The 46,005-nt window shown below is 42.9% G+C and carries 41 protein-coding genes and 1 pseudogene; 20 read left to right on the forward strand and 22 right to left on the reverse strand.

Annotation, left to right across the window (positions count from 1 at the left end):
* Positions 1-240: 240 nt before the first annotated feature.
* A complete protein-coding gene (locus HMPREF1551_RS07980; protein WP_021628584.1) occupies positions 241-1,164 on the forward strand; it encodes a hypothetical protein in 924 nt (307 codons plus the stop codon).
* Here the strand turns inward: HMPREF1551_RS07980 and HMPREF1551_RS07985 are convergent.
* The 6 genes from HMPREF1551_RS07985 to HMPREF1551_RS08010 form a co-directional block, all read right to left on the reverse strand.
* Positions 1,076-2,221: an isochorismate synthase gene (locus HMPREF1551_RS07985; RefSeq protein ID WP_021628585.1), complete on the reverse strand. Its 1,146-nt coding sequence runs from the start codon at positions 2,219-2,221 to the stop codon at positions 1,076-1,078. The two genes, HMPREF1551_RS07980 and HMPREF1551_RS07985, sit on opposite strands and share 89 nt — an antisense overlap.
* The gene (locus tag HMPREF1551_RS07990; RefSeq protein WP_021628586.1) at positions 2,218-2,643 is read right to left on the reverse strand and encodes a PaaI family thioesterase; all 426 of its coding nucleotides are present in this window, start codon (positions 2,641-2,643) and stop codon (positions 2,218-2,220) included. Before HMPREF1551_RS07990 ends, HMPREF1551_RS07985 begins: the two co-directional genes overlap by 4 nt.
* Before the next feature lie 214 nt (positions 2,644-2,857).
* Complete coding sequence (locus HMPREF1551_RS07995) at positions 2,858-3,286, reverse strand: hypothetical protein (RefSeq protein WP_021628587.1); 429 nt, start codon at positions 3,284-3,286, stop codon at positions 2,858-2,860.
* Positions 3,287-3,327: 41 nt separating this feature from the next.
* Positions 3,328-4,758, reverse strand: a complete 1,431-nt coding sequence (locus HMPREF1551_RS08000; RefSeq protein ID WP_021628588.1) for a CCA tRNA nucleotidyltransferase — start codon at positions 4,756-4,758, stop codon at positions 3,328-3,330.
* 69 nt (positions 4,759-4,827) lie between these two features.
* Positions 4,828-5,256, reverse strand: a complete 429-nt coding sequence (locus HMPREF1551_RS08005; RefSeq protein ID WP_021628589.1) for a DoxX family protein — start codon at positions 5,254-5,256, stop codon at positions 4,828-4,830.
* A gap of 36 nt (positions 5,257-5,292) precedes the next feature.
* Positions 5,293-5,496 (reverse strand): hypothetical protein, encoded by a 204-nt coding sequence (locus tag HMPREF1551_RS08010; RefSeq protein ID WP_051317857.1) that lies wholly within the window; start codon positions 5,494-5,496, stop codon positions 5,293-5,295.
* 135 nt (positions 5,497-5,631) lie between these two features.
* On the opposite strand from HMPREF1551_RS08010, the gene HMPREF1551_RS08015 reads away from it, so the two are divergent.
* Positions 5,632-6,282: a DUF4294 domain-containing protein gene (locus HMPREF1551_RS08015; protein WP_021628591.1), complete on the forward strand. Its 651-nt coding sequence runs from the start codon at positions 5,632-5,634 to the stop codon at positions 6,280-6,282.
* 51 nt (positions 6,283-6,333) lie between these two features.
* Here HMPREF1551_RS08015 and HMPREF1551_RS08020 read toward each other — a convergent pair whose 3' ends face one another.
* From HMPREF1551_RS08020 to HMPREF1551_RS08050, 7 genes are all read right to left on the reverse strand, one after another.
* Positions 6,334-7,314, reverse strand: a complete 981-nt coding sequence (locus tag HMPREF1551_RS08020) for an outer membrane beta-barrel protein (protein WP_021628592.1) — start codon at positions 7,312-7,314, stop codon at positions 6,334-6,336.
* 24 nt (positions 7,315-7,338) lie between these two features.
* Positions 7,339-7,686, reverse strand: coding sequence for an arsenate reductase family protein (locus tag HMPREF1551_RS08025; RefSeq protein WP_021628593.1), 348 nt, complete (start codon positions 7,684-7,686; stop codon positions 7,339-7,341).
* 13 nt (positions 7,687-7,699) lie between these two features.
* Positions 7,700-8,542: a hypothetical protein gene (locus tag HMPREF1551_RS08030; protein ID WP_021628594.1), complete on the reverse strand. Its 843-nt coding sequence runs from the start codon at positions 8,540-8,542 to the stop codon at positions 7,700-7,702.
* A gap of 106 nt (positions 8,543-8,648) precedes the next feature.
* Positions 8,649-9,368, reverse strand: coding sequence for a bacillithiol biosynthesis deacetylase BshB1 (gene bshB1, locus HMPREF1551_RS08035; protein WP_021628596.1), 720 nt, complete (start codon positions 9,366-9,368; stop codon positions 8,649-8,651).
* A gap of 204 nt (positions 9,369-9,572) precedes the next feature.
* Entirely contained in the window at positions 9,573-10,865 is a 1,293-nt protein-coding gene (gene eno / locus HMPREF1551_RS08040) for a phosphopyruvate hydratase (RefSeq protein ID WP_021628597.1), read from the reverse strand.
* 81 nt (positions 10,866-10,946) lie between these two features.
* Positions 10,947-12,800, reverse strand: a complete 1,854-nt coding sequence (gene yidC / locus HMPREF1551_RS08045; RefSeq protein ID WP_021628598.1) for a membrane protein insertase YidC — start codon at positions 12,798-12,800, stop codon at positions 10,947-10,949.
* A 102-nt stretch (positions 12,801-12,902) separates the two neighbouring features.
* Entirely contained in the window at positions 12,903-14,519 is a 1,617-nt protein-coding gene (locus HMPREF1551_RS08050; RefSeq protein WP_021628599.1) for a CTP synthase, read from the reverse strand.
* Positions 14,520-14,761: 242 nt separating this feature from the next.
* Between HMPREF1551_RS08050 and HMPREF1551_RS08055 the strand changes: the two genes are divergently transcribed.
* The 8 genes from HMPREF1551_RS08055 (at position 14,762) to HMPREF1551_RS08090 (ending at position 20,639) form a co-directional block, all read left to right on the forward strand.
* Positions 14,762-15,118 carry an SPOR domain-containing protein gene (locus HMPREF1551_RS08055; RefSeq protein WP_021628600.1) on the forward strand — a complete coding sequence of 119 codons (357 nt, stop codon included), beginning with the start codon at positions 14,762-14,764 and terminating at the stop codon, positions 15,116-15,118.
* Positions 15,119-15,220: 102 nt separating this feature from the next.
* Entirely contained in the window at positions 15,221-15,883 is a 663-nt protein-coding gene (locus tag HMPREF1551_RS08060; RefSeq protein WP_021628601.1) for a phosphatidylserine decarboxylase family protein, read from the forward strand.
* Positions 15,883-16,959: an A/G-specific adenine glycosylase gene (gene mutY, locus HMPREF1551_RS08065; protein ID WP_021628602.1), complete on the forward strand. Its 1,077-nt coding sequence runs from the start codon at positions 15,883-15,885 to the stop codon at positions 16,957-16,959. Before HMPREF1551_RS08060 ends, mutY begins: the two co-directional genes overlap by 1 nt.
* 20 nt (positions 16,960-16,979) lie before the next feature.
* Entirely contained in the window at positions 16,980-17,393 is a 414-nt protein-coding gene (locus HMPREF1551_RS08070; RefSeq protein ID WP_021628603.1) for a single-stranded DNA-binding protein, read from the forward strand.
* A 49-nt stretch (positions 17,394-17,442) separates the two neighbouring features.
* A complete protein-coding gene (gene gldE / locus HMPREF1551_RS08075) occupies positions 17,443-18,735 on the forward strand; it encodes a gliding motility-associated protein GldE (protein WP_051317856.1) in 1,293 nt (430 codons plus the stop codon).
* The gene (gldD, locus tag HMPREF1551_RS08080; RefSeq protein ID WP_021628605.1) at positions 18,732-19,283 is read left to right on the forward strand and encodes a gliding motility lipoprotein GldD; all 552 of its coding nucleotides are present in this window, start codon (positions 18,732-18,734) and stop codon (positions 19,281-19,283) included. The genes gldE and gldD overlap by 4 nt, the downstream gene beginning before the upstream one ends.
* Positions 19,284-19,322: 39 nt before the next feature.
* The gene (locus HMPREF1551_RS08085; RefSeq protein WP_231374969.1) at positions 19,323-19,715 is read left to right on the forward strand and encodes a hypothetical protein; all 393 of its coding nucleotides are present in this window, start codon (positions 19,323-19,325) and stop codon (positions 19,713-19,715) included.
* The gene (locus tag HMPREF1551_RS08090; RefSeq protein ID WP_021628607.1) at positions 19,716-20,639 is read left to right on the forward strand and encodes a DUF6427 family protein; all 924 of its coding nucleotides are present in this window, start codon (positions 19,716-19,718) and stop codon (positions 20,637-20,639) included.
* Here HMPREF1551_RS08090 and rseP read toward each other — a convergent pair.
* On the reverse strand, positions 20,636-21,952 hold the full coding sequence (rseP, locus tag HMPREF1551_RS08095; protein WP_021628608.1) for an RIP metalloprotease RseP: 1,317 nt from the start codon (positions 21,950-21,952) through the stop codon (positions 20,636-20,638). The two genes, HMPREF1551_RS08090 and rseP, sit on opposite strands and share 4 nt — an antisense overlap.
* Before the next feature lie 185 nt (positions 21,953-22,137).
* Here rseP and HMPREF1551_RS08100 point away from each other — a divergent pair, with 185 nt between their 5' ends.
* On the forward strand, positions 22,138-22,791 hold the full coding sequence (locus HMPREF1551_RS08100; RefSeq protein WP_021628609.1) for a hypothetical protein: 654 nt from the start codon (positions 22,138-22,140) through the stop codon (positions 22,789-22,791).
* A gap of 96 nt (positions 22,792-22,887) precedes the next feature.
* Here the strand turns inward: HMPREF1551_RS08100 and HMPREF1551_RS08105 are convergent, their stop codons facing one another.
* The 6 genes from HMPREF1551_RS08105 to tyrS all read right to left on the reverse strand — a co-directional run bounded on the left by HMPREF1551_RS08105 (position 22,888) and on the right by tyrS (position 27,836).
* Positions 22,888-23,400 (reverse strand): DUF4878 domain-containing protein, encoded by a 513-nt coding sequence (locus HMPREF1551_RS08105; RefSeq protein WP_021628610.1) that lies wholly within the window; start codon positions 23,398-23,400, stop codon positions 22,888-22,890.
* A 21-nt stretch (positions 23,401-23,421) separates the two neighbouring features.
* Positions 23,422-24,621 (reverse strand): acetate/propionate family kinase, encoded by a 1,200-nt coding sequence (locus HMPREF1551_RS08110; protein ID WP_021628611.1) that lies wholly within the window; start codon positions 24,619-24,621, stop codon positions 23,422-23,424.
* Positions 24,622-24,655: 34 nt separating this feature from the next.
* Positions 24,656-25,066, reverse strand: a complete 411-nt coding sequence (locus tag HMPREF1551_RS08115; RefSeq protein ID WP_021628612.1) for a DUF3127 domain-containing protein — start codon at positions 25,064-25,066, stop codon at positions 24,656-24,658.
* Positions 25,067-25,168: 102 nt separating this feature from the next.
* Positions 25,169-25,744, reverse strand: coding sequence for a threonine/serine exporter family protein (locus tag HMPREF1551_RS08120; RefSeq protein ID WP_021628613.1), 576 nt, complete (start codon positions 25,742-25,744; stop codon positions 25,169-25,171).
* Positions 25,731-26,504 (reverse strand): threonine/serine exporter ThrE family protein, encoded by a 774-nt coding sequence (locus tag HMPREF1551_RS08125; RefSeq protein ID WP_021628614.1) that lies wholly within the window; start codon positions 26,502-26,504, stop codon positions 25,731-25,733. The genes HMPREF1551_RS08120 and HMPREF1551_RS08125 overlap by 14 nt, the downstream gene beginning before the upstream one ends.
* A 33-nt stretch (positions 26,505-26,537) precedes the next feature.
* Entirely contained in the window at positions 26,538-27,836 is a 1,299-nt protein-coding gene (tyrS, locus tag HMPREF1551_RS08130; protein WP_034544537.1) for a tyrosine--tRNA ligase, read from the reverse strand.
* 207 nt (positions 27,837-28,043) lie between these two features.
* Here tyrS and HMPREF1551_RS08135 point away from each other — a divergent pair, with 207 nt between their 5' ends.
* Together HMPREF1551_RS08135 and pepT are read left to right on the forward strand one after the other, a co-directional pair.
* Positions 28,044-28,529 (forward strand): hypothetical protein, encoded by a 486-nt coding sequence (locus HMPREF1551_RS08135; RefSeq protein ID WP_021628617.1) that lies wholly within the window; start codon positions 28,044-28,046, stop codon positions 28,527-28,529.
* Positions 28,530-28,547: 18 nt separating this feature from the next.
* Positions 28,548-29,786, forward strand: a complete 1,239-nt coding sequence (gene pepT / locus HMPREF1551_RS08140) for a peptidase T (protein WP_021628618.1) — start codon at positions 28,548-28,550, stop codon at positions 29,784-29,786.
* A 122-nt stretch (positions 29,787-29,908) separates the two neighbouring features.
* On the opposite strand, the gene HMPREF1551_RS08145 is transcribed toward pepT, so the two are convergent.
* Positions 29,909-30,745 (reverse strand): flagellar motor protein MotB, encoded by an 837-nt coding sequence (locus HMPREF1551_RS08145; protein WP_021628619.1) that lies wholly within the window; start codon positions 30,743-30,745, stop codon positions 29,909-29,911.
* A gap of 169 nt (positions 30,746-30,914) precedes the next feature.
* Here HMPREF1551_RS08145 and HMPREF1551_RS08150 point away from each other — a divergent pair, with 169 nt between their 5' ends.
* Positions 30,915-33,842 (forward strand): M16 family metallopeptidase, encoded by a 2,928-nt coding sequence (locus HMPREF1551_RS08150; RefSeq protein ID WP_021628620.1) that lies wholly within the window; start codon positions 30,915-30,917, stop codon positions 33,840-33,842.
* Between the two features lie 166 nt (positions 33,843-34,008).
* On the opposite strand, the gene HMPREF1551_RS08155 is transcribed toward HMPREF1551_RS08150, so the two are convergent.
* Positions 34,009-35,235 carry an MFS transporter gene (locus HMPREF1551_RS08155; protein WP_021628621.1) on the reverse strand — a complete coding sequence of 409 codons (1,227 nt, stop codon included), beginning with the start codon at positions 35,233-35,235 and terminating at the stop codon, positions 34,009-34,011.
* Between the two features lie 127 nt (positions 35,236-35,362).
* On the opposite strand from HMPREF1551_RS08155, the gene HMPREF1551_RS08160 reads away from it, so the two are divergent.
* From HMPREF1551_RS08160 to HMPREF1551_RS08185, 6 genes and pseudogenes are all read left to right on the forward strand, one after another.
* Complete coding sequence (locus HMPREF1551_RS08160) at positions 35,363-35,956, forward strand: outer membrane beta-barrel protein (RefSeq protein WP_021628623.1); 594 nt, start codon at positions 35,363-35,365, stop codon at positions 35,954-35,956.
* 76 nt (positions 35,957-36,032) lie between these two features.
* Positions 36,033-37,559 carry a glutamine-hydrolyzing GMP synthase gene (gene guaA, locus HMPREF1551_RS08165; protein ID WP_021628624.1) on the forward strand — a complete coding sequence of 509 codons (1,527 nt, stop codon included), beginning with the start codon at positions 36,033-36,035 and terminating at the stop codon, positions 37,557-37,559.
* A 24-nt stretch (positions 37,560-37,583) separates the two neighbouring features.
* Positions 37,584-38,972, forward strand: coding sequence for a dipeptidase (locus HMPREF1551_RS08170; RefSeq protein WP_021628625.1), 1,389 nt, complete (start codon positions 37,584-37,586; stop codon positions 38,970-38,972).
* 173 nt (positions 38,973-39,145) lie between these two features.
* Positions 39,146-39,394, forward strand: a complete 249-nt coding sequence (locus HMPREF1551_RS08175) for a hypothetical protein (RefSeq protein ID WP_021628626.1) — start codon at positions 39,146-39,148, stop codon at positions 39,392-39,394.
* A complete protein-coding gene (locus tag HMPREF1551_RS08180) occupies positions 39,384-39,707 on the forward strand; it encodes a type II toxin-antitoxin system YafQ family toxin (RefSeq protein WP_021628627.1) in 324 nt (107 codons plus the stop codon). Before HMPREF1551_RS08175 ends, HMPREF1551_RS08180 begins: the two co-directional genes overlap by 11 nt.
* A 246-nt stretch (positions 39,708-39,953) precedes the next feature.
* A pseudogene (locus HMPREF1551_RS08185) lies at positions 39,954-46,005 on the forward strand (gliding motility-associated C-terminal domain-containing protein); the annotation flags it as partial.

Consider the following 46,005-nt stretch of genomic DNA (forward strand, 5'->3'; position numbering starts at 1 on the left):
GTATGTCGCCGCCTTCTTAAAGAACCGAACTATTTTTCAATAGTTCGGTTTTTCTTTATATCATCTTTCTAATTATATTTAGAATTCGAATAAAATACGAATAAATAAGACGAGGGTTTTATTCCTAATTCGCTCTTTTTCAAGGGCTAATTGCCATTAGCCCCTACACCTGGCTCATGCTAACTTTTCGCAAACCATTTCTGTTTGACTATAATCCCTAATCCCTAACTACTAACCTCTATGAAATACTGTCTTTTATTCTTGCTGTCATTCTCTTTGGTAGCGCAAAATAAGGAAGCACAAAAACGATTGTATTATAACCTTACGGACAACGGAAAGCAGCTTTATATTATGGGGAAGTATGAATTGGAATTACTTCCCTATGAAGAGGCTTTTGATTCCCTTGTAGTAAAGCGAAGTCTGGTTGATTTTGCTAAGAGAAATCATTTTACGGATACCATTGCTAAGAAAAATCCGAAGCTGCCCTATCCTCATTATTATCTTTCTTATCATAAGAAAAATAAGGATAACCACTGGCGGAATACAATGGTATATTTTATCGGTAAAGATACGGATGAGGGTAGGTGGTCATTCATAGCTACGATTACCTCAATAGCGGAAAAACCTTCCCAGGAGATTGATCCGGAGATGGTACAGCTGATATTGGATAAAAAGGTATTGAATGAGAACCATTTGGGTGGGCATTTCTTTAATTTTCTTGGAAGGAAAATACAGCTATTGGACGAATGTTATTGGGAGGGAGTGAATATTGTACGCTGCCCTACTAAAGGGGAGATGAACTGGAGCTTACATCCTTCCTTAGCCGAAGCCCAACTATCTCTTCGGCTTCAAAAAGAATGGGGGGATATAATCCCCATGGAACCGAACTATACCTATAACCGTGCCTCAGAACAACAGAAAACGCTTATTTTTGAAGGAAAGCCTACGCAGGTTACGGAAGTTATCTATAATGTACGTTATCAAGATCCTGTGCTAAAGAGCTATCATAAAGATACGAAACTGATTGTCTATTATATAGCTACGATCGTACGAGGTCAGGCTATCGCTTGTGTGATTAGCTATTGGGACTCCAATGAGCGACTGCCTGAAACGGGACTCCCTGAGTTTGTCTCTCAGTTTGTACGGCTACCCAAGGAGGTATAGAGCGCTGAAGTACTCGTAGCATGGTTTGGGCTTTGTTCTCGGTTTCCTGCCATTCGCTTTCTTCTTGGGAACTACTGTTTATTCCTCCTCCAACATATACAAAGATCTCTTTTTGAGTTAGTTGGGCGCATCGGAGATTGACAAATAGGTCTATGGAGCGACTTTCCTCCAAATGGATCAAACCACAATACCCTGCATAAAATTCTCTTGGATAGCCCTCATTCTCAAGGAGAAAATGGCGGGCTTTGTCTGTCGGGAAGCCGCATACCGCAGGGGTGGGGTGTAGGCGTTGTAGAATTTCTTGGATAGGTATATTGGGTGTAATTTTAGCGCTAATTTCTGTGCAAAGGTGCCAAAGTCTTCCGGCGCGTACTTCATGTGCTTTTCCTATAGACAAATCGGTGGTGAGGGGTTGTAGCACTTGGGTGATAGTATCTGTTACAATCTTCTGCTCTCTATATTCTTTTTCAGTCCATAGGGGGCTTTCGCCTTCGATAAAAGGTTTGGTTCCCGCTAGTGACATGGTACGAAGTGTATCGCCTGTTAGCTTGAGTAAGGTCTCAGGAGTAGCTGCCAGCCATTGACCCACCTTTGGGTGTGAAAAAGCATAACAGAAGGCTGTGGGATACAGCGCTTTCAAATCTAAGAAATAGGTAAGGAGTGATTTTTGCTTTCCTTGGTAAGCAATTCTACGGGAAAGTACTACTTTTTCTAAGCTATGCTCTTCTATTGCTTTTAAGGCTTTTTGGAAAAGGATATGATAGGAGGTCCGATCTCCCTGGGTAGGGATGAGCGCTGTACTAAGGACAGGCTTCTCAGCGGAGGGTAGGGAAGTGGTAAGGAGGTTTTCTCCCTTTAGTAGCAGAGGAGCCCCTCCATGAAAAGGATACATGATAAAGCCTTGACTTTCAGTGAAATCGGCTGTATGGAGCGTGTCATCATTCTGGTAAATCAGATGGATGTCAGTGCTATTGGGATAGCTAAACAAAGCAAAAGGTAACCCTTTTAGGGCAACCTCCTTTGCTTTTTCTAAAAATTCTTCTTTAGATTGGTTCATCTTTTCTTAGTGATTATGGTGGTGTGCTTCCCGTAGGAAATGAGCTTGCCGTCCTCATCGGTGATTTTTATATCCCAGTGTTGCAGTGTTTTTCCCTTATGGATTAGGGAGGCTTTGGCAAAAACTTGCTTACCCAACTCTACCCCTCGTACATGGTTCATCATAATGTCTATTCCTAAAACTAAGTAGTTTTCAGGATCTGGATTTGCCAGTAACATAGCTGAGATACTCCCTGTGGTTTCTGCCAAGGCAGCCGATGCCCCTCCATGGAGAATGCAATTGGGTTGGCAAGTCTTCTCATTGACAGGCATTTTTGCGATTATGTAGTCTTCGCCTATTTCTATAAAGCGAATTTCAAGGAAGTCTATGAGGGTACTTTGCCCCATAGCATTGGCTTTTTCTAATAATAATTGGTTGTTCATATTCCATAGGATTAAAAAATAATTTAAAGTTATAAGGGTTCAAATTGGCTGTAATGTCTTAAGGGTATAGTTATCTTTTCTTTGGGTAAATCCTTTACTTTGCCAAAAAAAATCTTCTTGAGGTCCATATTCATCTTTCTAATCAAAGGGAAGTTGTCCTCTACAAACGGTTGTGAGCAAAAATAAGGATAAAAAGAATCGAACTTTCATAGAATTACTTAGTTTTTATCACGATTTTATTATTTGATAAATAGAAAATGGTATCATTCTTTTTTTCTTTTATGTAACCAATGTATTTCTTATCCGAATATATAGTGTCAATATCCAAACTCTTTAATAAAGCTGGATCTTCTTTTAGTTCTGATGAGGTATATTCCAAAAATCCATTAGCCCTATTGCAAAGAACCCCTTTTAGTTTCCCCTGCTTATCATAGCGCGAAATGGTTTTTATAAGTAGTCTTCCATAATTATTTTCTATAAATCCATTGGGGTTATATTGATAATCTTTACTTACTATTTCGGTTTGGATAACCTTAAAATCACTTTTTGGGGTATTACATCCTATAAGTAGAAAGCTAATAATGACCATTTGAATAGTACCTATAATTACAGATAGAAGACTTATTTTTATGCTTTCTTTCATTCTTGTAAGGTTTTGTAAGTTCTATCATCTTTAGGTGCGGGCTACGAGCTTGTGCCAGCAACTAAAGACAGTCCCATTTTCTTTGCTTTCTCAAGCATAAAGGGATATGCTTCTTCGTAGGAGTTGCCTATAATACCCTCTAGAATAGCTTCTTTGATAGCTTCTTTGAGCTGACCTACCTCACGGGAGGGACTAAGACCAAAGAGTTCCATGATTTCCTCTCCAGTGATAGGAGGTTGAAAGTTACGAATATGGTCTTTTTCTTCTACCTCTACCACTTTTTGGCGAACAATTTGGAAATTCTGATGATATTTCTTGTATCTCTGTGGGTTTTTGGTAGTTATATCGGCTTCGCAAAGGGTCATAAGTGCTTCAAAATCATCACCCGCATCAAAAAGTAGGCGCCTAACTGCTGAATCGGTTACAATGTCCTGTGCTATAATGATGGGGCGAGAGCTCATAGTAACCATTTTCTGAACAAACTTCATCTTCTCATTCTGAGGGAGACGCAGGCGCTGGAATATCTTGACTACCATTTTCCCTCCAAGAAACTCGTGACCATGGAATGTCCAACCTATTTTCTTGTCAAATCGTTTGGTAGGGGCTTTGCCTATATCATGTAATAGGGCTGCCCAGCGGAGCCATAAGTCGTTGGTGTTCAGTGAAATGTTATCCACTACTTCTAAGGTATGCCAAAAATTATCCTTGTGGCGTTGTCCTTCCTTTTCATCGACTCCTTGTAGGGCGACCAATTCGGGTAAGATCATTGAGAGCAAGCCTGTTTCATAAAGTAGCTTAAAGCCTACCGAAGGGCGGGCAGCGGCTAAGATTTTGTTGAGTTCTTCTGCAATACGTTCGTTGGAGATAATCTTAAGTCGTTCCTTGTTGTCCGTTATGGCTTGTAGGGATTTCTCTTCAATCTGGAAATTCAGCTGGGTAGCAAAGCGAATAGCCCTGAGCATACGCAAAGGGTCATCGGAATAAGTAATATTAGGCTCTAAGGGAGTACGAATGATTTTGTTCTGTAAGTCATCAATCCCTCCAAAAGGATCTATCAGTTCACCGAAAGAATCTTGGTTTAGAGAAATGGCTAAGGCGTTGATCGTGAAATCACGGCGATTTTGATCATCGGCAAGGGAACCATCTTCCACGATAGGCTTGCGGGAATCCTCTCGATAACTTTCCTTACGGGCACCTACAAATTCAATATCTATGCTATCGGTCTTGATCATAGCAGTACCAAAGTTCTTGAATACCGATATTTTAGGATTGTTAGGCAGTTGGGCAGCAACTTTTTCAGCCAGTTCTATACCACTGCCTAAGGTTACGATGTCAATATCTTTGGCATCACCTCGCTTTAATAATAAATCACGTACAAAACCTCCTACTACGAAGCATTTTTGACTGTTTTGGTCTGCAATTTTAGAAATAAGTTCAAAGATAGGGGCTGTAAGTGAAGAGGAATAATTCATTGTATATTTTTTCGATGGTACAAAAATACTATTTTTTTACCAATAAAAGAAGAAGTGAAGTAAGTTTTTTTAGTCCCAATTACTTTTTTTAGAAAGGGCATATTTTCCACCTCCTGTAAAGCATAGGCAGATAGCTCCACCGAAGAACAAACCTAAGGTCTCAATTGCCCAAGCTCCGGAGGAAGGGTTGATGACAAAAATCTCGTTTTTGTGGACTAAAAGGATGGCTACCAAGCAGTTAATAGCTATGATCATAGCGAAAAAGCGCGTGCGATAGCCCAGCATAAGTAAGATAGGTGCCAAAACTTCCCCTATATAAACGCCATATGCCCAGATGCTTGGCAAGGCATGGTTGATTAGTTGTATCTTTACAAAGCTGATATCGTGCAACTTAGAGATGCCATGGAAGAGCAAGATTCCTCCTATGACCATTCTTAGCAGCAGGATACCTATATGGGTACTATTGGTATGATTATGGCTCGTATCTTTGTAATACATTGTAAATAAGATTATTAAAAAAGTAAGGGGTGAGACTTAATAAATATAAGTATTTACGCTCACCTTTATCCTAAATCGCTCGTATAGAAGGGTTTTGAAACGGTGGGCAACATGTAAGTCTGTGAATATCATAGCACGGCTGATGCTGGTAGTAAAGACTACCTCACCGATGAGATATTCCACAAGATAAGTTCCCTCTTGGGTCATCAAAACATAGTTAGGATTAAGGATTGCTTCCACGTACATTGGAATTTTGGGCAAAGTTACAAAAAAAATAAATAAAAGCCATCATTTTTTTGATATTAAAGTTGTTATTTTAACATTTTTGAGAGTGGATGATTTTTGAAAAAATCGTACTTTTGTACAAAAATAGCTATGTATGCCCTTATTTTTTTTATAGTAGCTCTCTTAGGGGCTTGGCCTATTCACTCGCAGGAGCGAGATAGTATAGCACCAGCGGCAGGAGAGACGATGATAGACTTAGAGGAGGTTTTATTCTTTGGAAATCAGCCTTTTTTCAAGGATGAAGAACAGCGGAAGAAATATGAATTATTGCGCTATAGGGTACGGAAGGTATATCCTTATGCTAAGATGGCCGCCGATAAGCTCTATAAGATAGAGCGGACACTGGACACCCTGCCCAATCAGCGACAAAGAAAACGATATACCAAGCAGGTACAGGAGGATGCCGAGGCACGCTTTACCGATGAGCTTAAGAAACTCTCTCGCTCTCAGGGGCGTATTCTCATCAAGCTCATCTATAGGCAGACGGGCTATTCGGCTTATGACTTGGTCAAGAACTTGCGCAGTGGCTGGCGTGCCTTTTGGTATAACAATACCGCGTGGTTCTATGATCTTTCGCTTAAGAGCACCTATGCCCCAGAGCGGGTAGAGGAAGATTTTTGGATAGAGGATATCCTTTTGAGGGCTTTCTCCCAAGGAGAATTGGAGATGCAACCTCCTGCCATAGGGATTAACTATGAAGCGATAGAGAAAAAATGGCGCATGAGGCCGGCTAATGAATAAATATTTAGAAGAAAGGGCGAGCTGACAGCAGCTCGCCCTTTTTTTGAAAGTTTAGAAAGTATATTTGATACCGAAATTAAGTCCGAGAGAGGAATAAGAAGCTTTTTCAGTAAGTTTTTTCTTAGAGTCTCTGGCTTCTAACTCTTCTTGAGTAGCACTCTCCACATAGTTGGTGCGCTCATGATATACTTGTCCGCGTAGGACATCGTTGTAGGAGCCATTGGTAAAGCCTTCTAAGGTCTTGAGGGGCACTTCTACTTGTCGAGTAACACCGCCTATATTTAGGTTGGCTTTGAAAGTTTGTTTGAAGTCTTTTAATTCGGAGTAGTCGCGCTTCACGGAGATATTCATATATTCCAATTCAGCAAAAATAGACAAATGGTCATCAATATGGTAGTTATATCCCAAGGCGGCGATGGTACCAAAAGGTATTTTTCCTTTGTAATCTTCGGTATAGGAAGTCTCAATGGTAGCTCCAGAGGCGATGGAAGCCCCAGGAGGTAGAGAGGCTAAGGAAGGAACTACAGCCTTAAGTCTGGCAACGATTGGGGCAGGAATATCTTGTTGGGTAGTGGTGTAAGAATGGGCTACAGCTTCCGTTTTTCCGCCTACTTTGGTAAGTAAGCCGAAACGTCCGTAGAAGTGGTCGGTAAAGTTATAAGTTACAGAGAGTGCTGCCCCAAAGGCACGACCTCGTCCGGTAACTTTTCCATCAATGGTTGCTTTCAGTCGAGTATTAGCAATATTTTTTTCACTAATTTCATGCTTTACCACTTGGTCTTTACCATAGAGATAACCCACGCTAACATCAATTCCCCAAGTTTTGTTAAAGAAATAACCTACTCTGAGTTGGCTATTGAGGCCTTCTCCGAAAGTACCAAAGCGTACACTTTCTTTACCATTGATACTTTCTTCTCCAATCTTGGTAGAAGGTACTCCCCAGGCGTATCCTCCGGTAGTAGATACATATACCTGTGCAGAGGAAGTGTAGCAAGCTGCGAAGAGGCCTGCTAATAAGAAAATTCTCTTCATTATGTAAATATTAAAGTTTGATTTTTATTCTTGTGATTGGAGCCACTCTTGTGCAGCGCTCAAGGGGCGTGCTATGATGGCTTTGTCTCCATTTATGATAATAGGTCGCTCTATTAGCTTAGGGTATTGGTGTAGTAGGGCTATGATTTGTTCGTCTGAAAGGGTATCGTTGCCTACTTCTTTCCAAATGGCTTCTTTCTTGCGTACCAAATCAATAGGTTTGATGGCTAATTTGCGTAGGAGCTCCTTGAGTTCCTCTACTGAAGGAGGATTTTTGAGATAATCTATAATCTCAATGGGATATTCTTCTTCTTTTAGAAAAGCCAAGCACTCTCGGCTTTTGCTGCAATGTGTATTGTGATATATTTTCATCAGTTGTTAGTTACTAATAATAGGTAAGCTTTAGCTCTACCATGAAAACCAATTCGTCCTTGTAGCGGATTTCTTTCCTTATCCAATTTCCTTTTTTATCATACTGATAAGAAAGAGAGGAGTAGGCAGGGAGTACACCATTGGCTGTCATAGACTGTTCAAAGGGTGGGTTGCTATCTTTATAGAAATAATTAACCCTGAAATTGTCTATGTAATTGACATAGTCTTCTTTGACTAATTTGGTAGGAAAACCGAAAAGGTTGTATTCGTTCCGAAAGACATATTTCTTTTCTCCTTTTGGAGAGAGGAATATTCTTTCTGTAAAGTTACCAAACTCATCGTATTTGACAAAACACTTTTCAATAATCTCTCCATCCGAATAATAGGTGATACAGGCAATGGGATTGTCGTTATCATCCAAGCGGCAAAGGGTAATGCGCTGGAAGTCCTTTTTCTTATCTAAATAATAGACTTCACGGCTCTCTTTTCTTTTTTCATCATAGGAGAAGAAAAATTCTTTGTCTAATTTTCCGTTTTTATCATATACTTTTTCCTTTTTACGTCTATTTTTGGGATCATAGCTTATCTTTCGCTTTCCGATAACTTTATTTTTGTTGTCATAGAATACTCTTTTGGTGACTTTACCCGCTTTATTGAGTTCTATAAGGATATTTTTATCATATAGGAGTCCGTTACTGATAGTTTTTCCTATAGACTTATCCTCGTTTTCTTTGATTTCATAAGGAATCATACGTATAGACTTGACCTTCCCCCTTAGAAATAAATACCTAAGGGGATCTTCGTCCTGGGCTAAGGCCATAAAAGTCCCTAATATAAAGAGGAAGAGGGTTTTCATTTGTTTATCTTATTAAAGAGTCACGAGCTACAAGCTCGCGCCCGCTCAAGAGCGATAAGTTCGTGTAAGCTCAAGCACTACAAGTATGCCCCTACATTTGTCTTTACTATATTAAATGACTAAGGGCATCCACGGCGACATAGCGTTCTACATTGAAGCCTTCGGCATAGTCACGATTGATAAGCATACCCAGCTCCTGAGCGCGGAACTTAATGCTATCTTTAAAATTTTGGCTGGTGATGACCGTCTGTGGGTCATTTCCTTCCTCAGCTAAGAATTGGGAGCGATAGGCGTATATGGTTTCGATTTTCTTGTCCAAGAATCCGGTGATGTCCACCACAAAATCAGGACGTAGGTCTTTCCACTGTATATAGTGATAAACGACCTTGGGGCGCCATGCTTCTTGGGCGTTACCGTTCTCATCGTTGGTTTCTATACGGCGTAGCCCACTGAGGAAGCAAGCATCACTGACGAGCTTTCCCCCCTTACCATGGTCGATATGCCTATCATCGAAGGGATTACAAATCACAATCTCAGGGCGATATTTGCGCAGTTTCTTGACGATTTCCAGTTGGTGCTGCTTGTCGTTGGTAAAGAATCCATCGGCGAAGCAAAGGTTTTCTCGGATGCTTACCTGAAGGATACGCGCTGCCTCTTCGGCTTCTTTTCGGCGCAGTTCAGCACTTCCTCGGGTGCCTAATTCTCCTTGGGTAAGGTCGATAATACCTACTTTCTTTCCTAAACTAATTTCCTTGGCGAGGGTACCTGCACAGCCCAATTCTACATCGTCGGGGTGTGCTCCGAAAGCTAAAATATCTAATTTCATATTACTTAGTTGTTAGTCGTTAGTGATTAGTTGTTAGAGACTTGAACTAACGACGAATCACTAACCACTAAGTACTAATATTGATTCTATAATTTGTGCAAATATACAAAAACTTTCCCAAAACGCAAGGCTCTGAAAAAGTTTTTGTCGAATTTTTTTGAACAGCCTAAAAAAATATACTTATTCTTTTAGCTATTCAGATAGTTAGTTCTTTACGCGGAAGGCTTTTTCCTGAGGGTAATAAGCCACTTCGCCCAATTCTTCTTCTATGCGTAGGAGTTGGTTGTATTTGGCCATACGGTCGGAACGAGAGGCAGAACCGGTCTTGATTTGGCGGGTGTTAAGCGCAACGGCAAGGTCGGCAATGGTGTTGTCCTCGGTCTCTCCAGAGCGGTGTGACATGATAGAGGTGTAGCCTGCACGGTGAGCCATATCTACCGCAGCGATGGTTTCGGTAAGGGTACCTATCTGATTTACTTTGATAAGGATAGAGTTACCTACGCCCTGAGCGATTCCTTTTTCGAGGCGCTCTACATTGGTTACGAAGAGGTCATCCCCAACGAGCTGTACGCGGTCACCAATGGCATCGGTAAGGAGTTTCCAGCCTTCCCAATCGTTTTCGTCCATACCATCTTCTATGGAGATAATAGGGTATTTGTTCACCAATTCAGTAAGGTAAGCCACTTGCTCGGCAGAGGTACGTTTTTTACCTTTATCACCTTCGAACTTAGTATAGTCATATACGCCATCTTCATAGAACTCGGAAGAAGCACAGTCGAGCGCGATTTTCACTTCTTCGCCAAACTTGTAGCCTGCTTTTTCAACTGCTTTTTTGATAGTATCGAGCGCGTCTTCGGTACCTTCGAAAGTAGGAGCAAATCCACCTTCGTCGCCTACGGCAGTACTAAGGCCACGGTCATGAAGTACTTTCTTGAGGTTGTGGAAGATTTCAGATCCCATTTGTAGGGCTTGAGAGAAAGATTCGGCCTTTACAGGCATGATCATGAACTCTTGGAAAGCGATAGGCGCATCGGAGTGAGAACCTGCGTTGATGATATTCATCATAGGTACAGGGAGGTTGTTGGCACTTACGCCCCCTACATAGCGGTAGAGAGGAATACCCAATTCTTCAGCAGCGGCTTTGGCCACGGCAAGGGATACCCCAAGAATTGCGTTGGCACCCAAGCGAGATTTGTTAGGGGTACCATCGAGTTCGATAAGTGTTTTGTCGATGAGGTTTTGGTCAAAAACATTCATGCCGACGATTTCTTCAGCGATGATATCATTGACATTTTCTACTGCTTTGAGCACTCCCTTACCGAGGTATTCTTTGCCTCCGTCACGAAGTTCTACAGCCTCATATTCACCAGTAGAAGCTCCTGAAGGTACGGCAGCACGGCCACGGGCACCATTGTTAGTTATTACATCTACTTCTACGGTAGGGTTACCTCTTGAATCGAGGATTTGTCTTGCATGTACATCTAAGATAAGACTCATATTGTTTTAAATTAAGGTTAATAAAGGGTTATTTGATACAAAGGTCAGTGGTCAGTAAGGACTGACCGCTGACCTTTGGTTTTATTTCTTTTTGTTTTGTTGGGCGCGTTGTTGGGCTTCGGCTTGTTCCATCATCTCGCGCATTTTGCGTTGGAACTTGTTTTCTTTACGAGGTTTCTGCTTGTTCTCCTGTATTTTGGCATGGATACGCTTTTCATCAATAATCCAATACTTAATAGCCAACATGATAAATATGGTAATGAGGTTGGAGATGAAATAATACAAGCTCAAGCCACTGGCGTAGTTGTTGAAGAAGAAGAGCATCATCACAGGGGAGATGTACATCATAAACTTCATATTAGGCATGCCTTCCTGCTGGGGTTGTTGCATCTGCCCGGTGGTCATCATCATATAGATCAGCATGGTCACAGAGGCCAAGATAGGGAAGAGGCTCACGTGGTTTCCATAGAAAGGAATGCTGAAGGGCAGCTGAGCGATAGAGTCGTAAGAGGAAAGGTCATTCGCCCAAAGGAAAGCTTTTTGTCGGAGGACAAAGGCCGTAGGGAAAAAGCTAAAGAGGGCGAAGAAGACCGGCATTTGCAACAGAGCAGGGATACAGCCACTGAGCGGATTCACGCCCGCTTTACTATAGAGTGCCATAGTCTCCTGTTGGCGCCTCATGGCGTTATCCTGACCTTTGAATTTTTCGTTAATCTCCTCTATTTCAGGGCGTAAGACTTTCATCTTTGCTTGAGAGAGATACGACTTATATTGGATAGGGGAGAGTAGGATACGTACAATGATGGTAAGGACAATGATCGCCAATCCCATAGACATATAGCCAGAGAGCAGGTCAAAGACGGGGATTACAAACCATTTGTTGATCCAGCCGAAGATACCCCAGCCCAGAGGAATGGCTTTGGTAAGGCCATATTGCTTGTCATATTTTTTGAAAAGATCATAATCCGAAGGGCCATAGAAGAAGTGTAGGGACTGGCTAAGTTCTCCAGAGGTGTATTCTAAAGGGAAAACGGCTGCGAAGTCCTTGGTATTCTGTATCTTTTCATCTTCAGAGGTAGCTAAGTTCTTGGAAGAGAGTTTTCCACTTGTAAAAGGCTTGTCGGTGATGAGGAAAGAGCTGAAGAGGTGTTGTTTGAAATTGACCCACTTGATTTGTTTGAATTCCTCGGAGTCCTCACCTCCAGCGCTGAGCTTATCATCGCGGTTGTCCTCATACTGTACAATGGCTTGTACATAACGGTCTTCGTAGGTAACACTTTTTTCCATACGGCGTGCCTTGAGCTTCCAGGTCAGCTCGGGAACTTTGCTGGTATTGAGCACAGAGGAGAGCCCTACGCTTCGGATAGTTAGGTCAACGAAATACTCATCCGGACGGAGGGTGTATACATACTCAAGGTATTGGTTGGCCGAGGTATGTAGCTTCATAGAAAGCACATTCCCAGAGAGGGAAGGGGAGAAGGGCAAGTCCTCCGTATTGAGGATACGGTTATCGGCAGTAGCGATTTGCAAGGAGAACTTTGCATTGTTATCCTTAATCAGTTCGACCGGCTTTCCGTCATAGGTTTTTTGGTTTTTTACCAAAAGGCTGGTAATCTGTCCGCCTTTGTTGCTAACCTGCACCTTAAGGAGGCTGTTTTCAAGTGTGGTAACCTCCCCCTCTTTGTTGGAGGATAAGGTAGCAGCATAGGCGAAAGCGCCCAATTTTTCTTTATATTGGCTTAGGGCTAAGGAGTCTGTAGGTAAGGAGGCAGGAGCCTGAGAAGAGGTGTCCTGCTGGGAGGTAGCCGTTTGGCTTGTTGGGTTATTATTGGAGGGGGCTTGGGTAGGCTGATTGCGATAGAAAAAGAACATCAGCACGATAGCCATGAGCGCCATTCCTATAATAGAGGTAAGGTTGGAACGTCTTTCTTCCATAGAGTGTCTGTTGATTTGATTAGGGTATTAATATAGGGCAAAGATACAAATTTTTAACAACATAAGCTATCTTTTGCCTTAGAATATTTGAGCTTTTTTGAATTATTTTTTGAGTTTGTAATCTAAGGCCGCTTTTACGAAGGCCACAAATAGCGGATGGGGCTTGGCTACGGTACTTTTGTATTCGGGATGGTACTGAACCCCGACGAACCAAGGGTGGGAAGGAAGCTCGATGACCTCCACTAAGCCTGTTTTGGGATTGACCCCAGAGCAGCACAAGCCAGATTCTTCGAGAGGCTTGCGATATTCGCTATTGAACTCATAGCGGTGTCTGTGCCTTTCAGAGATATGTGCTTGCTGATATACCTCATAGATTCGGGAACCTTCCTTCAGGTCGCAATCCCAAGCACCCAAGCGCATGGTACCTCCTTTTTGGGTAACATGCTTTTGTTCTTCCATTATATCAATGACCTTATATAGGGAGTTGGGACTTATTTCAGCGGTATTGGCATTCTCAAAGCCAACTACATGGCGTGCGAACTCAATAACGGCCATCTGCATACCAAGACAGATACCTAAGAAGGGGATTTGGTGTTCACGGACATACTGTATAGCCTTGATTTTTCCCTCGATACCACGTTCGCCAAAGCCAGGGGCAACTAGTACGCCATCCAATCCACTGAGTTTCTCTTCTACATTGGTCTCATCCAAGTATTCGGAATGGATCATTACGACTTCTACTTTGACCTCGTTCTCGGCACCTGCATGGATAAAGGCCTCTAAGATAGATTTGTAAGCATCAGGCAGTTCCACATATTTGCCCACTAGGCCTATGCGTATGCGTTGTTTAGGATTTTTGTGTCTTTGTAGGAAGTCGTTCCACTTGGTCAAATCAGGAGCCTTGGCATCGGAGAGGGCTAATTTCTTAAGTACCACCTTGTCAAGTCCTTCCAGGAGCATCAGGTTAGGCACATCATAGATGGTAGGCACATCGATGGACTGTATGACGGCCTCCTTCTTTACATTGCAGAAGAGGGCGAGCTTTTGCCTAAGGTCATCCGGAAGGTCGCGGTCGGTACGGCATACAAGTACATCGGCCTTGAGCCCACTTTCCATAAGCGCCTTTACACTGTGTTGGGTAGGCTTGGTCTTTAGCTCACCGGCTGCGGCCAAATAGGGGACTAAGGTAAGGTGAATGACAATTGCATTGTTCTCTCCCAGTTCCCATTGGAGTTGTCTTACAGCTTCTATATAAGGGAGGGATTCTATATCCCCTACAGTACCTCCGATTTCAGTGATAACAATATCGTACAGGCCACTTTTCCCAAGGAGCTGGATACGGTCTTTGATTTCGTTGGTGATGTGGGGGATTACTTGAACCGTTTTGCCAAGGAATTCCCCTCGGCGTTCTTTCTCTATCACACTTTGGTAGATACGCCCGGTGGTCACATTGTTGGCCTGCGAGGTGCAGACATTCAAAAAGCGCTCGTAATGACCTAAGTCAAGGTCTGTCTCGGCGCCATCTTCAGTGACGTAGCACTCCCCATGTTCGTAAGGGTTGAGGGTTCCTGGATCTATATTGATATAAGGGTCTAACTTCTGAATGGTAACCCTATAGTCCCTGGCTTGCAATAGTTTAGCCAATGAAGCGGCAATAATTCCTTTCCCTAAAGAAGAGGTAACACCACCTGTTACAAATATATATTTAGTATTATCCATGAGCTTTGTAAAGATAGGGCAAAAGTAAGGATATTTTCTCAATAAACCAAACCATCTGGAGTTTTTAGTTTTTTAGTTTTTGATACGGCTTAATAGTCTCTCCCCATAAAAATGAGCAGGGAGCACCTCAAGAGATAAGCTCCTATGAAACATGAAGGTGTAGGGAGGTGGAAAAAAATAGAAAAAAGTAAAGTGAGTGTTTGAGAAAAAAGTTGTATATTTGCCCCTAAATATCTAAGCTAATGAAAAAGACCCGTTTTGTAGCTATTTTTGGCCTACTCCTATGGGGGCATATTGCCTTTGGGCAGCAGCTAAAAATCAATCAAAGCCAGCAGATCAAAGACCTCATGGAGGTAAAGAAGGAATTTAGCCAACAGGAGAAGACCTATCAGATTCAGATATATAATGGTATGATCTCTGAGGCCAATGAGGAGATCAAGCGTGCCTCGGGCAGGTTCTCCTATCCTTGTTTTTTGGCCTTTGAGACCCCTAATTACAAGGTGCGCATGGGCTTGTTCCGTACTCGCTTAGAAGCGGAAAAAGCATTGACGAAAGTGAAAGCCGCCTATCCGGCAGCCTTCGTGATAGCACCTTATTAGAGTGAATAGTGAAAAGTGATGAGTGAATAGTGATAGACTGTGAATTAACTATTGACAATTGATAATTAACCATTGACAATTAACCATTAACCATTAAAAAAGATGTTTTACAAAGCACATAAAGAAGGCGCTAAGATTATTTTGGTCAGTACCATAGTAACGGCCTTACTTTTTATTCTTATAGACCAGTTGGTAAGTAATATAGAATGGCTAAGGATTGCCCTTATGCTGGTGGTTTTAGTCTTCTTTGTACTGATATTACAATTTTTCAGAAATCCCAAGCGTATCACCCCTATCAATCCGGAACATGTCATCTCTTCGGTAGATGGGAAAGTAGTCGTGATAGAGGAAGTGGAGGAGCCAGAGTACTTCAAGGATAAGCGCCGTATGATCTCTGTATTCATGTCGCCCCTGAATGTACATGTGACCCGCTATCCTATCAGTGGGCGGGTGGTCTATAGCAAGTACCACCCAGGCAAATACTTAGTAGCCTGGCATCCTAAGGCCTCAGAGGAGAATGAACGCACCACCGTGGTAGTCGAAAATGAGACCTTTGGCAAGGTACTCTACCGACAGATTGCCGGAGCCTTAGCCAAACGCATTGTCAATTATGCCAAAGAGGGCGATGCAGCCCTACAGGGCGCCGATGCAGGCTTTATCAAGTTTGGCTCTCGTGTGGATATTTATCTCCCCCTTTCAGCTAAGGTGAAAGTGACCTTAGGACAGAAGGTAAGAGGAGGTATAGATGTGATAGCAGAAGTATAGTGGAGCAAGAAAATTTCAAAGAGTTTTCCGCCATACTCTGTAGGTGGTATGCAGCACATAAGCGCGACCTCCCATGGCGCGGAGAGAACAACCCTTACTATGTATGGCTCTCGGAGATTATTCTACAACAGACCAGGGTAAGCCAAGGGTTGCCCTACTATCTGAATTTTGTCAAAGCATTTCCTACAGTAGCCGATTTAGCCCATGCGCCAGAGGAAAAGGTACTCAAAACCTGGCAAGGCTTGGGCTATTACTCAAGGGCAAGGAACTTGCAGCATGCCGCACAGTATATTACCAATGAGCTCAAGGGGGTATTTCCAACCACTTATGAAGGCTTGCTTGCTCTTAAGGGAGTAGGCGAATATACCGCCAGTGCCATTGCATCGATTAGCTATAACCAACCTAAGGCAGTAGTCGATGGTAATGTATATAGGGTACTTAGCCGTATCTTTGATATAGAGACCCCCATCAATACCTCCGAAGGAGTGAAGTACTTTAGAAGCTTGGCTTACCAACTCTTGGACAAAGAAAAGCCAGGAGAGTATAACCAAGCTATCATGGAGTTTGGCGCTCTACAGTGTAAGCCGCAGTTGCCAGACTGTCCAAGCTGTGTGATGAATGCAAAATGCTTGGCCTATCACCGAGGGAAGGTGGAAAAGCTACCTGTAAAATTGCCCAAGGTAAAGATACGTCATCGTTATTTTCACTATTGCGTGCAGATAGATCCTAATGGATATTCTCTTTTGAAAAAGCGAGAGCGGAAGGACATTTGGCAGGGGCTTTATGAGTTTCCACTTTGGGAGACCGAGGTTGATATACCTGACTTCGAATGCTCTCTATTGCTTAAGGGACAATTCCCTAAGGCAACCCAAGTGAAAAAATCCCCTAAGACTTTTTTACACAAGCTCACCCATCAGCATTTGCATGTGTCGTTTTGGGAAATATACCTACCCGAACCCATAGAGAATGGGCAGCCTTATGAAGCGCTAAAGGGCTATCCTGTACCGGCAATTATAGAAACCTATATTGATTCAGTCATTGAAGAATGCTTAAATAGAGAATCCGCTGTTTTCTGATCATTAACCACTACTTTAATATGAATGGAACCTTAAATAAAGTAATGCTAATAGGCCGCTTGGGGAGTGATGTGAAGCTCACTTACTTCGAGAAGGATAATTGCATAGGGCAAGTCCCTTTGGCTACCGATGAGTCCTATACCGATAAGGCCACCCAACAAAGGGTAGAGAATACCCAGTGGCATAATATTGTACTATATAACAAGTTGGCCGAGCGAGTAGCCCAATACGCTAAAAAAGGGGACTTACTATATGTAGAGGGGAGATTGCGCACCCGGCAGTACCAAGCCCAGGATGGTACTACGCGTTATGTAACAGAAGTGGTAGCCCTGGATACCAACTTCCTATCCCCCAAGAAAGGGAACCTGCAGGAACCAAGTGCTGTAGCTACAGACACACAGCCCCCTGTAAGTGGTGGTGGTGTCCCCTTCTAAAGTAAAAGGACAAAAAAAAGTCCTTATTGTATAACTAAACATTATAATTTTGGATACAGAATCGTCGATACAGTTATTGACTCCATTTACCTTGGATTTGCTCCTAAGAGCCCTTATATTTATATTTTTATTAGGTTGTTCTGCCCTTATATCAGGGTCAGAGACAGCCTTATTCTCCTTGTCCTCTACCGAGATAGAGGAAGAGGCGGAGAAGGATAGCAGTTCTATCATTGTACAATTGCTCAGAAGGCCTCAGAAGTTATTGGCTACCTTACTTATAGCCAATAATTTGGTTAATATCTCCATTGTTTTGGTCTTCGATCCCTTAGGAGATTTTCTCTTTGAAAACATGAACGAATGGGTACGTGCTATCTTTGAGGTAGGCATCCTTACTTTTGTGATTCTGCTCTGTGGAGAAATTCTCCCTAAGATCTACGCTAATCGGAATAATTTGGCTTTTGCTCGGGGTATAGCTCCTATAATCAAAGTGTTGGATATATGCCTTACACCGGTGAGTGCCATCATGACACTTTTTACCAGTTTTATCAATGACAAGCTCCACAAGCGGTCTTCTATCTCGGTGGGGCAGCTCTCCCAAGCCTTGGAGCTAACCTCTCAGGAGGATACCACACGAGAGGAGCATAAGATACTCAGCGGTATCGTCTCTTTCGGAAATACAGATATACGAGCGGTGATGCACCCCAGGATAGACATTTCGGCCATAGATGATACGATGAGCTATAAGGAGGTATTGGCTTTTATTCAAGAAAATGGATATTCGAGAGTGCCTGTATATCAGGACAATATAGATAATATCACAGGTATCATCTATGCCAAGGACTTACTGCCCTATTTGGATCAACAAGAGTTCGACTGGAGGCGCATCAAGCGAAAGGCCTTCTTTGTCCCAGAGAATAAGAAATTGGATGACTTGCTATCCGAATTCCAACAAAAGAAGATACACCTGGCCATAGTGGTGGATGAATATGGAGGTACCTCCGGGGTAATCACTTTGGAAGATGTCATAGAGGAGATCGTCGGGGAGATCAGTGATGAGTATGACAGTGAGGATACTTTCTATACGAAGCTGGATGAAAACAATTTCCTTTTTGATGGGAAGACCCCTCTGAAGGACTTCTATAGAGTGCTTGCCATAGAGGAAGAAATCCAAGAGAAATTCGAGAAAATACGTGGGGATAGCGAGACTATAGCCGGGTTCCTCCTAGAACTGATAGAGGCTTTTCCAGAGAAGAAGCAAGAAATACCTTTTGAGAACTATCTCTTCACCATAGAGAGTATTGATAAAAAACGTATCAAACAACTAAAAGTAACTATCCGATGATCAGATTTCTTATAGCTTGTTGCCTAATGCTATTGCTAACTGCTTGTGGGGGAGAAATACAGCCTAAGCCTAAGGCCTTTCTGCGCTTGGACTATCCGGAGGCTACCTATGATACTCTTAGGGCGGCGGTGCCTTTCTCTTTTGAAAAGAATACACATGCGAAGGAAAGCCCTCAGGCAGGCTATAACCTCAACTTGGACTATCCTACGATGAAGGCTACTATATATATTACCTATAAACCAGTGGCTGATAATCTGGTGAAGCTACTCAAGGATGCCCAAAACCTCACCTACGAACATACCATCAAGGCGACCAATATCATAGAACAACCCTATATAGATCCCCAACATAAGGTGTATGGGATGTTCTATGAGGTAGATGGCAATGCGGCCTCTCAATCCCAATTCTATATTACCGATAGTACGAACCACTTTCTTACAGGCTCTATCTACTTTAGGGTAAGGCCTAACTATGATTCTATCTATCCGGCAGCCCTGTATCTGAAAAGGGATATCCGCCGTATCATGGAAACCACTCATTGGAAATAAGAGATGTATAGAAAAGCATTATTTATATTAGTCATAGTCATGCAACTATGTAGTTGTCAGCGAGAGCACTATCAGCGGAATCCCTTTTTGCAGGAAGCCAGATTCAGTTATCCGCTGAATATGCACCTGGCAAAGTATATCAAGCTTCGTCATCCGGGGAATGCGGTTTTAGTTGATAATGTAGGGCTTAGGGGAATTGTGGTGGCCAATATAGGCGGACACTATATGGCTTGGGATCGCGCTTGTCCTTCCCAGGCGCTTTCTGATTGTAGCCAAATGACCCTTGAGAGCGATCACCGCTTTATGCTATGCCCTTGTACTGGGGTTAAGTACGATCTGGCCATCGGACTCCCCCTCTCAGGAACTTCTTCCTATCCTATGCTTAACTATCAGGTAGTCAAGCAAGGCGATGTCTTAGTAATATCCAATTAGATGCTTTATAACTTCCTTAATACCCAAAAAAACAGCCACCTCTTTGCGCTCTATGGACTTGGAGCCCTCCAAATGGTACTTTACCGATATTTTATCATAGGGATTCCTATGGATGTGATCCCTCTTGTAGAAACACTTTTGATGTGTTTTTTACTTTTGGTAAATGTCTCCATAGTGAACCTTATTGTTAGGAAAAATCAGCTGAGTGAGGGAAATCTTTTGGTTGTATTTTTTTGGATAGTAGGAGGATTATGCTTTCCGGAGCTCTATAAAGATGCTACGGTTATGATTGCCAGTAGCTGTATGCTCTTTGTAGTCTTTCAGATTATGGAATTATATCATATGGCAGATGGTAGAAAGGCCTTTTTTGATATAGCTGTATTTATTTTCATAGCTTCTTTGTTTTTTCTTCCTTCTTTGTTGGCCTTGATTCTTCTTTGGATACAAATCCTTATTGTTCCAGGAAAGAAATTTCGCAATTTTCTTATCCCGATAGTTGCTTTTGCGATACTTTTTGTTATTCTTTGGGCTATATCTTTGCTTTTTGGATGGCAAAATCAGTTGTTTTCTGCTTTTTATTATGTTCCCAATTTTGATATTACTTTATTCCTACAATACAAATATCTTCCTCTTTTAGGGATGCTTCTTTTGAATGGCATGCTTGCCTCTCGTCGGCTTAGGAAGACCTATAAGCGCTATTATACAGGCTTTTTTATCAGTTTGATTTTGGTAGGGCTCGTAGGAATCGTACTACATGAAGCTAAAAATGCTGTAGGATGGCTTTATTTTAGCTTTCCTACAGCACTTTCAGGGATGATGCTCATAGAAGGAGTGAAGCGGAATTGGCTTCGAGAGGTGCTCCTATGGAGCCTTATAGTTGCTCTTTTGAGTCTGTTTTTGGTAAGTAGGGTTTATCTTCTTTAGTGCCCTGTGATCCAGCGATAGATATCATTCCCATTGGCATAGATCAGCAAGGCTAAGAGGATAAAGAAGCCTGCCATTTGTGCGTATTCCAATACCTTCTCCTTGGGTTTTCTACCTGTAACCATCTCATAAATCAGAAAGACAATATGTCCCCCGTCAAGTGCAGGAATAGGGAGGATATTCATAAAGGCTAAGATAATAGAAATCAAGGCTGTACTTTCCCAAAAGCGTTGCCAATCCCAAGAGGTATCGAACATTTTAGCCATAGAGGCGAAGCCTCCCACTTGGTTAGCACCCTTCTTGGTGAAGATATACTTGAACTGTACCGCATAGTCATGCAACGTCCAATAACCGTAGCTAATTCCTTGAGGGATAGCCCCAAAGAAGGAATAATCCACATGGGTTGTTTTGTTGTCATAGAAGTGGGTACCTATTACACCTAAGATGCCGTTTTCAGGGATGATGGTGAGGTCTTTTAGCTGGGAGCCACGAAGTATCTGTAAGGTATTTTCTCCTTCCTTGAGCAGAGGTTTGAGCTGATCGAAGAAGGCAATTTTCTCACCATTGACCATTACAATAAGGTCACCCTTCTCAAGGCCAGCCTTGGCAGCCGCAGATCCCTCCATTACCTGATCGATTTCAGTGGTACGTCGCTTGATAAAAGGGATGGGAGACCTATCGGAGTGGAAGACCTGCATACCGAGGGTATCGGGTACGGAGAGTGTTTGTATGGAGCCATCGGCCTTCTGTACGGTAATATTCTCAATGGGGCGTACCAAGATCATGCGGTTGATATCGAAAGTGTTGGTAAGTGCTTTTCCATTGACTTTCAGAGGGATATCCCCATCTGAGAAGCCATAGGACTTCATGGTTTCACTCACTTCATAGCCATTGGGTACATCTGAAGGGCGGATTTCATCCTTACCCCATACGGAGAAAATCATGGTGTAGAGGAGTATACCTAATATAAGATTGACCGTAACCCCTCCTATCATGATAATGAGGCGTTGCCAAGCCGGCTTGCTGCGGAACTCCCAAGGCTGAGCGGGCTGAGACATCTGTTCCTTGTCCATACTCTCATCAATCATACCGGCTATTTTTACGTATCCCCCTAAAGGTAACCAACCGATACCATAGACTGTTTCCCCAATCTTTTTCTTGAATAAGGCGAACTTAATATCGAAGAAAAGGAAGAATTTTTCCACCCTTGTCTTGAATAATTTCGCAGGGATAAAATGCCCTAACTCATGGAGTATCACTAAGATAGATAAGCATAGCAGGAGCTGACCCGCGCGAATAAGAAATGCTTCCATTTATATAGTTTTTTAAACTGCAAAAATAGGAATTAATTGGCGAATTAGCAAAATAATTTGACAAGGAGTCAATGAGCTAATAGGAAAATTGACAAATCAATCAAAGTCTCGTTAATTAACAATCGAGCGATAATTATTAACAATTAAACTTTGTATTTTTGCCCCAAATTTTTAAAGTTAATATCATGAAGAAAGTAACATTTGCTTTATTTTTAGCAATAGGTTCTTTTGCCTATGCACAATCAGAGGTTGACACAGTAGTTATAGATACTATAAAACCCGCTCAAGAGATAAGGGCTATTGCACCATTGGATTTGGATGCCTCTAATGAAGAAAGATTGCAACAGGTAAAAGCACAAGCCGATGCTGAAAAGAGAGAATTAGAAGCTAAAAAAGAAGCTGCCAAGCAACAAGAAATCGCTAATAAGTTGGCTGAAAAAGAACTAAAACTCAAAGAAAGACAACAGAAAGAAGCTGAAAGACAACAGAAAGAAGCAGAGAAAAGAGCTAAAGCACAGCAAAAACAAGCTGAAAAAGAGCAAAAGCTCAAAGAAAAACAGCAAAAAGCAGCAGAAAAAGCAGCTAAAGAAGCGCAAAAACGTGCTGAAAAACTACAAAAAGCACAAGATAAGCTTGCTAAGGCAAAAATAAAACTTGAAAAAGCACAAGCTGCTTATGATAAGGAAAACTTGAAGATACAAGAGAAAGTGGCAAGTGGTAAGCTCGATGCTGAAAAAGAATTAAAGCTACGTTCCAAACTATTGAAAAGCAAGTCTAAACTTATCGATGCTCAATCCGATGTGAATGCTTTGGATATAGAAGTACAAAGACTTAAATAGTGGCTAATGACTAGTGACAAGTGACTAATTATTAGAACTAACACCTAAAAAAGGTTGCCTGATGAGGGCAACCTTTTTTAGTTAGTAGTTCTTAGTTTATTTAGCGGCGGGGATACTATCGAGAGCATTGGGAGCGTCATCCGGAGCAAGCTCATCGGGAGCATCCATATCTTCCCCTTCGTGTGTATCATGGTCATGGTCGTGATCATGGTCATGTCCCATACCTTGTTCCTTGGCACCTTGTTCTTTGTTAACAGAGACAAGCCACTTGCCATCTACTTTCTTTAGATCAAGGGAGACTTCCTTTTCGGAATCTTTGGCTTTGTAATAGACCTTTGCTTTGTCTCCGTTTTCTTCTACTTTGGTAATTGTAAAATCATCATCGGAGGCTTTTTCCTTAGCTTTTTTGGTGTCTTCATCCTTGGAGAAACTTTCCATAAGGGAAAGGAGCTTTTGGGTGTCCTCGTCACAATATTTCTTAGCTTCTGTAAAATCAAGTTTGTTGACAGCTTTTAAGAATTTTTCAGCTACAGCTTTAGGGTTGTTACTTGAACAAGAAACCAAGAAAAGCCCAAAGAGAAGCGAAAAGGTTAAAAGAATTTTTCTCATGGTATAAAAGTTAATAGAGGATTAGACAAGAGAGAGGATTTCGCGAGCGATTTGTATTTCCTCATTGGTAGCCACTACAACGATTTTTACTTTGCTATCGGCGGCTTCTATTTCTACGATGTCGCTTGGGTGGTTGAGTTTTTCGTTCTTTTCTTCATCTATTTTGATGCCGAAATATTCCAAACCTTCACATACTGCCTTGCGGATCATCGCAGAGTTTTCACCTACTCCCGCAGTGAAGATAAGCGAATCCACCCCACCAAGTGCCATAATATAAGCACCGATGAATTTTTTGATACGGTAGGCATACATATCCAAGCAGAGTTTTCCTTGAGGGTCGCCTTGGTTGACAAGGGCTTCTAAGTCACGGGCATCGGGGCTACCGATAAGGCCTTTCATACCACTTTCGCTATTGACGATTTTGGAAATCTCCTGAGTAGAGTGTCCTTTTTCACCGAGGAAGAAGATGACTGTACTATCAATATTTCCGGCACGAGTACCCATGATAAGTCCATCGCCAGGGCCGAATCCCATAGAGGTATCTATACAGTGGCCTTCCTCATTGACAGCAGCCATACTTGCCCCATTACCAAGGTGAAGGGTGATATTTCTCATCTTAGGATTGTTAAAGTGGCAGCGAGTACGGGCATCCACATATTTGTGACTGATTCCATGGAAACCATACACACGGATTTTGTCCTCTGTATAGTAGTGGTTAGGGATGGCATAGCGGAAAGCCTTCTCAGGCATCGTTTGGTGGAAAGCGGTATCGAAGATGGTAAAGTGTTCTGTTTCCTTAGGGAATATCTTTTGAGCAGCCTCAATACCTACGATGCTGGCAGGGTTGTGTAGCGGAGCTAGAGGGATCACCTTGCGGAGTTCTTCTACTACATCGGGAGTTACACGCTCAGGATGGGTGAATTTGCCTCCATGTACTACACGGTGACCGATATATTTTACCTCACTGGTGGATTTGATTACCCCAAAGTCCTTATCGGTAAGGTATTCGGCAATCACCTTGAAGGCAGCTTCATGATTGGGGAAATGCATCTCTTTGCTAATCTTATGCTTTTCACCTTTTTCCCAATATTCGTGAGTGATTTTACTTTGTTCAAGGCCAATACGTTCGGCAAGTCCTTTCGCCAGTACAGTTTCGGTATCCATTTCGATCAGTTGGTACTTGAAAGAGGAGCTACCGCCGTTGATAATAAGTACTTTCATTGGTTTTTATATTAATTAATCAGTTGTTATGATATTAGAAAGGGAGTCCATCGCCCTCTAGGTCATCCCCTGCGGGGGTAATAGGCTGAGGGGTGAAGGCACGATCAGGCGCTATAGGAGCAACGGGAGGGGGAGTGGATTGGGCTTGTTGTCCTTGAGGAGCCATTTTTTCCATAGGAGTAACACGCCAGCCGTTTAGAGAATTGAAGTATTTCATCTCACCTTGTGGAGACTGCCATTCTCTTCCTCGGATATTGAAATCAACCTTCACGATTTCTCCTACTTGAAAGGCATTGAGAAGGTCACAGTTGCCTTGAGTAAATTCGATGATGATAGGTTGTGGATATTGTTCTTCTGTAACAATAACAAGCTCCCTCTTTTGGAACCCATTGTTTCCAAAGGTCTGTACAGGAGTAATCAGTTTTATACGTCCTTGTAATTCCATAGATATAATATAATTATGAAAAATCGATTTTAAAAAAAGTAAATATGCGACAAAGGTACTAAAAAAAGTGGAATAAAGAAGGTTTTTGCTCGAAAATATTTATTAAGAGTTATATGCCTGCTGTTTCTTTTTGTCTATACGCTTGCGAATATACTTGATTTTTTTGACAATAAACCTATTCAGGTCTTTGTCCTTAATGGTATAGGTGTTCAATAGGAGTACAGGAGCAATGACACCGAAGGCAAGGCCTAAGGTGGTAAAGCCCGTTTGGAGTCCGAGCTTAATGGTCTCGAAGATAGTAGCTAAGGTCTGGTCATGCTCATGGGTGATGGTTACGATTTTGATCAGTCCCATCATGAATTCGTAGCCAGACTTTCCAGGAATCATATTGATAACCGCAGGGATGGTAAAGACCATAGGAGGGGTATGTACTCTATGGGCAAAATACGTTCCTAAGAAGCCTACCAAGCAAGCTCCAGCAAAAGAGGCAATGACCACTTGGTCAGGGATAAGGAGCTTGATGAGTAGGAACTTAGTACTCCAGCCTACCGCTCCTAAAAGAGCCGTAGCCCATAAGGCACGGCGAGGGGTATTGAATAGAAGGGCGAAGCCCACCGATACCCACATAGACCAAAATATACGTTCGCCCAGCAGGGCTAAAGTATCAAAGAAGCTCATAACCAAAGATAAATAGAGAGAGATAAAAACCAATAGAAATCATAAAGACCAATACCATAGCATAAGCCAACTTGGCCATACCGGACACCACATGACCGGTGAGCATATCTATAAAGCCATTGATAAGAGGAACCCCAGGGATGAGCCACAACACACAGGCTGCTAAGGCATTTTGGTAGGTCTCCACCCCCATGAGTCGAAAAAGATTGACCACACTCACCGAGACGAAAGCCGCCCACGCCCAGCAGATGAAGACATTGAACTTCTTGAGCTGTAGTAGACGTCGCCCTGCTAGCCCCGTTAGGGTAGCCAGAAAAGAGATCCCCAATTCAGCATAGCTATTGTGCTGATCTCCCCCAAAGATATAGGCTAAGGATCCCCCTGCTAAGGCCACAAAGAACCACATGAGATACATATTGTAGTGGGATTTGCGCTTAATATAAGCCACTTCCCGCTCGATGACCTCTATAGGGAGTTTCTTTTCTAAAACACGCCAAGAAAGGATGCTGATATCCGAGATGGCGTTGAAATTCACACCATGATGGGGAATACTCTTAACGATGGTCTCCTTCTCCCGAGTGGTGTTGTGATAGACAGTGATGATGATAGCAGAATAGGAATAGAATACATCACAATGATAATTCAAGGCCTCCGCAATTCGGGTGGTATTTCTTAGTACCCGACGTGTGTTAGCCCCTCCAGTGATGAGGACAAAATTGATTTCGGCCAAAAGTTGTGCTACTCGTTCTATTTCTCTCATGATGATACAGAATTATTTTTATTTATCTGGGTATCACTTATTTATTATAATCAAGAAATAATTTTTCTTACCACGTTGTAGCAGCACAAAGCGGTCATTGAGCAGGTCTTTCTCTTCTATGAGGTAGCCATCGGTCACTTTTTCCTTATTCACTGAAATGGAGTTTTCACCTATGGCACGGCGCGCTTCGGAGTTACTTTTGATAAAGCCTGTCTTAGCAGAAAGGGCACCAATGAGGTCGAGGCCACCCTTGAGGTCGGCCAAGGAAATTTCGGCCTGTGGTACCCCGTCGAACACCTCAAGGAAGGTCTTAGCATCCAGCTTTTTGAGGTCTTCAGAGGTAGAGTTGCCAAAGAGGATTAGGGAGGCTTGCACTGCCTTTTCCCATTCTTCACGGCCATGGACTAAGCAGGTAAGCTCTTCGGCTAATTTACTTTGTAAGGCTCTTAGGTGAGGAGCCTCGGTATGTTGGGCGATGAGGTTTTCTATCTCTTCCTTAGCCAGCATAGTAAAGATTTTGATATAGCGCTGGGCATCCGCATCGGAGGTGTTGATCCAGTACTGATAGAACTTATAGGGAGAGGTCTTTTCAGGGTCGAGCCATACATTACCGCCTTCGGACTTGCCGAACTTGGTGCCATCGGCCTTGGTGATGAGCGGACAAGTGAGGGCATAGGCCTTGCCTGCTACCTTGCGGCGGATTAGCTCCGTACCGGTGGTAATATTACCCCATTGGTCGGAGCCACCCATCTGTAGGGTGACCTCTTTCTCTTGGTAGAGGTGAAGGAAATCATAGCCCTGTAGCAGTTGGTAAGAGAACTCGGTGAAGGACATCCCCTCTGTATTTTCATTGGGGTCGAAGCGTTTTTTTACCGAATCCTTAGCCATCATATAATTCACAGTGATATGCTTCCCAATATCACGGATGAAAGATAGGAAAGAAAAAGACTTCATCCAGTCATAGTTATTAACCAGCTCGGCACGATTGGGAGCAGTGCTTTCAAAATCAAGGAACTTGGCCAATTGTTTTTTGATACCTGCGATATTATGTGCTAAGGCCTCCTCTGTAAGTAGGTTTCTTTCAGCAGACTTTCCGGAGGGGTCGCCTATCATACCGGTAGCCCCCCCTACCAGGGCATAAGGCTTGTGACCACAATTTTGGAAATGGCGGAGCATCATCACTCCTACTAAGTGTCCTATATGTAGAGAGTCCGCCGTAGGGTCTATTCCTACATAAGCGGCTCGGGTTCCTTCTAAGAGGTGTTGTTCAGTTTCAGGCATTATATCCTGGATCATGCCACGCCAGCGCAATTCTTCAATAAAATTCTTCATTTTTATTTTTTTATCGTTTAATGATAGTATGTAGAGGGAATGTTCATTCACCTTCATGTAAGCGGAAAATGAAAATTCGCATTTGCTTTGCAAAAATAAGAAATAAAACTAAGATAGCAATGAAAAAAGTAAGAAAAAAAACACTGAGTTTGTTTGTTGCTCTTAGGATAAATTCGTATTTTTGCGAGGAATAAACACATAATCTGAATGAAAATACTCAAAGCCGCTTTTGCTGCGTTCAGGCCTTCCTTATGGTTATTGCTATGGGTAGGCGGGTGGCTCATGGCTTGCCAGAATACCCCTAAGTCTCCAGAGGAGAAAGCGGAGGCGCCTTCCTCCGCCCTCAAGCAGATGCCGGATCCAGCCCAGCAGGCTCCTAAGGAAGCCCTCACTTCTGAGCAGGTGCTGACCCTGGTGGCAAATTTGCCTATTGCACAGCGCGCCAATAAGCAGATCAATGATTTTACACAGGGGAGGCAAGGGGTCTCTCTCTTGGTAGAAGATTCCTTGACTCGCATGAATGGGCAAGAGTACTATACCGTACGCATAGGCTACAATGGCCAAGATCGCTATGAGACCTATCATATCCTACTGGTTAACAAGCAGGATAAGAAAGACATTCGTATAGAAGATGTCGTGACAGCAGAGATGATTCCCATAGAGCAGTGGGAGAGGGAGCACGCCAATGAATAAACATTTTAATATTAACATATGCAAGAGAAAAAGATTATTGATCGCTTTATCCGTTATGTAAAAGTCGATTCACAGTCTGATCCTGAGAGTACTACTACTCCTAGTACAGAGAAGCAATGGGATATCATTCACCTTTTGGTAGATGAGCTTAAGGAAATAGGACTTTCGGAAGTAGAAGTGGATGAGTATGGCTATATTATGGCTACCCTTCCTTCCAATGTGTCGCATGAGGTGCCTACCATAGGCTTCATTGCTCACTATGATACCTCTCCGGATTTCTCGGGAGCGAATGTAAACCCACAATTTGTCTATAACTATGATGGGGGAGATATAGTATTGAATGAGAAGGAAAACATAGTGTTGTCCTCTACTTATTTTCCTGACTTGAAAAAGTATGTAGGCCAGACGATCATTACCACCGATGGGCTTTCCCTCTTAGGAGCCGATGACAAGGCTGGAGTGGCGGAGATCGTATCGGCGATGGAATACCTTTTGGAACATCCCCAGATACAACATGGAAAGATCCGCATCGCCTTCACCCCTGATGAGGAAATAGGCAAGGGGCCACATAAGTTCGATGTAGCCAAATTCGGCGCTCAGTGGGCTTATACCATGGATGGTAGCCATATAGGAGAGCTGGAGTACGAGAGCTTCAATGCTGCTGGAGCTAAGATACATATCAAAGGAAAAGGGGTACACCCAGGTACCGCCAAGGGGCGTATGATCAACTCCATCCTTATCGCCAACGAACTGATAGGAGCCCTTCCTGAGAATGAGATTCCACAACGTACCGAAGGCCGCGAGGGCTTTTTCCATGTGTTGGGCATCAAGGGAGATGTGGAGGATACCTACATCAACCTGATTATTCGCGACCATGACCGCAAAAAGTTCAATGCTCGCAAGGAGTTACTACATACTGTAGTGAAGGATTTGCAGAAGTTGTACAAGGATGCTGTTTTTGAATTAGAAGTAGAAGACCAATACTACAATATGCGTGAGAAGATAGAACCGGTGATCCATATTGTCGAAATAGCTGAGCAAGCGATGAAGGAAGTAGGGGTAACCCCAGTGATACAGGCTATTCGTGGTGGTACGGATGGCGCACAGCTAAGCTTCAAAGGGTTACCTTGTCCTAATATCTTCGCAGGAGGAGTGAATTTCCATGGGAAGTACGAATACCTACCTGTTCCTAGCTTGTTCAAGGCTATAGATGTGATTGTTAAGATTGCAGAGCTAACAGCGGCTAAGAAGAAGTGAACAGTGAAGAGTGAATAGTGAAGAACTAAAATGAAAAATTGCGCCTTTACAGCTGTAAAGGCGCAATTTTTGATTGTTATAAAATTAGTGTCGATTATTGAGCGTTATGAATTCACGCTTCACTAATTTATTTTCGGATCCTTCATTCCTTGTTCGATCATATTATAGAATTGGTCGAGCTTAGGCAGTACCACGATACGAGTACGTCGGTTGATAGCACGTCCCTCGGGGGTGGCATTGGAGGTAACCGGTACATATTCTCCACGCCCAGCGGCGGTCATACGAGAAGGAGCTACACCAAAGTCGCTTTGGAGGATATTAACCACCGCAGTGGCTCTTAGTACGCTCAAGTCCCAGTTGTTTCGGATACAGTTATTCTTGATAGGCACATTGTCGGTATGTCCTTCTACCATGAACTCGAAATCAGGCTTGTTGTTCACTACCTTAGCCACCTTACCCAGTACCTCACGGGCACGAGGGGTCACATTATAGCTACCACTGCTAAAGAGCATCTTATCGGAGATAGAGACATATACCACTCCCTTATCCACCTGTACGGTGATGTCTTCATCATCTAAGTTGCCCAACACGCCCTTAAGGCTCTGTACCAAAGCCAAGTTGATAGAGTCACGGCGGGTAACGGCATCACGTAGGTTTTTGATAGTGAGGTCTTTCTCTTTGATACTCTCCAAAGAGCGTTCAAGGTTATCGGCTCCTTTTTGGGAGAGCATAGTCATATTGCCCAAGTTGGTCAGTAGGCCATCGTTGTTCTTGCGTAATATCTCATTGTTAGAGCGTAGTAACTCTTTGTCTTTCAAGCAGCTATTGAGCTTGATGGTGGCAGTATTGAGTAAGTCTTCTGTACTTTTGAGTTGGTCTTGTAAGGCTCGGAATTTCTTGTTGGAAACGCAAGAGGTTAAGGCCAGTCCGCTTAGAAGAATAAGTGCAAAATTTTTCATAAATACAAAATTTTGAATATTTTATTGGGCAAAAGTACGTTTTTTCCCTTAATAATACCCCCTATGAAAAGTTAAATGTCTTCCTTGCTCACTCAAGCGATATTACCTTTTATTTTTCTTTGGTAGTTTGCCAAAAAATCACTAACTTTGTACCTTTAATAAATTATTTATGTTGAAAAGAAATCTATTCTTAGGTATTTCTGCAATCGCCTCTTCCCTGAGTGTTTTCGGACAAAACTACCAGTGGAAGGAAGCAGAGAGTGGGGGATATGCTTATCGATATGTAACTAATGACCCTACTCATGCGCGTTTCTATACGCTCAAGAATGGTCTTACCGTCATACTAAGCCCCACCAACAAGGAACCCCGTATACAATGTTATGTAGCGGTAAGGGCAGGGAGTAAGACCGATCCGGCTACTCATACCGGGCTGGCACACTACTTGGAGCACCTGCTCTTCAAGGGGACGGATAAGTATGGCACCTTAGACTGGGCAAAAGAAAAAGTAGAGCTCGATAAAATAGATGCCCTCTACGAAAAGTATAACAAAACCAAAGACCCCGAGGAGCGTAAAAAAATCTATAAGGAAATAGACCGAGTATCGGGTATTGCCAGCCAATATGCGATTGCCAATGAGTATGACAAGATGATGACCTCCATGGGAGCCCAAGGCACCAACGCCTTCACCTCTTTCGAGCAAACCGTCTATACTGATGATGTGCCCTCCAATGCCTTGAACAAATATATAGCTGTACAGGCCGAGCGCTTCCGCAATCCTGTATTGCGTATCTTCCATACCGAATTGGAGGCTGTATATGAGGAAAAGAACCGTTCCTTGGATAACGATGGAAGCTTGGTACTGGAAACTCTCTTGGCCAATCTCTTTCAAAAGCATAACTATGGCCAACAGACAACCATAGGTACCGTGGAACACCTCAAAAATCCATCCTTGATAGAGATACGCAAGTACTTCAATACCTATTATGTGCCTAACAATATGGCAGTAATTCTCTCTGGGGACTTCAATCCGGATACCGCCATTGCTACCATTGATAAGGCTTTTTCTTATATGAAGCATAAGGAGGTACCCCAGTATACTTTTGAGAAAGAAGCCCCTATCACCAGCCCTATTATCAAGGAAGTGGTAGGCCCCGATGCCGAGAGTGTGACCCTTGCCTACCGCTTGCCCAGCACTCAGGAGAAGGAAGCCCTTTTGGCCAACCTCATTGGCTCAATCCTTACCAATGGCAAGGCAGGACTGATTGACCTGAACCTAGTCAAGAAGCAAAAGCTCTTGCGTGCAAGTGCTTACCCTTATTTGCTCGTGGATTATGGCATGCTCTATATCTCGGCTGCTCCTTCCCAAGGTCAGTCTTTGGATGAGGTGAGAAAATTGATAATCAATGAGATAGAAAATCTGAAGAAAGGAAATTTTGATAACGACTTGCTCCCTTCTATTGTCAATAACTTCAAGAAGGATGTGATACAAGATGCCGAGACCTATAGTGGACGCGCCAATATGCTTATGCGTGCCTTTACTTCAAAAATCGACTGGAGAGACCAAGTAGCTTATGTGAATGATATTCAGAAAATTACCAAAAAGGATATCGTTGATTTTGCTAATAAGTATTTTGGGGACAACTATGTGGCTGTCTATAAGAAAAAAGGAGAACGTACCGATGTGGAGAAGATAGAAAAACCAGCTATTACCCCTGTGGAAACCAATGCTGGCAAGCAATCCGAGTTTGTTAAGCAAATCCAAGCGATGCCTAGCACTCCTGTGGCGCCTGTTTTCTTGGATTACAATAAGGATATGCAAAAGGGCAAACTCGGTAAGGCTGAGGTGCTCTATGTACAGAACAAGGATAACGACCTTTTCCGCTTGAATTTCCGTTATAAAATGGGCTCTCTTAATGACTTGAAGATGGCCGTTGCGGCTCAATATATACAATTCTTAGGTACTGATAAGAAGTCAGCCGAGCAGATTTCTAAGGAGTTCTACAAGATCGCCTCCAGCTTCAGGGTGACAACCAATGAGGAATATACCTACGTGACGATAGAGGGCTTACAAGAGAATTTCCAAGCAGCAGTGGCGCTCTATGAGGATTTGGTACTCCATGCCAAGGTAGACGAACAGGCACTCCAGTCCCTAAAGGCTCGTATTGTCAAATACCGTACAGATGTGAAGGCCAACCGAAACCAAATCATGCAGGCGCTGACCAGCTATGCTCTCTACGGCCCTAAGAATAAGTACAATCATGCCCTTTCCAATGCACAGTTGGAGGCCACTACAGCAGAAGAGCTCGTCGATAGAATCAAAAAGCTCAACGAAGTAGAACAAACCATTATCTATTACGGCCCTGCTTCTCTCAAGCAGCTTACCCAAAAGCTGGCCAAGCTACACAAAGTGCCCACTGAATTTGCTCAAGTGCCACCAGCACAAAGGTTTGAACAGCTTACCCCAACCCAAAACAAGGTACTCTTTACCGATTACGAGATGGTACAGGCCGAAACCCGTTGGGTTAGAAATACAGATACTTACAACCCTGCTGAAACCACTCTTATCCGTGTATTCAACAACTATTTCGGAGGAAGTATGAGCTCCTTGGTCTTCCAGACCATTCGTGAGAGTAAGGCCTTGGCTTACAGTACTTATGGAACGTACCGCATTCCTGCCAAAAAAGAAGATAAGTACTATATGCTTGCCTATGTAGGGGCACAAGCCGATAAGTTCCAAGAAGCGATCTCGGCTATGAATGAGCTACTGACTACTATGCCAGAGATACCCGACAACTTCCAGTTGGCAAAAGGGCAATTAAAGCAAGATATACAGACCGATCGTATCACTCAGGACAATATCATCTTCAGCTACTTAGCTGCACAGCAGTTGGGATTGAAGGAAGATATCCGAAAGAAGGTCTACGAACAGGTAGATAAGATCACCTTCAAGGATATCCAAGCCTTCCATAATAAGTACCTCTCTCACAAGCCTTATACCTATGTAATTTTGGCCTCCGAGAAGAGACTTCCTAAGGAAGAACTTCAAAAAATAGGCGAATTTAAGAAAGTAAGCCTCGAAGAATTGTTTGGATTCTAAGATAGTGACCAATGACCAATGACCAGTGATTAGTGACCAATGACTAGTGACCAATGACTAGTGACCAGTGACTAGTTATTAGTGACTAATAATAAATGACAAGTGACTAACGATTAATAATCAGAAAGATATTAGTCGTTAGTCACTTGTCATTAGTCATTAATCGTTATTCACTTAATTTCGTTTTTACTTTCCTCAAGTTTGGCAAGAAATAAGCCGCAAGCCCCATCAAAGGGAGGAAGGAACATACCTTATAGACGAAGGTAATGCTAGTCATATCAATGAGCTTGCCCAGTATGGCCGAGCCTAAGCCCGCCATCCCGAAGGCTAAGCCGTAGAAAACTCCTGAAATCATCCCAATTTTCTTGGGTAACAGCTCTTGAGCATAGACTAAGATAGAGGCAAAAGCCGAGGAGATGATAAAGCCAATGAGGACTACTAAAACGGCGGTCGTTTGCGCATCGGCATACGGGAGCCATAGGGCAAAAGGAGCCGTGCCGAGGATGGAGAACCATATGATAAACTTCCTGCCCACTCTGTCACCGAAGAAGCCCCCAATGAGGGTGCCCGCCGCTGCTGCTCCTAAGTAATAGAAGAGGTAGAGCTGTGCCTGAGCGTGGGTGAAGCCGAAGGTCTTGATAGTATAGAACTGTAGGTAGTTGCTGATGCCTGCGGTATAGAAGTTTTTGGAAAAGACTAAGAACATTAGGATAATCAAGGAGTTGCGTATCTGGGCATGGGTTAGGTCGGGTAGGGGGATCTCTCGTTTTTTGAGTGCCTGTGCTTGTCGGATTAGCTTCTTACGCCAGGAGGCTATAAAAAATAACACTACGATGGCAAGCATCGGAAAGAGGACGAACCAAATGAGACGTTCTAAGTGGCTTTCTTCGACCAGCTGCCCATGGGTTATTTTCTTGGTAAAGACAATCAGAATGACTAATAGAGGCGCTAAGGCAGTACCAGCATTGCCGCCAAGCTGAAAAACAGCCTGGGTGAAGGAGCGCTTGCCCCCTGAAGCCAAAAAGGCAATACGGGAGGCCTCCGGATGGAAGATGGAAGAACCGATCCCTACAAAAATAACAGAAAGGAGCACTAAGGCATAGCTATTGACCCAGGAGAGCAGTCCGATACCTAACGCACTGAAGGTCATTCCTACGATTTGGGCATAGGGTTGAGGATGTTTGTCTGTATAAGCACCTACCAAAGGTTGTAAAATGGAGGCCGATACCTGATAGCAGAAAGTAATTAGCCCTATCTGTGCCATAGAGAGGGCAAACTCCTGCTTGAGTGCTGGGTAGATGGAGGGAAGTACCCCCTGTAGTAAGTCATTCAGCCCATGGGAGAGGGAAATGAGAATGATGATCAGGTAGTTGGTAGTTTGTCTGTTTTCCATGATAAAAGGATTAGGAATGCAAAAATACGAATTATATGACTTTTTTCTCCTTTTTAAAAAGATTTTTTATAAACCATTTTTATTTCTGAAAGAATATTGTTATCTTTGCCACGAATAAGCGTTTGCTATGAGGAAGGTCATTTTATCTTTTCTATGCCTATTTTCTCTATGTCTGCAAGGGCAAGAGCAGGAGAGTAATGTACGAGTAGGAGCGAAGGCCGGGCTTTCCTTGGCTACTTTCTCTCGAGGTTTTTTCTACCAGCAGGAGGATTTCACTTACCTGCCCAGTCTCTATGCGGGGGCGACCCTCTCGGTACGTACGGATCGTACCCTTAGCGGCAAGCTGGAGCTACTCTATTCCGGGCAGGGAGCTCGTCATCGGGAGCATTATACGTCGGCCTATGCAGGAGACTATTCCACCGCTTATCTCTCCTTGGGCTATATCATTCACTTTCGCTTATTCGAACATCTGTACTTGGATGCAGGGCTGACCACTGACCTTCTAATCAAGAAAGATAGCAAGGTACCCTCTCCTAAAACCTTTGATGTAGCTGGACTGGTAGGGGTGGAAGTACCTCTCTTTTCCTTCCTAAGCCTTGAGGCACGAGCCAAATCGGGTAGGGGAGGTATCAACAATTATACGGATTACTATGGAGGTACCCCCTTCAATACCGATCTGAATAACTTAGTATTGCAAGTGGGAGCAGTATACTACTTTTAAAGTTTTGAGTTTTGAGTTCTTAGTTAGTTTGGAACTCAAAACTCAAAACTCAAAACTCAAAACTCAAAACATGTAAATGGATAAAGTACTTATTTTAGATTTTGGTTCTCAATATACACAGCTGATAGCCCGCCGGGTGCGGGAGCTCAGTGTCTATTGTGAGATACACCCTTATAATCATCTTCCGGAAGGGGTGGAAACATTCTCGGCAGTCATCCTTTCGGGTTCGCCTTTTTCGGTGCGTGCCAGTGATGCACCACATCCGGACTTATCGCTCTTCAGGGGCAAGAAGCCAATCTTGGCGGTTTGCTATGGGGCGCAATACTTAGCCCACTTCTTCGGTGGCGAAGTGGCTCCTTCTGATGTGCGCGAATATGGCCGTGCTCACTTGGTTTATCTCAAGGAGAACGAGCCTTTCCTTACCGATATTCCTGCCCAAAGTCAGGTATGGATGAGCCATAGTGATACCATCAAGACCCTCCCTACCGGAGGGGTGCGCTTGGCCAGTACACCCGATGTGGAGAATGCAGCCTATCGCATAGAGGGGGAGGATACCTACGCCATACAGTTCCACCCCGAGGTATATCACTCCACCGATGGCAAACAGTTCTTGGCTAATTTCCTCTTTAAAATAGCCAAACTTACCCCGTCTTGGACAGCGGACAACTTTATCGAAAGTACCGTGGCAGCACTCAAAGCCCAAATAGGCAAAGAAAAGGTGGTCTTAGGCCTCTCCGGAGGGGTGGACTCCACAGTGGCTGCCGTTCTGCTCAACAAAGCCATTGGCAGTCAGCTCCATTGTATCTTTGTCAATAACGGCCTTTTGCGCCAAGGGGAGTTTGAGAGTGTTTTAGCTCAATACCAAGGCATGGGGCTTAATATCAAGGGGGTAGATGCCTCCGCGGAGTTCCTTTCGGCCTTAGCGGGCATCACCGATCCGGAGGCCAAGCGCAAGACTATAGGACGTGTCTTTATAGAAGTATTTGATAAGGAAGCCCATCAGATTACCGATGTAACCTACTTGGCACAGGGGACTATCTACCCCGATGTGATAGAGTCTGTCTCCGTCAAGGGGCCATCGGCGACCATCAAGAGCCACCACAACGTAGGTGGTTTGCCCGATTATATGAAGCTCAAAATAGTAGAGCCTTTGCGTACCCTCTTCAAGGACGAAGTGCGCCGCGTGGGAGCCTCCTTGGGGATTCCTGCTGAGCTGCTGGGGCGCCACCCATTCCCAGGGCCAGGCTTGGCTATTCGTATCTTAGGCGATATCACCCCAGAGAAGGTCGCTACCCTTCAGCAGGTAGATGCCATCTTTATCAATGCACTCAAGGAAAATGACCTATACGACAAAGTATGGCAAGCAGGAGCAATCCTATTGCCAATCAATAGTGTTGGGGTAATGGGCGATGAGCGTACCTATGAGAAGTGTGTAGCCCTACGAGCGGTGGAAAGCACTGACGGGATGACAGCTGACTGGGTACACCTGCCCTATACCTTCCTTCAAAAGGTCTCCAATGAGATTATCAATAAGGTAAAAGGGGTCAATCGAGTGGTGTACGATATCAGTTCCAAACCACCTGCAACCATAGAGTGGGAGTAATAATAATTATTAATTGTTAAAGACGTGGATATAAAAACTTACATTGAGCAGAACAAAGATCGCTTTCTTGGCGAGTTGTTCGAGCTATTGCGTATGCCTTCCATCAGTGCGGATTCGGCATACAAATCTTCTATCGAAGACACTGCCAAATGGGTAAAGGAATCCCTCCTAAAGGCTGGTTGTGACAAGGCAGAAATCTGCCCTACAGCTGGCAATCCGGTGGTATATGCAGAAAAACACGTAGGTGATGGACTGCCTACCGTATTGGTATATGGCCACTATGACGTACAACCTGCCGTGCCTTTGGAGCTTTGGGATACCGACCCTTTTGAGCCAGTTATCAAAAAGACCCAAACCCATCCTGATGGTGCCATCTTTGCCCGTGGCGCTTGTGATGACAAGGGACAGATGTTCATGCATGTCAAGGCACTCGAATATATGGTCAAGGAAGGCAAACTCCCTTGTAATGTGAAGTTTATGATCGAGGGTGAAGAAGAGGTTGGCTCCAAAAACTTAGGGGCTTTCGTACAAGCCAATCGCGAGAAACTCAAGAATGACATCATCCTGATCTCCGATACCAGTATTATCGCTAACGATGTGCCATCAGTAACCTTAAGACTACGTGGGCTTAGCTATGTAGAGGTAGAACTTATCGGCCCTAACCGTGACCTACATTCCGGTGTATATGGAGGTGCCGTACAGAACCCTGTAACCGTACTGAGCCAGATGATTGCTAAGCTCTATGATGAGAAGAACCGTATCACTATTCCTCATTTCTATGATAAGGTGAAGGAGCTCCTACCAGAAGAGCGCCATATGTTTGCCCAAACACCTTTCTCTTTGGAGGACTACAACAAAGACTTAGGTATAGCTGAGGCCAAGCATGAAGAAGGCTATTCAGTATTGGAGAGCGCTACTATCCGTCCCGCCTTGGATGTCAATGGTATATGGGGCGGTTACACCGGAGAAGGTGCCAAGACCATCATCCCTAGCAAGGCCTATGCCAAAATATCGATGCGCTTGGTACCCGACCAAGACAGCAAGGAAGTGGTAAGCCTATTCACCCAATATTTTGAGCAGATTGCTCCTAAGGGGGTGACAGTCAAGGTAAAAGACCTAAGTGGAGGCCCTGCTTATGCAATGGATATAGAAAACAAAGGCTACAAGGCAGCCGAAAAAGCTATGGAAAAGACCTTTGGTAAGGCTCCTATTCCTGCTGCAGAAGGGGGAAGTATCCCTATCGTTGCCCTCTTCGAGAAGGAACTCGGCACCAAATCTATCCTTATGGGATTCGGCCTCGACTCCGACCTTATCCACTCACCCAACGAACACTATGGTCTGTTCAACTTCTTTAAAGGCATAGAGACCATTCCATACTTCTATGAGTACTACAGTTCAATGACTAATGACTAATGACTAATGACAAGTGACTAATGACCAATGACAAGTGACTAATGACCAATGACAAGTGACTAATTTCCACACGAGGATTCGTCATTGGTCACTGGTCATTGGTCACTAATAAAGTTTGGTATTATTTTTGTGGCTCTAAAGTGAGTCCTATTTAAAAAAAAAAAATTATATCTATGAATACAACAGCCTTAGAAGTATTTATCAAAGACGTAGATATGCCGCTCTTTCAGGCATTATTTGATAAGTTCAAAGTAAAGACAAAGGTGCTAACAGCTCCTTTCAAGAGAGAGTTGCCTATAGAAAAAGCTATTCCTAACGAGGAAACTCACTTGGCCTTTATGGAGGTGAAAGAAAAAGGACATCTTTTGAAAAGATACAAGGACGCTAGGGAGCTATTTAAAGATATTGATAATGGAGACTGAAGAAAAAGAAGAAGAGATATTATTTGAAATCGCAGTAACCTCATCCTTTAAAAAAGATAAGAAAAAGATTGCAAACAGTCCTTCAAAGATAGAAAAACTATTATCTTTGATAGATATATTACAGTTCAAAGGAGTAGAAGGAATACCTTCTTATATGAAACCTCACCAACTGACAGGGCAATACACAGGATGTTTGGAATGTCATATAGAATCAGATTTATTGCTCATATGGATACAGAATGAGGATGAAAAAGTAATATACTTGATGAGATTAGGAACTCATTCTGAACTATTTGGAAAAATAAAAAGATAAATTTTTAGCAACTAACAACAAGTGACCAGTGACTAATCTTTGTGTGAAAATTAGTCACTGGTCACTTTTCATTTTTCACTTGTCGTTTGTCACTATAAAACGGGGATATTTAAAACAAAAACAAAAACCAAAAAAATAATAAAATTTTGTTGCTGCTTTTTGATAACTTTTTTGCCGAAAAAGTTTGCAAATATATCGAAAAATGTATTATTTTTGCGCTCGAATTATTAAATAAATTTTCTCATAATGAAGAAAAAAGTAGAAAAACTAACAATTAAAAACGTTAAGTGGCTGATTTTCATGCTATTAACCTTCTCTACGGGAGCTGTATGGGGGCAGGTAACTATTAATAGTGTAATAGCTCAGTCGCCGGTACATTTTGCAGAAAATAGTGATTTCTCTGTAGGAGAACTGACTATTTCCTTTAATATGCCTACGGGGAAAACTTCGGGAGAGTTGCAAGTAAACTTGGCATCAGGAATTGAGTATATGTCTGGTACAGTAACTGCTACTGGGGCTACTGTATCCCTCAAAACGGGTTCTACTGATGCCAATAAGCCTGTCTTCACCCTTACAGGGGCTTCAGGCAGTGTAGCAGTGAAGTTCAAGCGTAAGGCGACTAAGGCAGTGCTTACCAACCCTGCCCTTGCTGGAGGCTTACAAGATGAGGCTGTACTTACCGTACAAGGGTTAGCTCCCAGTCCAGCGGTTAAGAATACAGCTCCTTATGTATTACCACGTCCTACATTGGTAGTACAGCTACCAACCAATCAGACTGATGTGTTGGGAACACGTACTGAAACTTTTGATATTCGCAATACAGGGAATGGTATAGTGAAAGATGTATATTTCTCTATTGCCTATGACCATAGGGATGTAGTAGGGCTTAGTGTGTCTCACAATGGTACGCCACTTACTCAAGTAGGAACAGTACCTACAGGACTTCCTAATGCAGGGAAGCCTATCTATAAAATTGCTAATGCCAACTTGGCAAATAACGGAGTAGTTACTATTACCGAAAAATATACCGTAGACAAATGTACCACAGGTAGGCAAAACACCTATTATGCTTATTGGGGAAGTGGTATTGCAAATAGTAATGATATTTTTGAAACTAATTCTAATACTAGAAACATTAGTGTAAGCACAGGTACGCCTATCATTAAATACAATGGTAGTAATGCCTTTACCTATTTTGAATGGAAAAATGGTTTTTGTGGAAATATTTTAGGAACTTATTATGTGCGTTATGATAATGTAACAGCTGATGCTAAAGGGACGGCTTATAACTTAGAGATACGCCTTTTTGATGCAGATGAGAGTCAGAAATTTAGCCGCTTTGAGCCAGTTGACATTCGCTTGATAGCTAAAAATGGTACGACTATTCCCCTTGCAGCTACTCTAGATACGGGAGACACGCGTCGTATATCGCTCAGTAACTTGCCTGCTTTATCTGATGCTTCATTAGGCGCTACAGATTTTGGACTTACTGATGCAGATAATGATGGCTTTAGAGATGACCTTAAAAAAGGAGACTATTTTCAGATTGCTTTTGATTTAAAGAAAAAGGAAGGTATTACTTGCCTGCAGCCACGAATAGGAGTAAGGAATTTTTTAAGTATACAGCCCAGATCTCAAGTGCTCTCCAGCAATGTATGTGGAGATCTTATTCCTTCCGAGCAACATATTTTGGACTACAGCACCTTACGAGTGTACTTCAATGGGGTAAATGATGCTTCTAAGCTGCCTGCTCAATTGGTACAGAATGTACCTTCAGCAGCTTATATCGCCCCTGGAATGAACTGGCCTTCCCTTGGAGCAGGGCAAAGACTTAAAAATGGAAATGCTGTAAATGTTGAACGTCAGTTCAAATATGTAATAACAACTCCTGCTGGGATGAAGCTACAGAATGTGAAGCTCTATAGCAAGGCAAACGTATTTGGTGTTTCAACAGAGGCAGCAGTTAACCAGCCTGATATAGAGCCAAATAGCACGAGAACAATTATCACTAATAATCAACCTTCAGACAGTCCCTTCGGTACACCTGGTTATCTTACTTTCGATGTGCTTTTGCAAAATTGTAATGGAGGTACCGCTCCTATTACCTATTCAGTATATATGATGCTTAAGAATGGGGATGGAACCTATTGTGATATTCCTTTGGTTTGTAATCAAGTTACTAATGTACCTACTATTTGTTCTACACCTTGCGCCATACAAGGGCCACGTATGCTCAGCACTAAGGTAGAGCGTGCCGACAATTCATATGGATGGAAAGACCATACGATGGCCATTAGACAAACACGTGCCAATGTATCACCTATAGAGCGTATGCGTGCCCTCTACTTAGATGATATAGAGTTTATCTCAGAAGGACAACAGCATGTTAGCAAAACCGATACCAACCTTTTCTATTATGTAAAGGTCGAAAAAACAGCCGAGTTAGAACCTAAAAAGATAACCCTTAAGGTAAATGGTGGATCTGAACAGATCCTTATAGCCACGACTAATAACCCTATGAGAGGAACCAATGCAGCAGGTAAGAAATACTTCCGATGGAATCTGACTTCGTTATTGCCCGCAGGTACTCTTGTCGCAGGAGCTACTTTCAGCACAGTGGCTACCTACCAAGTGAAGAATGCTAACAACTCTAATAGTAATGACCGAGCTTTGGATGTACAATCGGGTACAGAATCATTTTTTTATACACTTGACAACCCTACCACTGATACAAATATCAATGCAGAAGGTTATCATACAGCACAAAAACACTGTGGGACGAACCTAACGCCTGTATTTTATATAGCTGAAACACGACATTTGTTGGCTACGAACCGTTATACAGAGCTTTCAGGTTGTGATGCAGCAACTTTGGGTTCAAATCTTATTTATGCAGCACGTAGGTTCAAGCCAGGAGGAACTTATTTTTCACAAGAATTCCGCCCTGCTCGTCTTATCAAAAAGATAACGATTAAGATGCCTAGTGCTTACCAAATCAAAAACATGCAGTTTACTTATACTTATAAGATGGGAGCCGCTACTGCTGCAACAGTAGATATGAGTAAGCTTATCATGACCGATGATGGTACTTGGAAAACTTATACCTATGAGAATCCTCCTAAAGGTACCCTAGGATATTTGCCTCCAGGAATGATAACCGTAGAGAATGAATATAATGAGTATATAAAGGCTTTCATACAACCTTCTTGTAAGGCTAAAACGGTAGATGTTAACAAGACGATAGGACAGCAAGAGGCAGAAGCCCTAACAAAGCAAGAGAAAATAGACTCAAAGATAGAGTATGAGGATTTCTATTATCACTATGCAGACACAGGTGATTCTTCTGTTGCTGTTGATCTTCAGAATGATCGTCCTATACTTTTTGCAGCAAATAAGAAACCAGAGATTACCATAGAGGCTATATCACAATTAACTGTAAAAGCTAATAAGCGTACCATGGAGGCTACCTTCAAGCTTAAGAATGCTAAGAGTTATGATGCTCCTTTCGGCTGGATCTCTGTTCCTGATGTAGCAGGTATTGAGGTACTCTCCTTAGAAGAGACTACCCCAGGTAATACGTATACTTATATTGCTAAAAATACTATTACAGGAGAAAAAATGTTCTTTCTTAGTGATAAGGGGAATGATGGTAAGGTTCTTAAAAATACAGAGCGCCAGTTCAAGCTCAAGTATAAGATTACCAACTGTGCTGCTGCCCTACAGCTAAAAGTATATGCAGGTTGGAACTGTAATGAGAATCCTACCTCAGGTTATCGCAATACTTGTAGTGATAAGTTTATTACCTATAATATAGCTATAGCACTAAGCAAAAAAGAAATTGCTGCGGACCCAGGGAACCCAGGAGAGAATGATCCTAATAAGAAAGGAAGTATCCCTATGTGTACAGCAACTCCTTATACCTATGTTATTAATAGTGCAGAAGAAGGGGATATTTATAATGCTAAATTGGTAGTAACTCAAGGAAATGGGATTACCATATCTAATGTACAAGTAGAATATCCTTTGGGGGGTACTGTATATACAGTAGGTACCGGTGCTGGAAAAATCCTACATACACAAAGTGGCAATAGGCATACTTATGATATTAGTAACATATTGCCAGAAGGAAGTTTGCCCGGTTCTCTTAATGAACCTAATAATGCAAACAAACGTAAATTCAAACTTACTTTTGATGTAACTCCTGATTGTGATTTCTCAGCAGGTTCGTCCTTTGATATTGATATAGAGGGTAATAACCTTTGTGGCACCTCAGCTGAAGGGGATAAGACCCGTGCTATTATTGCGGGTATTGCTGGAGTGAATATCAATGACTATACTATTACATTGGATCCGCTGACCTATGTAAGTGGTAATGGAACCCTATGTGGCGGTGGTGTTGTTTATAAAACGCGTGTAACGGTAAATAGTAGTAACTCAACTTTCCAAATGGGGCCTAATGCACGCCTAAGATTTACCATTCCAGAAGGCTATGAGTTAGCACCTTCGTTTGCACGTTACTATGGAAGGACACCTTATGGTCCAGGAGCACTTTGGGCGAATCCAGTAAGAAAACAAGCGGAAGAGAAAACATTGGCCAGTGGTAGTGAGTTGGTGATGGAGATTCCTGCAGGGATGAAGAACGGACAGTTCTTTGAGTTTGGTATTCATATAATACAAAAAGCTGATGCCTTGATAGATTGTGATATCACTAATCCAAAGAAACTTAAGGTGATTGCCACTGATACCAAAACAGGAGTGATGTGTGGTGTAACAGCTTGTCCACCTATGACGGTGAGTACTTCCAAAGAAGAAAAGGTAGTGATAAAGAACGAACGTCCAAAACTGTCTCTTAAAGATGTCTCTGCTACCTCCACTGCACAAGCAGGTAAGGAAAATCTCACTATTAAGTATAAGATAGAGAATGGTACGGGGACGGATGTTGCCACTTTTACTAATAGAACCGCAAAGGCCGCTCTTTATTATGATGCTAATCATAATAATATAGTGGATACAGGAGATATCAAGCTCACCGATCATACGACCTCCGCACTGACCTTAGCTCAAGGAGCTACCTCTGATGAGCAAAGTTTTACTTTTGCGGTGGATCAGGATAAGGTATGTCGCTTGCTCTTAGTGCTTAAAAATGAGGATAATGTATGTCTCTGTGGAGATGTAGTGGCTTCCATCACTGCTCCTACACAGCTAACGGGATTGGTAGATAATATTACGGTTTGTGAGAGCGAAACCAAGAAAGTAGCCTATAGCGCAGCTGGAGCTTCCTATGACCAATATACTTGGACAGGTAAGACGGCCAATGATAAGCTTGATTACCTATCTGCAGCAAATGTAAAGGAACCAAACTTCCATTACAATGGTACTAAACTCACTACCACTCAGACCTTTACCTATGTACTTACAGTAAAGCGTACCAATGGTTGTGAAGCAACGCAGGAGGTAAAGATAACCGTACAACCGGCACCGGGTATTGCTAATATATCTGTGGCTCCTTCTCCTTATTGTCCTGGGGATACCGCTGAGAAGCTTACCGTAACGCCCACTACCTATGGGGTGACAGGTACCCTTTCCTATCAGTGGTATAGAAACACCACCGATAGCAATACAGGGGGAACCGAAGTAGGCACCAATAGTGAAAACTATACACCAGAGACTGGCTCTTCAGCAACCTTTTACTATTATGTAAAGGTAACCAATAGCACTTGTGGCGAAGTGATCAGTAATACGATAAAGGTGGTGGTAAAGCCAACTCCTGACCAGCCAACCGTAAGCGAACATACGGCCGCTACTTGTACGACAATCAGTAAGGCTAAGATTACTAATGTGAAGCCTACCACCCAAGTGGCCAGCTATACCTTTGTCAATACAGAAACCAATAGAACGGTATCCGCTACCGTGGATAGAACCACTGGGGAGATATCTAACCTACCTGTAGGTAAATATAGGGTAACGGCTATCCAAGAGGGTTGTGAGAAACAGTCCGGTGAGTTCGAGATTGAAGGCTTCAAAGCTAAGCCCGAAAAGCCTAAGGTAAGCACCGAAGCCCAATGTGATAACCCAAGTAAGGCCGAGATTACCAATGTGAAGCCCGACACCGAGGTGACAGCCTATACCTTCAAAAATGTAGAGACCAGCGCCATAGTAACCGCTACTGTGGATAGAACCACTGGGGAGGTCTCTGCCTTGCCTGTAGGTAAATATAAAGTGACGGCTACCAACTCCGATGGTTGTACCCAGGAATCTGACCTATTTGAGATCAAGGCCGCCAAAGGCCATCCCGACA

It is taken from the genome of Capnocytophaga sp. oral taxon 863 str. F0517 (assembly GCF_000466425.1).
In the GTDB taxonomy this organism is placed as follows: Bacteria; Bacteroidota; Bacteroidia; order Flavobacteriales; family Flavobacteriaceae; genus Capnocytophaga.

Coding starts and splice junctions, on each gene's coding strand:
- HMPREF1551_RS07980 (WP_021628584.1), top strand. CDS start 241: ATGAAATACTGTCTTTTATTCTTGCTGTCATTCTCTTTGGTAGCGCAA.
- HMPREF1551_RS07985 (WP_021628585.1), bottom strand. CDS start 2,221: ATGAACCAATCTAAAGAAGAATTTTTAGAAAAAGCAAAGGAGGTTGCC.
- HMPREF1551_RS07990 (WP_021628586.1), bottom strand. CDS start 2,643: ATGAACAACCAATTATTATTAGAAAAAGCCAATGCTATGGGGCAAAGT.
- HMPREF1551_RS07995 (WP_021628587.1), bottom strand. CDS start 3,286: ATGAAAGAAAGCATAAAAATAAGTCTTCTATCTGTAATTATAGGTACT.
- HMPREF1551_RS08000 (WP_021628588.1), bottom strand. CDS start 4,758: ATGAATTATTCCTCTTCACTTACAGCCCCTATCTTTGAACTTATTTCT.
- HMPREF1551_RS08005 (WP_021628589.1), bottom strand. CDS start 5,256: ATGTATTACAAAGATACGAGCCATAATCATACCAATAGTACCCATATA.
- HMPREF1551_RS08015 (WP_021628591.1), top strand. CDS start 5,632: ATGTATGCCCTTATTTTTTTTATAGTAGCTCTCTTAGGGGCTTGGCCT.
- HMPREF1551_RS08020 (WP_021628592.1), bottom strand. CDS start 7,314: ATGAAGAGAATTTTCTTATTAGCAGGCCTCTTCGCAGCTTGCTACACT.
- HMPREF1551_RS08025 (WP_021628593.1), bottom strand. CDS start 7,686: ATGAAAATATATCACAATACACATTGCAGCAAAAGCCGAGAGTGCTTG.
- HMPREF1551_RS08030 (WP_021628594.1), bottom strand. CDS start 8,542: ATGAAAACCCTCTTCCTCTTTATATTAGGGACTTTTATGGCCTTAGCC.
- bshB1 (WP_021628596.1), bottom strand. CDS start 9,368: ATGAAATTAGATATTTTAGCTTTCGGAGCACACCCCGACGATGTAGAA.
- eno (WP_021628597.1), bottom strand. CDS start 10,865: ATGAGTCTTATCTTAGATGTACATGCAAGACAAATCCTCGATTCAAGA.
- yidC (WP_021628598.1), bottom strand. CDS start 12,800: ATGGAAGAAAGACGTTCCAACCTTACCTCTATTATAGGAATGGCGCTC.
- HMPREF1551_RS08050 (WP_021628599.1), bottom strand. CDS start 14,519: ATGGATAATACTAAATATATATTTGTAACAGGTGGTGTTACCTCTTCT.
- HMPREF1551_RS08055 (WP_021628600.1), top strand. CDS start 14,762: ATGAAAAAGACCCGTTTTGTAGCTATTTTTGGCCTACTCCTATGGGGG.
- HMPREF1551_RS08060 (WP_021628601.1), top strand. CDS start 15,221: ATGTTTTACAAAGCACATAAAGAAGGCGCTAAGATTATTTTGGTCAGT.
- HMPREF1551_RS08070 (WP_021628603.1), top strand. CDS start 16,980: ATGAATGGAACCTTAAATAAAGTAATGCTAATAGGCCGCTTGGGGAGT.
- gldD (WP_021628605.1), top strand. CDS start 18,732: ATGATCAGATTTCTTATAGCTTGTTGCCTAATGCTATTGCTAACTGCT.
- HMPREF1551_RS08085 (WP_231374969.1), top strand. CDS start 19,323: ATGCAACTATGTAGTTGTCAGCGAGAGCACTATCAGCGGAATCCCTTT.
- HMPREF1551_RS08090 (WP_021628607.1), top strand. CDS start 19,716: ATGCTTTATAACTTCCTTAATACCCAAAAAAACAGCCACCTCTTTGCG.
- rseP (WP_021628608.1), bottom strand. CDS start 21,952: ATGGAAGCATTTCTTATTCGCGCGGGTCAGCTCCTGCTATGCTTATCT.
- HMPREF1551_RS08100 (WP_021628609.1), top strand. CDS start 22,138: ATGAAGAAAGTAACATTTGCTTTATTTTTAGCAATAGGTTCTTTTGCC.
- HMPREF1551_RS08105 (WP_021628610.1), bottom strand. CDS start 23,400: ATGAGAAAAATTCTTTTAACCTTTTCGCTTCTCTTTGGGCTTTTCTTG.
- HMPREF1551_RS08110 (WP_021628611.1), bottom strand. CDS start 24,621: ATGAAAGTACTTATTATCAACGGCGGTAGCTCCTCTTTCAAGTACCAA.
- HMPREF1551_RS08115 (WP_021628612.1), bottom strand. CDS start 25,066: ATGGAATTACAAGGACGTATAAAACTGATTACTCCTGTACAGACCTTT.
- HMPREF1551_RS08120 (WP_021628613.1), bottom strand. CDS start 25,744: ATGAGCTTCTTTGATACTTTAGCCCTGCTGGGCGAACGTATATTTTGG.
- HMPREF1551_RS08125 (WP_021628614.1), bottom strand. CDS start 26,504: ATGAGAGAAATAGAACGAGTAGCACAACTTTTGGCCGAAATCAATTTT.
- tyrS (WP_034544537.1), bottom strand. CDS start 27,836: ATGAAGAATTTTATTGAAGAATTGCGCTGGCGTGGCATGATCCAGGAT.
- HMPREF1551_RS08135 (WP_021628617.1), top strand. CDS start 28,044: ATGAAAATACTCAAAGCCGCTTTTGCTGCGTTCAGGCCTTCCTTATGG.
- pepT (WP_021628618.1), top strand. CDS start 28,548: ATGCAAGAGAAAAAGATTATTGATCGCTTTATCCGTTATGTAAAAGTC.
- HMPREF1551_RS08145 (WP_021628619.1), bottom strand. CDS start 30,745: ATGAAAAATTTTGCACTTATTCTTCTAAGCGGACTGGCCTTAACCTCT.
- HMPREF1551_RS08150 (WP_021628620.1), top strand. CDS start 30,915: ATGTTGAAAAGAAATCTATTCTTAGGTATTTCTGCAATCGCCTCTTCC.
- HMPREF1551_RS08155 (WP_021628621.1), bottom strand. CDS start 35,235: ATGGAAAACAGACAAACTACCAACTACCTGATCATCATTCTCATTTCC.
- HMPREF1551_RS08160 (WP_021628623.1), top strand. CDS start 35,363: ATGAGGAAGGTCATTTTATCTTTTCTATGCCTATTTTCTCTATGTCTG.
- guaA (WP_021628624.1), top strand. CDS start 36,033: ATGGATAAAGTACTTATTTTAGATTTTGGTTCTCAATATACACAGCTG.
- HMPREF1551_RS08175 (WP_021628626.1), top strand. CDS start 39,146: ATGAATACAACAGCCTTAGAAGTATTTATCAAAGACGTAGATATGCCG.
- HMPREF1551_RS08180 (WP_021628627.1), top strand. CDS start 39,384: ATGGAGACTGAAGAAAAAGAAGAAGAGATATTATTTGAAATCGCAGTA.